The 56,008-nt window shown below is 72.8% G+C and carries 50 protein-coding genes and 1 rRNA gene (1 of these 51 cut by a window edge); 22 read left to right on the top strand and 29 right to left on the bottom strand.

Features of this window, described 5'->3' with window-relative positions; all coding sequences use genetic code 11:
• The 3 genes in view from yvcK to uvrC are tightly spaced (each overlapping or abutting the next) and all read right to left on the bottom strand, a layout consistent with a single transcriptional unit that may run on beyond the window.
• Positions 1-582: the 5' portion of a uridine diphosphate-N-acetylglucosamine-binding protein YvcK gene (gene yvcK, locus AB0898_RS18215; RefSeq protein ID WP_366803937.1), read on the bottom strand. Its footprint begins 510 nt before the window's first position; 582 of the gene's 1,092 nt are visible here — the first part of the coding sequence; the start codon lies at positions 580-582; its stop codon lies off the left edge, out of view.
• The gene (rapZ, locus tag AB0898_RS18210; RefSeq protein ID WP_366803936.1) at positions 579-1,577 is read right to left on the bottom strand and encodes an RNase adapter RapZ; all 999 of its coding nucleotides are present in this window, start codon (positions 1,575-1,577) and stop codon (positions 579-581) included. The genes yvcK and rapZ overlap by 4 nt, the downstream gene beginning before the upstream one ends.
• Entirely contained in the window at positions 1,574-4,252 is a 2,679-nt protein-coding gene (gene uvrC / locus AB0898_RS18205; RefSeq protein WP_366803935.1) for an excinuclease ABC subunit UvrC, read from the bottom strand. Before uvrC ends, rapZ begins: the two co-directional genes overlap by 4 nt.
• Positions 4,253-4,637: 385 nt before the next feature.
• On the opposite strand from uvrC, the gene AB0898_RS18200 reads away from it, so the two are divergent.
• Positions 4,638-5,624, top strand: coding sequence for a hypothetical protein (locus AB0898_RS18200; RefSeq protein WP_366803934.1), 987 nt, complete (start codon positions 4,638-4,640; stop codon positions 5,622-5,624).
• 109 nt (positions 5,625-5,733) lie between these two features.
• Here AB0898_RS18200 and AB0898_RS18195 read toward each other — a convergent pair whose 3' ends face one another.
• Positions 5,734-6,156 (bottom strand): Rieske (2Fe-2S) protein, encoded by a 423-nt coding sequence (locus AB0898_RS18195; RefSeq protein WP_366804085.1) that lies wholly within the window; start codon positions 6,154-6,156, stop codon positions 5,734-5,736.
• 359 nt (positions 6,157-6,515) lie between these two features.
• On the opposite strand from AB0898_RS18195, the gene AB0898_RS18190 reads away from it, so the two are divergent.
• Together AB0898_RS18190 and AB0898_RS18185 are read left to right on the top strand one after the other, a co-directional pair.
• Positions 6,516-7,727, top strand: coding sequence for a LacI family DNA-binding transcriptional regulator (locus tag AB0898_RS18190; RefSeq protein WP_366803933.1), 1,212 nt, complete (start codon positions 6,516-6,518; stop codon positions 7,725-7,727).
• The gene (locus tag AB0898_RS18185) at positions 7,724-8,635 is read left to right on the top strand and encodes a carbohydrate kinase (RefSeq protein WP_366803932.1); all 912 of its coding nucleotides are present in this window, start codon (positions 7,724-7,726) and stop codon (positions 8,633-8,635) included. Before AB0898_RS18190 ends, AB0898_RS18185 begins: the two co-directional genes overlap by 4 nt.
• Before the next feature lie 107 nt (positions 8,636-8,742).
• Here AB0898_RS18185 and uvrA read toward each other — a convergent pair whose 3' ends face one another.
• Positions 8,743-11,796, bottom strand: a complete 3,054-nt coding sequence (gene uvrA, locus AB0898_RS18180; RefSeq protein WP_366803931.1) for an excinuclease ABC subunit UvrA — start codon at positions 11,794-11,796, stop codon at positions 8,743-8,745.
• A 223-nt stretch (positions 11,797-12,019) separates the two neighbouring features.
• Between uvrA and AB0898_RS18175 the strand changes: the two genes are divergently transcribed.
• On the top strand, positions 12,020-12,709 hold the full coding sequence (locus AB0898_RS18175; protein WP_366803930.1) for a maleylpyruvate isomerase family mycothiol-dependent enzyme: 690 nt from the start codon (positions 12,020-12,022) through the stop codon (positions 12,707-12,709).
• Positions 12,710-12,769: 60 nt separating this feature from the next.
• Positions 12,770-13,426, top strand: coding sequence for an MBL fold metallo-hydrolase (locus tag AB0898_RS18170; RefSeq protein WP_366803929.1), 657 nt, complete (start codon positions 12,770-12,772; stop codon positions 13,424-13,426).
• A 22-nt stretch (positions 13,427-13,448) separates the two neighbouring features.
• Here the strand turns inward: AB0898_RS18170 and aroQ are convergent, their stop codons facing one another.
• From aroQ to AB0898_RS18140, 6 genes are all read right to left on the bottom strand, one after another.
• Positions 13,449-13,922, bottom strand: coding sequence for a type II 3-dehydroquinate dehydratase (aroQ, locus tag AB0898_RS18165; protein WP_366803928.1), 474 nt, complete (start codon positions 13,920-13,922; stop codon positions 13,449-13,451).
• 89 nt (positions 13,923-14,011) lie between these two features.
• Complete coding sequence (locus tag AB0898_RS18160) at positions 14,012-15,112, bottom strand: ionic transporter y4hA (RefSeq protein WP_366803927.1); 1,101 nt, start codon at positions 15,110-15,112, stop codon at positions 14,012-14,014.
• A gap of 76 nt (positions 15,113-15,188) precedes the next feature.
• Positions 15,189-16,193 (bottom strand): TerC family protein, encoded by a 1,005-nt coding sequence (locus tag AB0898_RS18155; protein ID WP_366803926.1) that lies wholly within the window; start codon positions 16,191-16,193, stop codon positions 15,189-15,191.
• 252 nt (positions 16,194-16,445) lie between these two features.
• On the bottom strand, positions 16,446-17,024 hold the full coding sequence (locus AB0898_RS18150; RefSeq protein ID WP_366803925.1) for a TerD family protein: 579 nt from the start codon (positions 17,022-17,024) through the stop codon (positions 16,446-16,448).
• 155 nt (positions 17,025-17,179) lie between these two features.
• The gene (gene uvrB, locus AB0898_RS18145; RefSeq protein ID WP_366803924.1) at positions 17,180-19,348 is read right to left on the bottom strand and encodes an excinuclease ABC subunit UvrB; all 2,169 of its coding nucleotides are present in this window, start codon (positions 19,346-19,348) and stop codon (positions 17,180-17,182) included.
• Between the two features lie 39 nt (positions 19,349-19,387).
• The gene (locus tag AB0898_RS18140; RefSeq protein ID WP_366803923.1) at positions 19,388-20,266 is read right to left on the bottom strand and encodes an MHYT domain-containing protein; all 879 of its coding nucleotides are present in this window, start codon (positions 20,264-20,266) and stop codon (positions 19,388-19,390) included.
• A gap of 281 nt (positions 20,267-20,547) precedes the next feature.
• Here AB0898_RS18140 and AB0898_RS18135 point away from each other — a divergent pair, with 281 nt between their 5' ends.
• The 4 genes from AB0898_RS18135 (at position 20,548) to AB0898_RS18120 (ending at position 24,023) form a co-directional block, all read left to right on the top strand.
• Entirely contained in the window at positions 20,548-21,420 is an 873-nt protein-coding gene (locus AB0898_RS18135; protein WP_366803922.1) for a glycerophosphodiester phosphodiesterase family protein, read from the top strand.
• Positions 21,421-21,462: 42 nt separating this feature from the next.
• A complete protein-coding gene (locus AB0898_RS18130) occupies positions 21,463-22,017 on the top strand; it encodes a methylated-DNA--[protein]-cysteine S-methyltransferase (RefSeq protein WP_366803921.1) in 555 nt (184 codons plus the stop codon).
• 105 nt (positions 22,018-22,122) lie between these two features.
• The gene (locus AB0898_RS18125; RefSeq protein ID WP_366803920.1) at positions 22,123-23,031 is read left to right on the top strand and encodes a pseudouridine-5'-phosphate glycosidase; all 909 of its coding nucleotides are present in this window, start codon (positions 22,123-22,125) and stop codon (positions 23,029-23,031) included.
• The gene (locus AB0898_RS18120; RefSeq protein WP_366803919.1) at positions 23,016-24,023 is read left to right on the top strand and encodes a sugar kinase; all 1,008 of its coding nucleotides are present in this window, start codon (positions 23,016-23,018) and stop codon (positions 24,021-24,023) included. The genes AB0898_RS18125 and AB0898_RS18120 overlap by 16 nt, the downstream gene beginning before the upstream one ends.
• Before the next feature lie 5 nt (positions 24,024-24,028).
• Here the strand turns inward: AB0898_RS18120 and AB0898_RS18115 are convergent, their stop codons facing one another.
• Complete coding sequence (locus AB0898_RS18115) at positions 24,029-24,823, bottom strand: methyltransferase domain-containing protein (RefSeq protein WP_366803918.1); 795 nt, start codon at positions 24,821-24,823, stop codon at positions 24,029-24,031.
• Positions 24,824-25,003: 180 nt separating this feature from the next.
• Between AB0898_RS18115 and AB0898_RS18110 the strand changes: the two genes are divergently transcribed.
• The gene (locus AB0898_RS18110) at positions 25,004-26,131 is read left to right on the top strand and encodes a magnesium and cobalt transport protein CorA (RefSeq protein ID WP_366803917.1); all 1,128 of its coding nucleotides are present in this window, start codon (positions 25,004-25,006) and stop codon (positions 26,129-26,131) included.
• Positions 26,132-26,154: 23 nt separating this feature from the next.
• On the opposite strand, the gene AB0898_RS18105 is transcribed toward AB0898_RS18110, so the two are convergent.
• A complete protein-coding gene (locus AB0898_RS18105; protein WP_366803916.1) occupies positions 26,155-26,787 on the bottom strand; it encodes a uridine kinase in 633 nt (210 codons plus the stop codon).
• 377 nt (positions 26,788-27,164) lie between these two features.
• Here AB0898_RS18105 and AB0898_RS18100 point away from each other — a divergent pair, with 377 nt between their 5' ends.
• Together AB0898_RS18100 and AB0898_RS18095 are read left to right on the top strand one after the other, a co-directional pair.
• Positions 27,165-27,872 (top strand): DUF2293 domain-containing protein, encoded by a 708-nt coding sequence (locus AB0898_RS18100; RefSeq protein ID WP_366804084.1) that lies wholly within the window; start codon positions 27,165-27,167, stop codon positions 27,870-27,872.
• Positions 27,873-28,103: 231 nt separating this feature from the next.
• Entirely contained in the window at positions 28,104-29,591 is a 1,488-nt protein-coding gene (locus AB0898_RS18095; RefSeq protein WP_366803915.1) for a glutamate synthase subunit beta, read from the top strand.
• 103 nt (positions 29,592-29,694) lie between these two features.
• Here the strand turns inward: AB0898_RS18095 and AB0898_RS18090 are convergent, their stop codons facing one another.
• A complete protein-coding gene (locus AB0898_RS18090; protein WP_366803914.1) occupies positions 29,695-29,949 on the bottom strand; it encodes a DUF397 domain-containing protein in 255 nt (84 codons plus the stop codon).
• Positions 29,950-30,810 (bottom strand): helix-turn-helix transcriptional regulator, encoded by an 861-nt coding sequence (locus AB0898_RS18085; protein ID WP_366803913.1) that lies wholly within the window; start codon positions 30,808-30,810, stop codon positions 29,950-29,952. It abuts the gene before it with no gap.
• 249 nt (positions 30,811-31,059) lie between these two features.
• Between AB0898_RS18085 and AB0898_RS18080 the strand changes: the two genes are divergently transcribed.
• From AB0898_RS18080 to AB0898_RS18070, 3 genes are all read left to right on the top strand, one after another.
• Positions 31,060-31,893, top strand: a complete 834-nt coding sequence (locus tag AB0898_RS18080) for an ATP-binding protein (RefSeq protein ID WP_366803912.1) — start codon at positions 31,060-31,062, stop codon at positions 31,891-31,893.
• Complete coding sequence (locus AB0898_RS18075; protein ID WP_366804083.1) at positions 31,890-32,309, top strand: hypothetical protein; 420 nt, start codon at positions 31,890-31,892, stop codon at positions 32,307-32,309. Before AB0898_RS18080 ends, AB0898_RS18075 begins: the two co-directional genes overlap by 4 nt.
• Positions 32,310-33,107: 798 nt before the next feature.
• Positions 33,108-35,078 carry an ABC transporter ATP-binding protein gene (locus AB0898_RS18070; protein ID WP_407078363.1) on the top strand — a complete coding sequence of 657 codons (1,971 nt, stop codon included), beginning with the start codon at positions 33,108-33,110 and terminating at the stop codon, positions 35,076-35,078.
• Positions 35,079-35,146: 68 nt separating this feature from the next.
• On the opposite strand, the gene AB0898_RS18065 is transcribed toward AB0898_RS18070, so the two are convergent.
• From AB0898_RS18065 to AB0898_RS18050, 4 genes are all read right to left on the bottom strand, one after another.
• Positions 35,147-35,353 carry a hypothetical protein gene (locus AB0898_RS18065; protein ID WP_018545712.1) on the bottom strand — a complete coding sequence of 69 codons (207 nt, stop codon included), beginning with the start codon at positions 35,351-35,353 and terminating at the stop codon, positions 35,147-35,149.
• A 69-nt stretch (positions 35,354-35,422) separates the two neighbouring features.
• On the bottom strand, positions 35,423-36,058 hold the full coding sequence (locus AB0898_RS18060) for a DUF899 domain-containing protein (protein ID WP_366803909.1): 636 nt from the start codon (positions 36,056-36,058) through the stop codon (positions 35,423-35,425).
• A 117-nt stretch (positions 36,059-36,175) separates the two neighbouring features.
• Positions 36,176-38,023, bottom strand: coding sequence for an FUSC family protein (locus AB0898_RS18055; RefSeq protein ID WP_366803908.1), 1,848 nt, complete (start codon positions 38,021-38,023; stop codon positions 36,176-36,178).
• Positions 38,024-38,177: 154 nt separating this feature from the next.
• Positions 38,178-38,945, bottom strand: a complete 768-nt coding sequence (locus AB0898_RS18050) for a nucleotidyltransferase domain-containing protein (protein WP_366803907.1) — start codon at positions 38,943-38,945, stop codon at positions 38,178-38,180.
• A 106-nt stretch (positions 38,946-39,051) separates the two neighbouring features.
• Here AB0898_RS18050 and AB0898_RS18045 point away from each other — a divergent pair, with 106 nt between their 5' ends.
• Together AB0898_RS18045 and AB0898_RS18040 are read left to right on the top strand one after the other, a co-directional pair.
• Entirely contained in the window at positions 39,052-39,471 is a 420-nt protein-coding gene (locus AB0898_RS18045) for a RidA family protein (RefSeq protein WP_366803906.1), read from the top strand.
• On the top strand, positions 39,468-39,923 hold the full coding sequence (locus AB0898_RS18040) for a GNAT family N-acetyltransferase (protein ID WP_366803905.1): 456 nt from the start codon (positions 39,468-39,470) through the stop codon (positions 39,921-39,923). The genes AB0898_RS18045 and AB0898_RS18040 overlap by 4 nt, the downstream gene beginning before the upstream one ends.
• An 18-nt stretch (positions 39,924-39,941) precedes the next feature.
• Here the strand turns inward: AB0898_RS18040 and AB0898_RS18035 are convergent, their stop codons facing one another.
• Both AB0898_RS18035 and AB0898_RS18030 read right to left on the bottom strand, forming a co-directional pair.
• Positions 39,942-40,637 (bottom strand): uracil-DNA glycosylase, encoded by a 696-nt coding sequence (locus AB0898_RS18035; RefSeq protein ID WP_366803904.1) that lies wholly within the window; start codon positions 40,635-40,637, stop codon positions 39,942-39,944.
• A 56-nt stretch (positions 40,638-40,693) separates the two neighbouring features.
• On the bottom strand, positions 40,694-42,214 hold the full coding sequence (locus tag AB0898_RS18030; protein ID WP_366803903.1) for a YfcC family protein: 1,521 nt from the start codon (positions 42,212-42,214) through the stop codon (positions 40,694-40,696).
• A 159-nt stretch (positions 42,215-42,373) separates the two neighbouring features.
• On the opposite strand from AB0898_RS18030, the gene AB0898_RS18025 reads away from it, so the two are divergent.
• Complete coding sequence (locus AB0898_RS18025; RefSeq protein WP_366803902.1) at positions 42,374-43,096, top strand: RNA-binding S4 domain-containing protein; 723 nt, start codon at positions 42,374-42,376, stop codon at positions 43,094-43,096.
• A 482-nt stretch (positions 43,097-43,578) separates the two neighbouring features.
• On the opposite strand, the gene AB0898_RS18020 is transcribed toward AB0898_RS18025, so the two are convergent.
• On the bottom strand, positions 43,579-44,277 hold the full coding sequence (locus AB0898_RS18020; protein ID WP_366803901.1) for a class I SAM-dependent methyltransferase: 699 nt from the start codon (positions 44,275-44,277) through the stop codon (positions 43,579-43,581).
• A 169-nt stretch (positions 44,278-44,446) separates the two neighbouring features.
• Between AB0898_RS18020 and AB0898_RS18015 the strand changes: the two genes are divergently transcribed.
• Positions 44,447-44,767: a DUF6343 family protein gene (locus AB0898_RS18015; protein WP_366803900.1), complete on the top strand. Its 321-nt coding sequence runs from the start codon at positions 44,447-44,449 to the stop codon at positions 44,765-44,767.
• 45 nt (positions 44,768-44,812) lie between these two features.
• On the opposite strand, the gene AB0898_RS18010 is transcribed toward AB0898_RS18015, so the two are convergent.
• The 4 genes from AB0898_RS18010 to rpsA all read right to left on the bottom strand — a co-directional run bounded on the left by AB0898_RS18010 (position 44,813) and on the right by rpsA (position 48,668).
• On the bottom strand, positions 44,813-45,193 hold the full coding sequence (locus AB0898_RS18010; RefSeq protein WP_366803899.1) for a tetratricopeptide repeat protein: 381 nt from the start codon (positions 45,191-45,193) through the stop codon (positions 44,813-44,815).
• A 49-nt stretch (positions 45,194-45,242) separates the two neighbouring features.
• Positions 45,243-45,866, bottom strand: a complete 624-nt coding sequence (coaE, locus tag AB0898_RS18005; RefSeq protein WP_366803898.1) for a dephospho-CoA kinase — start codon at positions 45,864-45,866, stop codon at positions 45,243-45,245.
• A 125-nt stretch (positions 45,867-45,991) separates the two neighbouring features.
• Positions 45,992-46,930, bottom strand: coding sequence for a PAC2 family protein (locus AB0898_RS18000; protein WP_366803897.1), 939 nt, complete (start codon positions 46,928-46,930; stop codon positions 45,992-45,994).
• 244 nt (positions 46,931-47,174) lie between these two features.
• On the bottom strand, positions 47,175-48,668 hold the full coding sequence (gene rpsA, locus AB0898_RS17995) for a 30S ribosomal protein S1 (RefSeq protein ID WP_018545698.1): 1,494 nt from the start codon (positions 48,666-48,668) through the stop codon (positions 47,175-47,177).
• Between the two features lie 390 nt (positions 48,669-49,058).
• Between rpsA and AB0898_RS17990 the strand changes: the two genes are divergently transcribed.
• Positions 49,059-49,871, top strand: coding sequence for a class I SAM-dependent methyltransferase (locus AB0898_RS17990; protein WP_366803896.1), 813 nt, complete (start codon positions 49,059-49,061; stop codon positions 49,869-49,871).
• Between the two features lie 76 nt (positions 49,872-49,947).
• Entirely contained in the window at positions 49,948-52,449 is a 2,502-nt protein-coding gene (gene hrpB / locus AB0898_RS17985) for an ATP-dependent helicase HrpB (RefSeq protein ID WP_366803894.1), read from the top strand.
• A 7-nt stretch (positions 52,450-52,456) separates the two neighbouring features.
• Here hrpB and AB0898_RS17980 read toward each other — a convergent pair whose 3' ends face one another.
• Complete coding sequence (locus AB0898_RS17980; RefSeq protein ID WP_366803893.1) at positions 52,457-54,211, bottom strand: lytic transglycosylase domain-containing protein; 1,755 nt, start codon at positions 54,209-54,211, stop codon at positions 52,457-52,459.
• 275 nt (positions 54,212-54,486) lie between these two features.
• Here AB0898_RS17980 and AB0898_RS17975 point away from each other — a divergent pair, with 275 nt between their 5' ends.
• Positions 54,487-55,329 carry a DUF4184 family protein gene (locus AB0898_RS17975; protein ID WP_366803892.1) on the top strand — a complete coding sequence of 281 codons (843 nt, stop codon included), beginning with the start codon at positions 54,487-54,489 and terminating at the stop codon, positions 55,327-55,329.
• A 44-nt stretch (positions 55,330-55,373) separates the two neighbouring features.
• Here the strand turns inward: AB0898_RS17975 and AB0898_RS17970 are convergent, their stop codons facing one another.
• Together AB0898_RS17970 and rrf are read right to left on the bottom strand one after the other, a co-directional pair.
• A complete protein-coding gene (locus AB0898_RS17970; RefSeq protein WP_366803891.1) occupies positions 55,374-55,757 on the bottom strand; it encodes a hypothetical protein in 384 nt (127 codons plus the stop codon).
• Between the two features lie 163 nt (positions 55,758-55,920).
• Positions 55,921-56,008: ribosomal RNA gene (gene rrf / locus AB0898_RS17965) — 5S ribosomal RNA — on the bottom strand; the annotation flags it as partial.

Raw genomic sequence — 56,008 nt, 5'->3', positions numbered from 1 at the left:
CGTGTCCACGTCGTCCGGGCGCTCCGGGTCGTGCCCCTTGACCAGCGCCTGGAGCTCCAGCGGCACCGCCGACATGGGCAGCACGCGCCCGTGCGCGCCGAGCAGCTTGCCGACCAGGTCCAGGGCCTGCACATGGTCGCCCAGCTGTTCCCACAGCGCGACGATCAGCAGGTTGCCCACCGCGTGGTCGTGCAGATCGCCCTTGGAGTGGAAGCGGTGCTGGATGACCCGGGCCCAGGTCTGGCCCCAGTCGTCGTCGCCGCACAGGGCGGCCAGCGCCTTGCGCAGGTCGCCGGGGGGCAGCACCCCCAGTTCGTCGCGCAGCCGGCCGCTGGAGCCGCCGTCGTCGGCCACCGTGACCACGGCGGTGAGGTCGCCGGTGATCCGGCGCAGCGCGGCGAGCGAGGCGGACAGGCCCATGCCGCCGCCGAGGGCGACCACCTTGGGCTGTGCCCCCCGCCTGCGCGGCCGCCCGCCACGCGCTTCGGCGCGGCCCGCGCGGGCCTCCGCCATGGCGCGGCCGGCGCGCCCCTCCGGCACCACCCGGCGCAGGCCGGCGAGCCGCCGTGTACGTCCTGTCATTCCCGTCCCATGTCCCGGTGTACGACCACCGTCTCCACGCCCTCTGCCGCCAGACGCGCGGCGAGCTTCTCCGACATCGCGACCGAGCGGTGCTTGCCGCCGGTACAGCCGATGGCGATGGTCACATACCGCTTGCCCTCGCGCCGATACCCGGCCGCGATCAGGCGCAGCAGCTCGGCGTAGCGGTCGAGGAACTCCTTGGCGCCGGGCTGGTTGAAGACGTAGGAGGCGACCTCCTCGTTGACCCCCGTGAAGGGGCGCAGCTCCGGCACCCAGTGCGGGTTGGGCAGGAAGCGCATGTCGGCGACGAGGTCGGCGTCGACCGGCAGCCCGTACTTGAAGCCGAAGGACATCACCGTGGCCCGCAGCTCCGGCTCCTCCTCACCGGCGAACTGGGCGTCCATCTTGGCGCGCAGTTCGTGCACGTTGAGGCTGGAGGTGTCTATCACCAGGTCGGCGTCGCCGCGCAGCTCGCGCAGCAGCTCGCGCTCGGCCGCGATGCCGTCCACGATCCGGCCGTCGCCCTGGAGGGGGTGCGGGCGGCGCACCGACTCGAAGCGGCGCACCAGGGCCTCGTCGGAGGACTCCAGGAAGACGATCCGCCGGGTGACGCCCCGGCCGTCGAGGTCGGCGAGGGACTCGCGGAGGTTGTCGAAGAAGCGCCGGCCGCGCACGTCGACGACGACCGCGATCCGGGCCACGTTGCCCTGCGAGCGGGCGCCCAGCTCCACCATGGTGGGGATCAGCGCGGGCGGGAGGTTGTCCACGACGAACCAGCCGAGGTCCTCCAGGCACTTGGCCGCGGTGGACCGGCCCGCTCCGGACATCCCGGAGATGATCACCAGCTCGGGGATGGCCGCTTCCTGGGCCCCGTTCGCCATGCCGTCCGTACTCACCTGTGCTCCGTTCTCCCCGGCCACTTCCCGTGGCCGTGCCTCGCCCGCCTTCCCCTGCGCGCGTTCGTTCCGCTCGGGTCCCGTGTCGTGCTCGGTCATCTCTCCTGCCCCCGTCGGTCGTCCGGGAGTCCCGCGCTCACGGGCTCTCCGGGGGAACCCTCCGTCGTACCGGGTTCCTCGTCGTCGATGATCTCTCCTGTCGCCGTGTTCACGGCGGGTCCGGCCGGGACGGCGCGCGCGAGTGCCGCGGCGATGGTCTCGGCCGTCTTCCGGCCTATGCCGGGTACTTCCTGGATCTGCTCGACCGTCGCGGCGCGCAGCCGCTTGACCGAGCCGAAGTGCTTGAGGAGGGCCTGCTTGCGGGTGTCCCCGAGGCCGGGCACGTCGTCCAGCGGGCCGGAGCGCAGCCGCTTGGACCGCTTGGTGCGCTGGTAGGTGATGGCGAAGCGGTGGGCCTCGTCGCGCACGCGCTGGAGCAGATAGAGGCCCTCGCTGGTGCGGGGCAGCACCACCGGGTCGTCCTCGCCGGGCACCCAGACCTCCTCCAGACGCTTGGCGAGACCGCACACGGCGATGTCGTCGATCCCCAGCTCGTCCAGCGCCCGCCGGGCCGCCGCGACCTGCGGCTGCCCACCGTCGACCACGACGAGCTGAGGCGGGTAGGCGAACTTCCGTGGCCGTCCGTCCTCGTCCTTGAGCGGATCGGCGAAGTCACCGTCCTGACCGGGACCGGGGAGGGGGGCGGGGGTGGGGCGGCCTTGGGCGGGCGCGGGGCTGGAGCTGGGGGCGGTGTCCTGGGCGCGGCTGGGGCCGGGGGCGGGGCTCGGGCTGGCGCCGGGGGCGGGGACCGGGGTGCCGTCCTGGTCCGGACCGGCAGGGCTCGGGCTGACACCGGGGCCGGAGACCGGGGTGCCGACCTGACCCGGACCGGCGGGAAGCGGGCCGGTACCGGGGCCGGGGACCTGCGTGCCGACCTGACTCGCACCAGCAGGGCTCGGGCTGGCACCGGGGCCGGAGACCGGCGTGCCCTCCTGGCCCGCGCCGGCGGGAAGCGGGGCGCCCTCGCCAACGGCCGGGAAGTCGCGCGGGGTGCCGTCGGCGGAGGGCGGGGTGGCGGCGAGAGACGTGCCGTCGGTGCCAGGCGCGCCGTGGGCGGAAGGCGTGCCGCCGGCGGAAGACGCCCCGCCGGCGGAAAGCGCACCGTCGACGGAGGACTCCCCGTCGGCGAGGTCCATGGAGCCGGTGGGGGAGGCGCCGTCGACGCGCGACGCCCCGCCGGTGACACCCGTGCCGGCGGCGACGCCGGTGTCCCCCGTGAGCGAGACCCCGCCGTCCGCCGGCGTGCCCTCCTCCGCCGTCCACTCCCCCGACCGCTCCTTCTCCGCGAGGTAGCGCCGGAAGCGGCGGGTGATCACCTCGTGCATGGAGCGGACGTCGTCCTGACCGGCGAAGCCCTTGATCTGGAAGCGGCGGTACTCATTCTTGCGCTGGAGGCCGTCCTCGAAGACGACCATGGAGGCGACCACGTCGTCGCCCTGGAGGTGCGAGATGTCGTAGCACTCGATGCGCAGCGGGGCGCTGTCCAGGCCGAGGGCGTCGGCGATCTCCTCCAGGGCGCGCGAGCGCGTGGTCAGGTCGGAGGCGCGCTTGGTCTTGTGCAGGGCGAGGGCCTGCTGGGCGTTGCGCTGCACGGTCTCCATGAGCGCCTTCTTGTCACCGCGCTGGGGGATGCGCAGCGACACGTTCGCCCCGCGCCTGCCGGTCAGCCACTCCTGGACCGGCTCCTCCGGCTCGGGCAGCGCCGGGACCAGCACCTCCTTGGGCACCGCGTCCCCGCTCTCCTCGCCGTAGAGCTGCTGGAGGGCGTGTTCGACGAGAGCGCCGGTGGTGATCTCCTCGACCTTGTCGGTGACCCAGCCACGCTGGCCGCGCACCCGGCCGCCGCGCACATGGAAGATCTGGACGGCCGCCTCCAGCTCGTCCTCGGCGACGGCGATCAGGTCGGCGTCGGTCGCGTCGGCGAGCACGACCGCGTTCTTCTCCATGGCCTTCTTCAGGGCGCCGATGTCGTCGCGCAGGCGGGCGGCCCGCTCGTACTCCATCTCGTCGGCCGCCTCCGCCATCTGCTTCTCCAGGCGGCGCATGTAGGTGCCGGTGCGGCCCGCCATGAAGTCGCAGAACTCCTCGGCCAGCTCCTTGTGGTCCTCCGGGGAGATCCGGCCGACGCACGGCGCGGAGCACTTGCCGATGTACCCGAGCAGACAGGGGCGGCCGGTGCGGGCCGCGTTCTTGAAGACGCCGGCCGAGCAGGTGCGCACCGGGAAGACGCGCAGCAGCAGGTCGACGGTGTCGCGGATGGCCCACGCGTGGGCGTACGGCCCGAAGTACCGCACGCCCTTCTTCTTGTGACCGCGCATCACCTGGACGCGCGGAAACTCCTCGTTCATGGTCACCGCGAGGTACGGGTAGCTCTTGTCGTCGCGGTACTTGACGTTGAACCGGGGGTCGTACTCCTTGATCCAGGAGTACTCCAGCTGAAGCGCCTCGACCTCCGTGGACACGACGGTCCACTCCACGGACGCGGCGGTGGTGACCATCGACCGGGTGCGGGGGTGCAGGTTCGCCAGGTCCTGGAAGTAGTTGGCCAGGCGCTGGCGCAGGCTTTTGGCCTTTCCGACGTAGATCACCCGGCGGTGCTCGTCGCGGAATCGGTACACCCCCGGGGAGTCCGGGATGTCTCCCGGCCTGGGGCGGTAGCTGGAGGGGTCGGCCATGTCTCACACCCTACTGGCGAGGACCGACACCGCGTCGGGCCTGTGGACAACGCCGGCACCCGTACGGCGCACGGGCCCGGCCGGCGGGCGTGCGCGGGGTGACGGCGGGGTGACGGGAGCGTTGCGGAAGGCCGCTCCGGACGGGGACCACGGGCCCCGCGCGGGGCGCCGCACGGGGGTGGCGTGTGGGCCACCGCACTGTCCGAGGTGTTGTCGGGTCCAAGTCAACACGCTTCAATGCGGGGGAACTCGGGGCGGCGCCCGCACGGCACACGCGCACGGCGTGCCGTATGCCGGCGCGCCCCGGTGCCCCACGGGGTGGCAGCACAACCCCGCGCCTCGGTCTGACCAGCCGAGGTGACACCTCACAGAAAGGCTTCTGTGCATGTGGCATGTCACAGAGCACACGGACGCCGCCGCTCCCCCGGACGTGCCCGAGCTGGACGCGGTCCTGCGGGGCGGCCCCTTCCACGTGGCGCTGCGCGCCGCGATAGCCGCGCGCGGGCTGCCGCTCCAGCGTGTGCAGCACCATCTGACCCGCCACGGGGTCAGGGTGGGCCTGACCAGCCTGAGTTACTGGCAGCAGGGGGCGCGCCGACCGCAGCGCCCCGAGTCGCTGCGGGCCGTACGCGCGCTGGAGGAGATCCTGCGGCTGCCGGAGGAGTCCCTGATCCGTCTGCTCGCCGAGTCCGGTGACCGCTCCGTGCACGGCCGCCCGGCGACCCGCTCCTACCGCTCCCTGCTGGAGACCTCCGGGGTGCTGCGCCGCCTCCAGGCCGAGCTGGGCTGGACCTCCGACGGCGGTCTGCACGTCCTCGGCCACCATGAACGCGTCCGGATCGGCACCCGGCGCGAGCTGGCCGCCCGCGAGTCCGAGCACATCGTGCGCGCCCACCGCGACGGCGTGGACCGCTTCGTCGCCGTCCACCAGGGCGACCCCGGCTGCGACCCGCGCGGCATGGCCGTCCGCGCCCTGGAGAACTGCCGTACCGGACGCGTCCTGTTCGACCGGGACACGGGGGTCCTGGCGGCCGAGCTGCTCTTCGGGACCCGGCTGCGCCGTGGCGACACCTTCCTGTTCCGGTACGGCGTGGCCGACGGCACGGCCGGGGTCTCGCACGAGTACGTGCACCGGTTCGGCGCGCTGGGCGGCCAGTACGCGCTCCAGGTCCGCTTCGACAGCCCCGAGCTGCCGGTGCGCTGCCACCGCTTCAGCCAGGTCTCCCCGGCGGCCCCGCGCGGCGGCCGCGTCGAGCTGCCGGTGACGCATCCGTACCGCAGCGTCCACGTGGTCGAGCCCCGGGTCCGGCCGGGCATGGTGGGGATCGCGTGGGAGTGGGAGGGCGCCGCAGAGGGATCGGCGGAGGCTTAGCCGGACCGGTTCCCGGTCGGTCCCGGGCCGGTCCGAACCTGAGCCGGTCCAAGCCTGAGCCGGTTCGGGGCCTGATCCGGTTCCGGGCCGGTTCCGCAGGGAGCGGCGGTCAGGCCTCGGGGCCCGCGACGATCCTGCCCGCCGAGACCTTCACCGGCAGTTCGTTCAGCGGCTCCGTGGCCGGGGCGGCGAGCACCTTGCCGTTCGCGGCGTCGAACTCGCTGCCGTGGCAGGGGCAGATCAGGGTCGTGCCCTGAAGCTTGTTGATCGCGCAGCCCGCGTGCGTGCAGATCGTGCTGTACGCCTTCAGCGTGCCGTCCGCGCCCCTGCTGACGACCACGTTGTGGTCCCGGTAGAGCCTGGCCCCGCTCTTGGCCACCTCGCTCTCCGCGCCGAGGTCGACGGGCGCGGTCGGGGTCGGCGCCGGAGAGTCGCCCGGCGCCGCGCAGGCGGCCAGGCCGAGCCCGGCGACCGGGGCCACGGCGGCCCCTCGAAGGACGGTACGACGGCTCGCGGACGGCTGGGCCGGCATCAGGCTCTCCACAGGTCAGACGGTGTGCAGCCCGACGATACCCGGGCAGAGCGGACGGGTCGGGGGCGGGGCTCCCCGGCGCACTCCGGGGCTGTCGAGGGCCGTCGGGGGCTGTCGGGGGGCACGACCACGGCGGACCGCGGAATCGGCACCCTCCGCACGAGCACCGCACCGTCACTTCCACTCGCAAGCGCTTGCGCAAGCGTTTACGGGTGGGTGGTGGATGGGATACCTTCCCGCCCGGAGAGCTCTCGGCGCGACAGGCCGGGGTTCGCCACGGGTACGGACCACCGACGGTCCGTCCTCAGCCAGGAGGGCTCACCCGTGCCCCCGGCGGACACCCCGGGGAGGGAACCGCGATGCCCACCATGGCCGACGTCGCCCGGCGCGCCGGAGTCTCCGTGGCGACCGTGTCCCACGTACTCAACGACACGCGCCCGGTCCTGCCCCACACCCGCCAGGCCGTCCTGGACGCGGTGGACGCCCTCGGCTACACCCCGAACACCCTCGCACGCTCCCTGGTGACCTCCCGCACCCGCTCCATCGGGCTCGCGGTGTCCGCGATCAGCAATCCGTACTTCACCGAGATCCTCCAGGGCGTCGAGGCCGCCGCCCTCGCCGAGGGCTACAGCCTCCTCATCGCCGACCCGCACGACGACCCCGAACACGAGCTGAAGGTCGTACAACTCCTGCACGAGCGCCGGGTGGACGGCATGATCGTCGCCCCCTCGGCCCGGCCGGACGAGCTGGTCGGCTACCTCCGACGCCAGGCCGTACCGACGGTGTTCCTGGACCGTGTGATCACGCGGGACGACGAGGGCGACGGAGACGGTGACGGCGAGGGCGAGGGCCGGGCGGCCGAGGGAGCCGGATCCGGCCTGAGCGATCAACTCGCGTCGCAAGCGGGCGGTTTCGATCAGGTCTGCGCCGAGAACAGCGAACCGATGGCCCGGCTGGTCACCCACCTCGCCGGCCTCGGCCACCGTCGCATCGGCCTGATCGCCGGCCTGGCCGGCCTCAGCACCACCAGCGAGCGGATCACCGGCTACCGCCGGGGCCTGGCCGCCGCCGGGCTCCCCTACGACGCGGACCTGGTCGTGTCCGGCAGCTCCGAGTCGGCCGCCGCCGAGCGCGCGACGGCCGACCTGCTCTCCCGACCCGACGCGCCCACGGCCCTCGTCACCGCCAACAACGCGATGACCATCGGCACCCTGCGCGCCTTGCGCGAGCGGGGACTGAGCGTGCCGGGCGACATCGCCCTGTGCTCCTTCGACGACTTCGCCTGGGCCGACCTCTTCTCGCCCCGGCTCACCGCCATCGCCCAGCCCAGCCGCGAGATGGGCGCCCGTGCCGTACGGGTACTGCTCGACCGCCTGGCCGCGCCCGACCGGCCGACCACCACCGTCCGGCTGCCCTGCGCCTTCGTCCACCGCACCTCCTGCGGATGCCCGGAGGAGACGCGCGGCGGGGCCGAGGGCGCCGGCGCGCGCCCGGCCGGGGGGAACGACGCGCACCCCGCCGGGCAGAACACAGAACCATCCGCGCAGTCCGAGAAGGGAACCACCTCGTGATCGTCGTCGCCGGTGAGGCACTGATCGACCTGGTACCGCAGGGCCCCGGCGCCCTGGCCGGCCTCAAGCCCGCGCTCGGCGGCGGCCCGTACAACACGGCCGTGGCCCTCGGCCGCCTGGGCTCCGCCACCGCCTTCGCCTCCCGCGCCTCGCACGACGCCTTCGGGGAGGCCCTGCTCGACGGGCTGCGGCAGGCGGGCGTGGACGTCTCCGGGGTGCAGCGCGGCCCGGAGCCCACCACCCTCGCCGTCGCCACGATCGACTCCGCCGGCTCGGCCGCCTACTCCTTCTACGTGGAGGGCACCGCCGACCGCCTCTTCACCGCCCCGTCCGAACTCCCCGCCGGTACGCGCGCGGTGTCCTTCGGCACCTGCTCGCTCGTCCTGGAGCCGGGCGCGAGCGCCTACACGGAACTGATGCGGACCTCCGCCGCCCAGGGGCTGTTCACCGCGCTCGACCCCAACATCCGTGCGGGGCTGATCCCGGACGCGGACGCCTATCGGGCCCGCTTCCGTGGCTGGCTGCCCTCGGTGACGCTGCTGAAACTGTCCGAGGAGGACGCCGCGTGGCTCGGCGGCAGCCCGGCCAAGTGGCTGGCCGCCGGTCCGTCGGCCGTCGTGCTCACCCGGGGCGGCGACGGCCTCACCGTCTTCACGCGGGACGGCGCGGAGTACTCCGTGCCCGGTGAGAAGGCCGACGTCGTGGACGCCATCGGCGCCGGCGACACGGTGAACGCCGCCCTGCTGCACGGTCTTTCGGCCCAGGACGCGCTGTCCGCGCGGGCACTGGCCGGTCTCGGCGCCGACGGCTGGCACCGGCTGCTGCGCTTCGCCGCGCGCGCCGCCGCGCTCACCTGCTCCCGGGCGGGCGCGGAACCGCCGTACGCGGCGGAGCTGGGCGAGTGGTGATCGGGTCCGGGCCGTGCGGCCCGGGCGTCTGACGGTGGAACGAGCGGTGCCCTCAGGGGAGTTCCCCGAGGGCACCGCTTGACGACGAGTCGTCAGCCCGAGGGCTGTCAGGCCTTGCGGGCCCGCGTCGTCGTCTTCTTCGCGGCCGCCGTCTTCTTCGTCGCCGTGGTCTTCTTGGCCGCGGCGGCCTTCTTGGTGGCGGTGCTGTTGACCTTGGCCGTCGCCGTCTTGGTGGCCGTGGCCTTCTTCGCGGCCGAGGTCTTGGCCGTCTTGCGGGCCGTCGTGGCGCGCGCCTTGACCGGCTCCGCGTCGCTGATCCGGTCGGCGCCCAGGACCTCGCGCAGGAACTTGCCGGTGTGGCTGGCCGGAACCGCCGCGACCTCCTCGGGCGTGCCCTCGGCGACCACGATGCCGCCGCCGGCACCACCCTCCGGACCCATGTCGATGAGCCAGTCGGCGGTCTTGATGACATCGAGGTTGTGCTCGATGACGATGACCGAGTTGCCCTTGTCCACCAGGCCGGAGAGCACCTTCAGCAGCTTGCTGATGTCCTCGAAGTGCAGGCCGGTGGTCGGCTCGTCCAGGACGTAGACCGTGCGGCCGGTGGAGCGCTTCTGGAGCTCGCTGGCGAGCTTGACGCGCTGCGCCTCACCGCCGGACAGGGTGGTGGCGGACTGGCCCAGCCGGACGTAGCCGAGGCCGACGTCCTTCAGGGTCCGCAGATGCCGGGAGATCGCGGGGACGGCCTCGAAGAACTCGGTCGCCTCCTCGATCGGCATGTTCAGCACGTCGGCGATGGACTTGCCCTTGTAGTGGACCTCCAGCGTCTCCCGGTTGTACCGGGCGCCGTGGCAGACCTCGCACGGGACGTACACGTCCGGGAGGAAGTTCATCTCGATCTTGATCGTGCCGTCGCCCGCGCAGTTCTCGCAGCGGCCGCCCTTGACGTTGAAGGAGAAACGCCCGGGCATGTAGCCCCGGACCTTCGCCTCGGTCGTCTCCGCGAAGAGCCTGCGGACGTGGTCGAAGACGCCGGTGTAGGTCGCCGGGTTGGACCGGGGGGTGCGGCCGATGGGCGACTGGTCGACGTGCACGACCTTGTCCACCAGGTCGTCGCCGTCCACGCGCGTGTGCCGTCCGGGGACGTTGCGCGCGCCGTTCAGCTCGCGGGCCAGGTGGGTGTAGAGGATGTCGTTGACCAGCGTGGACTTGCCGGAGCCGGACACGCCCGTGACGGCCGTGAACACGCCCAGCGGGAAGGACACGTCGATGTCCCGCAGGTTGTTCTCACGGGCACCGCGCACGACGAGCTGCCGGCCCGGGTCGATCGGGCGGCGCACGTCCGGGACCGGGATGGCCTTGCGGCCCGAGAGGTACTGCCCGGTCTGCGACTCGGTGTTGGCCAGCAGCTCCTTGAGGTCACCGCTGTGCACGACCTTGCCGCCGTGCTCACCGGCGCCGGGGCCGATGTCCACGATCCAGTCGGCGACCTTGATGGTGTCCTCGTCGTGCTCGACCACGATGAGCGTGTTGCCCATGTCGCGCAGTCGGACCAGGGTCTCGATCAGCCGGTGGTTGTCCCGCTGGTGCAGACCGATGGACGGCTCGTCCAGGACGTAGAGCACGCCGACCAGGCCGGAGCCGATCTGGGTGGCCAGGCGGATGCGCTGGGCCTCGCCGCCGGAGAGGGTGCCGGCCGCGCGGTTGAGGGAGAGGTAGTCCAGGCCGACGTCGACCAGGAACCGCAGCCGCTCGTTGACCTCCTTCAGCACCCGCTCCGCGATCTTCTTGTCGCGGGCGTTCAGCTTCAGCTCGCCCAGGAAGTCCGCGCAGTCGCTGATCGACATGCCGGACACCTCGGCGATCGACTTCCCCATGATCGTGACCGCGAGGACGATCGGCTTCAGGCGCGTGCCCTCACAGGAGGGGCAGGGCACCTCGCGCATGTAGCCCTCGAAGCGCTCGCGGCTGGAGTCGCTCTCGGCCTCGCTGTGCCGCCGCTTGACGAAGGGCACCGCGCCCTCGAAGGGCGTGGTGTAGCGGCGCTCGCGGCCGTACCGGTTGCGGTAGCGCACCTCGATCTGGGTCTTGTGGCCGTACAGCAGGGCCTTCTTCGCCCGCTGCGGCAGCCCGGCGAACGGGATGTCGGTGCGGAAGCCCAGCGCGTCCGCGAGGGCGCCGACCAGACGGCCGAAGTAGTCCTTGGTGTGGCCGTGCGACCAGGGGTGGATCGCGCCCTCGTCGAGGGACTTCTCCTCGTCCGGGACGATCAGCTCCGGGTCGACCTCCATGCGGGTGCCGATGCCGGTGCACTCCGGGCACGCGCCGAAGGGCGAGTTGAAGGAGAAGGAGCGGGGCTCCAGCTCCTCGAAGGAGAGGTCGTCGTACGCGCAGTACAGGTGCTCCGAGTACATGCGCTCGCGCTCGGGGTCGTCCTCGGGGAGGTCGACGAAGTCGAGCACGACCATGCCGCCGGAGAGGCCGAGGGCGGTCTCCACGGAGTCGGTGAGCCGGCGCTTGGCGGAGTCCTTCACCGTGAGGCGGTCGACGACCACCTCGATGGTGTGCTTCTCCTGCTTCTTCAGGGTCGGCGGCTCGGAGAGCTGGATGGTCTCGCCGTCCACCCGCGCGCGGGAGTAGCCCTTGGTCTGGAGCTCGGCGAAGAGGTCCACGAACTCGCCCTTGCGCTCGCGCACCAGCGGGGACAGGACCTGGAAGCGGCTGCCCTCGGGCAGCTCCAGGACCTTGTCCACGATGGCCTGCGGCGACTGGCGCGCGATGGGGCGGCCGCACTCGGGGCAGTGCGGCTTGCCCACGCGCGCGAAGAGCAGGCGGAGGTAGTCGTAGACCTCGGTGATGGTGCCGACCGTGGAGCGGGGGTTGCGGGAGGTCGACTTCTGGTCGATGGAGACGGCCGGGGAGAGGCCCTCGATGAAGTCGACGTCGGGCTTGTCCATCTGGCCGAGGAACTGCCGGGCGTACGAGGAGAGCGACTCCACGTAGCGACGCTGGCCCTCGGCGAAGATCGTGTCGAAGGCCAGGGAGGACTTGCCCGAACCGGACAGGCCCGTGAAGACGATGAGCGCGTCACGCGGCAGGTCGAGCGAGACATTCTTGAGGTTGTGCTCGCGCGCGCCACGGACGATGAGACGGTCGGCCACGCCGGTCCGCACCTTTCTTGAGAGAAGTGACAGGGGCGGGGCCCCCGTGCTCTTCCAGGCTAGGGGGAGCCACTGACAACGCCGGTCGGATTCCCGCTCGCATAACAATCGCGGGGGCTTGAACATGCCCGGTGTCACTCACGACGATATAGCACGTGCTTTCGATTACCGGGCCAGGTTCGCCACCTTCACCCGAAGGAGTGGCGGGGCTAGGGTGCGGCACATGATCGACGATGCTCATGACCTGGCATGTGTGCGTGCGGCGACGGAACGGCTCCTGAGCGCTGCCGCCGGACTGGACAACGCGTCACTGGCCGAGCCGTCACGGCTTCCGGGCTGGAGCCGGGGACACGTCCTCGCGCATCTCGCCCGCAACGCCGACGCTCTCGTGAACGTCCTCGAAGGCCGGCCCATGTACGCCGACGCCGCGACCCGCGACGCCGACATCGAGCGCGACGCCCCGCGCCCGCCCGCCGTCCAGCTCGACGACGTGCGGGAGAGCGCGGAACGGTTCCGGCGCACGGCGGAGGCACCGGCGGACCGGAGCCGCACCGTGGAGCTGCGCAACGGCGTCACCGACACCGCGGCCCGCGTGCCGTTCCGGCGATGGGCCGAGGTCGAGCTGCACCACGTGGACCTCGGGACCGGCTACGAGCTGGAGGACCTCCCGGCGGAGTTCACCGAGCGGGAGACCGACTTCCTCACGGAGCGGTTCGCGAAGCACCCGGACGTCCCCGCGACGGTGCTGGTCTCCGAGGCGGGACACACGTGGATGACCGGCGGCGGTGCCGCGGGCGGTCCGGTCACCGTCGAGGGACCCGCCGCCGAACTGCTCGGCTGGCTCGCCGGGCGCCGCGACGGCTCGGCACTTACGGTACGAGGCGGCGCCCTGCCCGGCCTGCCCCCGCTCTGAGTACCGGGCTCCCGTTCATCGGCGGCCCGCCGAACGCTCCCCCGCTATAGGCTGATCACCATGACGTACAGCGGCGAGGTCAAGGTCGGCGGACCGGCCGACGTGCACGAGCTCAAAGACCTGATGATCACCAAAATCGCGGTCGGCCCGATGAACAACAACGCCTATCTGCTGCGCTGCCGGGCCACCGACGAGCAACTGCTGATCGACGCGGCCGCCGACGCGCCCTCGCTCCTCGGCATGATCGGCGAGGACGGCATCGCGTCCGTCGTCACCACGCACCGGCACGGCGACCACTGGCAGGCGCTCGCCGACGTCGTCGCGGCCACGGGTGCGCGCACCCATGCCGGCCGTGAGGACGCCCCCGGCATCCCGGTCACCACGGACGTGCTCGTGGACGACGGCGACGTCATCCGCGTGGGACAGGTGGACCTCACCGCCCGCCACCTCGTCGGCCACACCCCGGGCTCCATCGCCCTGGTCTACGACGACCCGCACGGCCACCCGCACGTCTTCACCGGCGACTGCCTCTTCCCGGGCGGCGTCGGCAACACGCACAAGGACCCCGAGGCGTTCGCGAGCCTCATCCACGACGTGGAGACGAAGATCTTCGACGTGCTGCCCGACGAGACCTGGGTCTACCCCGGCCACGGCGACGACACCACCCTGGGCGCCGAGCGCCCGCACCTGCCGGAGTGGCACGCGCGCGGCTGGTGAGCCGGAGGGCGGGCGCACTCGCTCAGGCGTCGGCCCGCGCCGCCCCGGCCAGCGTGGCCACCCGCTCGACCCCGAAGACGTACCCCTGCACTCCGCAGCCCGCGATCACGCCGTCGGCGCGGAGCGAGACGTACGAGTGATGCCGGAACGACTCGCGCTGGTGGATGTTGGAGATGTGCACCTCGACGACGGGCATCCCGTCGCAGGTGTTGAGCGCGTCCAGGATCGCGACCGAGGTGTGGGAGTAGGCGCCGGGGTTGATGACGATCCCGGCGTGACCGAGCCGCGCCTCGTGGATCCAGTCCACCAGTTCGCCCTCGTGGTTGGACTGCCGGAAGTCCACCGTGCCGCCGTACCCGGCCGCCGCCGCGACGCACATCGCCTCCACGTCGGCGAGCGTGTCCTTGCCGTAGATCTCGGGCTGCCGCTGGCCGAGGAGGTTCAGATTGGGCCCGTTGAGGATCATGATCGGGGCGCTGGCCAGGGTGCGGGGCACGGTTCCTCCGGTCCGTCAGGGATGCGGTACGTCCACGACCGCTCGTCGGACCCGGTCTATCACGGCGGCACCAGACGAGTGCCGGGCGGCTACGGGTTGATCGCCAGCTCCAGGTAGGCCGCGAACACGACCAGGTGGACACCGCCCTGGAGCGGGGTCGCGCGGCCCGGTACGACCGTCAGGGTGCCCACGATCACGGTCAGCGCGAGCAGCAGCATGTGTGTGGAGCCGAGGCCCAGCACGAGCGGTCCGGTCAGCCAGAAGGAGGCGAGGGCCACGGCGGGGATGGTCAGGCCGATGCTGGCCATGGCGGAGCCGAGCGCCAGGTTGAGGCTGGTCTGGACACGGTCGCGGCGAGCGGCGCGCAGGGCGGCGATCGTCTCGGGCAGCAGCACGAGCAGGGCGATGATCACGCCGACGACCGCATGGTGCAGGCCCGCGCGCTCCACCGCTGACTCGATGGTGGGTGACACTCCTTTCGCCAGGCCGACCACCCCCACCAGCGCGAGGCCGAGCAGCCCGAGGCTGATCCAGGCGCGGCGGGCGGTCGGGGGCTCCGCGTGCCGGTCGCCGACGATGGTCTCGCCCGCCCGGGTGACCGGCAGGAAGTAGTCGCGGTGCCGCACGGTCTGGGTGGCCACGAACAGGCCGTAGAGGACGAGCGAGGACAGCGCGGCGAACGACAGCTGGACGCTGGAGAACTCCGGGCCGGGCTTGCTGGTGGTGAACGTCGGCAGGACAAGGCTGAGCGTGGCCAGGGTCGCCACCGTCGCGAGGGCCGCTCCGGTGCCCTCGGGGTTGAACACCGCCGTGCCGTGGTGCAGCGAGGCGATCAGGAGACAGAGCCCGAGGATGCCGTTGCAGGTGATCATCACGGCGGCGAACACGGTGTCCCGTGCCAGGGTGGCGCCCTTCGCTCCCCCGTCGATCATCAGGGTGACGATCAGGGCCACCTCGATGATCGTCACGGCGACGGCCAGTACCAGGGAGCCGAAGGGTTCGCCGACCCGGTGGGCGACGACCTCCGCGTGGTGCACGGCCGCGAGAACGGACCCGGCGAGCACCAGGGCGATCAGCGCGACGAACCCGGTGGGCAGCTCGCGCCCCCAGGTGAGGGCCAGCAGGACGACCGCGAGCACCGGCACGAGGAGCGTCCACCGTGCGGCGAGCGACCTGAGCCGAGTGATCATGCAGCGATGGTGGCAGAGGCGTACACACTTCGCATTCCGTCTCTGCCACGCAGCGCTCCGGAGGCCGCTCCGGACGTCAGGCGTCCACGTCGGCCTTCGCCTGGTCCTTGCCGCCCTTGCCCTCGGCCGCTTCCAGGGCCGCCTGCTTCCGGGTCGCCAGCAGGCTGGTGACCGTGGTGACGATCAGGACGCCGCAGATCACGCCCAGGGAGACCGGGATGCTGATCTCGGGGACATGGACCCCGGACTCGTGCAGCGCGTGCAGCACCAGCTTGACGCCGATGAAGCCCAGGATGATCGACAGGCCGTAGGACAGGTGCACCAGCTTGCTCAGCAGGCCGCCTATGAGGAAGTACAGCTGCCGCAGGCCCATCAGGGCGAACGCGTTGGCGGTGAAGACGATGTACGGGTCCTGGGTGAGGCCGAAGATCGCGGGAATCGAGTCCAGCGCGAAGAGCACGTCGGTGGTGCCGATGGCCAGCATCACGACCAGCATCGGGGTCATGACCCGCTTGCCGTTCTGCTGGATCCACAGCTTGGTGCCGTGGTACCGGTCGGCCACGCCGAACCTGCGCTCGGCCGCCTTCAGGAGCTTGTTCTCCTCGTACTCCTCGTCGTGCTGGTCGGACCGGGCGTCCTGGACGAGCTTCCAGGCGGTCCAGATCAGGAAGGCGCCGAAGATGAAGAACACCCAGGAGAAGCTGGCGATGATCGCGGCTCCGGCGGCGATGAAGACCGCCCGCAGGACCAGGGCTATGAGCACGCCGACGAGCAGCACGCGCTGCTGGTACCGCGCGGGGACGGCGAACTTCGCCATGATCAGGACGAAGACGAAGAGGTTGTCGACGCTCAGCGACTTCTCGGTGATGAAGCCGGCGAAGAACTCTCCGGCCGGACGTCCGCCGCCGAAGACGAACAGACCGAGGCCGAAGAGTCCGGCCAGGGCGATCCAGACGGCCGTCCAGATGCCCGCTTCCTTGATGGAGACCTCGTGCGGCTTGCGGCCGATGAAGAAATCGACGGCGATCAGCGCGGCGAGGCCCGCGACGGTGAGGACCCAAAGGGCCAACGAGACTTCCACTGCACCTCCGGCATGGGATAACGGCAAACACATCAGCTTGTCGCTGCTGCCGGAGGTCTCTTCCACCCGGAATCCGGGCCGGCGCCCCGGGACCGCACAGGGTCCGTACTGACGGGCGCGCCGCGATGAGGAGTACTCCCCTCCGTACGGAAGACAGTACCCCAATACCCAAGGAACAGTAAAGAGAAAAGTAAAGTAAAGACCAAACTCGCAGGTCAGAGCCTCTTTACTGTTGCTTGATCATCCTTCTTCCTACAGATGCGGCAGGATCGCCGGCATCAGGTCCTGGAAGGTGCGGCCACGCGCCGGCTCGCCGAGCGCGGTCAGCTTCCAGCCCTGGCCCGCGCGGTGGACCTTGGCCATGATCTGGGCGGTGTACTCGCCGCCGCCCGCCAGGGTGTAGCGGGCCAGCTCCTGGCCGTTGGTCTCGTCGACCAGGCGGCAGAACGCGTTCTCCACTTCCTGGAAGGTCTGGCCCGAGAACGAGTTCACCGTGAACACGATCTGGTCGACGTGGGCCGGGACGCGCTGGAGGTCCACAAGGACGGACTCGTCGTCCCCGCCGTGGCCGACGCCGCCGACCAGGTTGTCCCCGGTGTGCCGGACGGAGCCGTCGTCGCTCACCAGGTGGCGGAAGAAGACGACGTCGACCGGCTGCTTCTCGGCGAAGAGGACCGCCGAGGCGTCCAGGTCGATCTCGCGGGTGCGCGAGCCGAACAGGCCGCGCCGCTTCGCCGCCTGCCAGCCGAGCCCCATGCGGACCGCGGTCAGGCTGCCCCCGTCCTGCTTCTCCAGACTGATGGCCTGGCCCTTGGACAAGTTGACGGTCACGGCTGATTCCCCTCTCGGTGCTTCCCCTGTTGCCGCGTGTCACGCGGTTGTCAGGAACCCTACGCAGGGCCGCCGAGCATGCCGAACCCCGCCCCGTGCTTTGTGTCGGTGTTGCAACACACCGCGTGCGGGCGGGGTCCGACGGGGCCAGAGGGTCAGGCGAGGCCCGCCTCCCGCATCTGGCGCAGCTCCTTCTTCATCTCGGAGACCTCGTCGCGCAGCCGGGCGGCGATCTCGAACTTCAGCTCCGCGGCCGCGGCGCGCATCCGCTCGGTCATCTCCTCGATCTGCTCGGCGAGTTCGGCCGCCGGACGGTCGGTCGGCGCGGCGGCCTTGCCCCGCGCGGACTTCGTGGCCTTCGAGGTCTTGGCGTCGGCGGCCACCTTGGCGTTCTTCGCCGCCTTGTCGCCGAGCGACGGCACGGGCGCCTTGGCCCCCTTGCCGTCCTTCTGCTTGCGGTAGCCCGAGCCGAGCAGCTGCTCGGTGTCCACCTCTTCGCGGGCGATCCGGGCGACGATGTCGTTGATCTTCTTGCGCAGCGGCTGCGGGTCGATGCCGTTGGCCTTGTTGTAGGCGACCTGCTTCTCGCGGCGCCGGTTGGTCTCGTCGATGGCCTTCGCCATCGCCGGGGTGATCTTGTCGGCGTACATGTGGACCTGGCCGGAGACGTTGCGCGCCGCGCGGCCGATGGTCTGGATCAGCGAGGTTCCCGAGCGCAGGAAGCCCTCCTTGTCGGCGTCGAGGATGGCCACGAGGGACACCTCGGGCAGGTCCAGGCCCTCGCGCAGGAGGTTGATGCCGATCAGGACGTCGAACTCGCCGGCGCGCAGCTCGCGCAGCAGCTCCACGCGGCGCAGGGTGTCCACGTCGCTGTGCAGGTAGCGCACCTGGATGCCGAGCTCCAGGAAGTAGTCGGTGAGGTCCTCGGCCATCTTCTTGGTGAGGGTGGTGACCAGGACGCGTTCGTCCTTCTCCGTGCGCTCGCGGATCTCGTGCACCAGGTCGTCGATCTGGCCCTCGGTGGGCTTGACCACGACCTCGGGGTCCACCAGTCCGGTCGGGCGGATGATCTGCTCCACGACGCCGTCGCCGCGCGAGAGCTCGTAGGCGCCCGGGGTCGCGGACAGGTAGACGGTCTGCCCGACGCGCTTCTGGAACTCCTCCCACTTCAGCGGGCGGTTGTCCAGCGCGGAGGGCAGCCGGAAGCCGTGGTCGACCAGGGTGCGCTTGCGGGAGGCGTCGCCCTCGTACATGGCGCCGATCTGCGGGACCGTGACGTGGGACTCGTCGATGACGAGGAGGAAGTCGTCCGGGAAGTAGTCCAGCAGGGTGTTGGGCGCGGAGCCGGGGAGCCGGCCGTCGAAGTGCATCGAGTAGTTCTCCACGCCGGAGCAGCTGCCGATCTGGCGGAGCATCTCGATGTCGTAGGTGGTGCGCATCCGCAGCCGCTGGGCCTCCAGGAGCTTGCCCTGCTTCTCCAGCTCCGACAGGCGCTCGACGAGCTCCTTCTCGATGTCGTTGACCGCCCGCTCCAGGCGCTCCGGGCCGGCGATGTAGTGCGAGGCCGGGAAGACGTAGAGCTGCTGGTCGTCGGTGATGATCTCGCCGGTGACGGGGTGGAGCGTGGACAGCGCCTCGATCTCGTCGCCGAACATCTCGATGCGGACGGCCAGCTCCTCGTACACCGGGAAGATCTCGATGGTGTCGCCGCGCACGCGGAAGGTGCCGCGGGTGAAGGCCATGTCGTTGCGCGTGTACTGGATGTCGACGAAGCGGCGCAGCAGCTCGTCCCGGTCGATCTCGTCGCCCACGCGCAGCGGGACCATGCGGTCCACGTACTCCTGGGGGGTGCCCAGGCCGTAGATGCAGGACACGGAGGCGACCACGACCACGTCACGGCGGGTGAGCAGGGAGTTGGTCGCCGAGTGGCGCAGGCGCTCGACCTCCTCGTTGATCGAGGAGTCCTTCTCGATGTAGGTGTCCGACTGCGGGACGTACGCCTCGGGCTGGTAGTAGTCGTAGTACGAGACGAAGTATTCGACCGCGTTGTTCGGCAGGAGCTCGCGGAACTCGTTGGCCAGCTGGGCGGCCAGCGTCTTGTTCGGCGCCATCACCAGGGTGGGGCGCTGGAGCTTCTCGATCATCCACGCCGTGGTGGCGGACTTGCCGGTGCCGGTCGCGCCGAGCAGGACGACGTCCTTCTCCCCGGCCTCGATGCGCTTGGCCAGGTCGGCGATGGCCGCCGGCTGGTCGCCGCTGGGCTGGAAGGGACTGACGACCTCGAAGGGCGCCACCGTGCGTTCGATCTGGGAAACGGGCCGCATGTCATCCACCGTACGACCCCCCACTGACAACGGGCCGGGTCAGTGGCCGTGCGGGGCCCGGGAGCCCTGTGCCCCGGCGTGGCCGACGGGCTGGCGGCCGGGCCGGTACGAAGGACGAAGGTGCTGATGGGAGGTGATGGTGGCGGCCGGGACACCGGGTTTGGACTCGGCGGCAGGGCGGGCCGGGGCGCCCTTGACCATGAGCGGGTCGAACACGACGACGACGCCGGCGAGGAGCAGCAGGGCGAGCGGTCCGAGGAGGATCGGTATGACCGCCTCCGCGGGCGCGCCGGAGGGCGCGGTGTGCGCGGTGTGGTGCAGGTGGACGCCGAGGGCGGCCATGCCGGTGTAGTGCATGCCGGTGACGGCGAGGCCCAGGACGAGACCGGCGCCGGCGGTGCCCGCGAAGCCCCGGACGCGTCCGGCGGACCACAGGGCGGTGGTCGCGGCCGCGACGGCGATGACGACCGAGGCGGCCACGGTGAGCGTGTTGTAGGTGAAGTGCCCGCCGAAGCGGACCGCCGCCATGCCGAGGTAGTGCATTGAGGCGACACCCAGACCGGTGATCGTGCCGCCGGTGACGAGCGAGGTGCGGTCGGTGCCCCGGTAACCGACGATGAAGATCCCGATGCCGACCATGACGATGGCGAGTCCGAGGCTCGCGTAGGTCATCGGGCCGTCGAAGCGGAGCGGCGTCCCGCCGATGGAGAAGCCCATCATGGCGATGAAGTGCATGGTCCAGATGCCGGAGCCGATCGCGACCGAGCCGAGCGCCAGCCACGCGGGCCGCCACACGCGTGTGACCAGCAGGGACCGTGCCACACAGCGCAGTCCGAGGGCGCCGCCGAGGCACGCCATCAGATAGCCCGCAAGAGGGGTGGCCACCCCGTAGTCGAAGCCGTCGACCGTGCCCTGCATCCGCGGCTGCCCTTCCGCCCAAACGTGTAACCGGAATCCCCGGAACACTCCCCTGGCCCAGGACCGCGGCAGGCGGTCGGGGTTGACGCAGAGAGTATGACCGCCACCGGAATGGTCGAATGATTATCCGGCAAAGAATCACGGCCTCCTCCCACATGTGCGCCAGAGGTGTGCGCGCTTGGACCACACCGTTCATCCCGTGGGCGTCCCGCGCCCGCGTGCCGTTGACGCTCTGCTGTCACTCTGGTGCTGTCGGTGTTCGCTGGACGTGAGGAGTATCCATGCACGCGCACGCAGTCGCCGCCGTGGCCACCGCGGCCCTGGGAACGGCTGTCCTGCTGGCCCCCGCCTCCGACGCGCGGCCGGCCCGGGCCGTGACCCAGCCCACGGTGATCGCCCACCGGGGCGCCTCCGCGTACGCTCCCGAGAACACCCTGGCCTCCATCGACAAGGCCGCGAAGCTCGGCTTCACCTGGGTCGAGAACGACGTGCAGCGCACCAAGGACGGCCGCCTTGTCGTCATCCACGACGACAGCCTGGCGCGCACCACCGACGTCGAGAAGGTCTTCCCGCGCCGCGCGCCCTGGAAGGTGAAGGACTTCACCGCCGCCGAGATCGCCCGCCTGGACGCGGGCAGCTGGTACTCCCCCAAGTACGCGGGCACACGCGTGCCGACGCTTGAGCAGTACATGCGCCGCGTCGAGCACAACCACGAGAAGCTGCTCCTGGAGGTCAAGAACCCCGAGCTGTACCCCGGCATCGAGCAGCAGATCCTGAAGACCCTGGGCAACGAGGGGTGGCTGGACCGCGCCCATCTCAAGCGGCTGATCGTGCAGAGTTTCAGCGCGCCCAGCGTGCGCAAGGTGCACCAGCTCAAGCCCGCCGTCACCACCGCGCTGCTGGGCCGCCCCGCGGTGACCAGGCTGACCGCGTACGCCCGCTACGTGGACCTGATCAACCCCTCCCACGACACCATCTCCACCAGCTACGTCTCCACCGTGCACGCCTTCACCGGAGCGCACGGCAAGCCGCTGCGGGTCTTCGCGTGGACGGTCAACGACGCGGCGACGGCCCGCAAGGTCAGGGGCTACGGCGTCAACGGCGTCATCACCAACAAGCCCGACGTGGTGCGGGCGGCGCTGGGCGCGGACTGAGCCGCGAGGGGCGTTGTCAGTGCCGGGTCGTACGGTGGGCGCATGGACAGCCATGGGCAGGACGAGCAGCGGGTCGTGTGGACCGTCGTGGACACCGGCATCGGCCCGCTGATGCTGGCGGCGACCCGCGAGGGACTGGTCAACGTCGTCTTCCACGCCACGGACGCCACGTGCGAGCGCGTCCGTGAGCGCCTGACGGCCCGGCTGGGCGCCGAGCCCGTCGAGGCCCCGGACGCCCCGCTGCTGGTGGAGGCGATACGTCAGGTCGAGGCGTATCTCGCGGGTGGGCGCCGCGACTTCGACCTGCCCCTGGACTGGTCGCTGATCTCCGGCTTCAACCGGGAGGTACTGCGCGAGCTGGCCTCCGGTGTCCCCTACGGCACGGTGGTGGGCTACGGCGACCTCGCCGGCCGGGTCGGCCAGCCGGGCGGCGCGCAGGCGGTGGGCGCGGCGATGGGCGCCAACCCGCTGCCCGTGGTCGTGCCGTGCCACCGGGTCGTGGAGAGCGACGGCGGGATCGGCGGTTTCGGGGGCGGTCTGGAGACCAAGCGTCAGCTGCTCGCGCTGGAGGGCGTGCTGCCGGAACCCCTGTTCTGACGGTCCTGCCCGCACGGTTCCGGCCGGCCGTGCGCCCGGCCCTGTTTAGCCCGGCACCCCGCCCGCCAGAAAGGAAGTGGGGACCGACTGACAGGAGGCGGGCACATGGTGCTGGTGATGTCGGAGGAAGTCCGGGAGGCGATGTCCGCCGGACGGCCGGTGGTGGCCCTGGAATCGACGATCATCGCGCACGGGCTGCCCCGCCCGGACAATCTGCGGGTCGGCCTGGAGCTGGAGGACGCGGTACGGCAGGAGGGCGCCGTACCCGCGACCGTCGCCGTGCTGGACGGCCGGCCGCGCATCGGCCTCACCAAGGACGAGTTGGAGCGGGTCGCGGGCGAGGACGGGATCAGGAAGCTGAGCCACCGCGATCTGCCCCTGGCGATCGCCACCGGGGCGAGCGGCGCGACCACGGTGTCGGCGACGGCCCGGCTCGCGGCGCTGGCGGGCATCCGGGTGTTCGCCACCGGAGGTCTCGGCGGGGTGCACCGGCAGTGGACGCTCACCCAGGACGAGTCGGCGGACCTGGGCCTGCTGGCCCGGACCCGGATCACCGTGGTGTGCGCGGGGGTGAAGTCGGTCCTGGACGTGCCGGCGACCCTGGAGCGCCTGGAGACGCTGGGCGTGGCCGTCGCCGGTTACCGCACCGACCGGTTCCCCGGCTTCTACCTGTCGGACTCCGGCCATCCGGTGGACTGGACACTCGACAGCCCCGGGCAGGTGGCCGAGGTGATGCGGGCACAGGACGCGCTCGGCGCGCGGGAGTCGGCGCTGATCGTCGCCAACCCGGTCCCGCCGGAGCGGCAGCTCGATCCCGGCCTGCACGCGCGCGTGCTCGCCGAGGCGCTGGACGCCTGCGAGCGGGAAGGTGTCACCGGCCAGGCGGTCACGCCGTTCCTGCTCGGCTACCTCGTCCGGCACACGGCCGGGGCGTCGCTGCGGGCCAATCTGGCGGCGGTGCGCGGCAATGTGCGGCTGGCGGCGCGGATCGCCGTGGCGTGGGCCGGGAAGTGACCGGCCCGGCGGGCGGTCTGCTGGTCGTCGGTGATGTGATCACCGATGTCGTGGCCCGGCATCCGGGGCCGCTCGCCACCGGCACCGACACCGCCGCCGTGATCCGCACCCTGCCGGGTGGCGCGGGCGCCAACGTGGCCTGCTGGGCCGCCCACACGGGCTGTGCCGACGTACGGCTGCTGGCGCGGGTCGGCGCGGACACGGCGCGGTGGCACGAGCGGGAACTGCGCGCGGCCGGGGTGCGGCCCCGCCTCGTGGTCGATCCGGCGGCGCCGACCGGCACCGTGATCTGTCTGGTGGACGCCGGGGCGGCGGCCGAGCGCACCTTCCTCACGTGCAGTGGCGCCTCGCTGCGGCTCGAACCGGCCGACTGGTCCGACGCGTTGCTCGACGGCGTGGGCCGACTGCATCTGTCGGGTTATCTGCTGTTCGCGGAGTCGAGCCGGGCGCTGGCGCGGGTGGCGCTCGCCGCGGCACGCGCGCGTGGGGTGCCGGTCAGTCTCGACCCTGCCTCGGTGGGCTTCCTCGCGGAACTCGGCGTGGACCGGTTCCTCGCGTTCGCACGCGGGCTCGATGTGCTGCTGCCCAGCCGGGACGAGGCGTGTCTGCTGGCCGGCCGGTCCGACTGGGCGGACGCGGCGGCCGAGTTGAGCGCGCTGGTCCCGGTCGTGGTGGCCAAGTCGGGGGCGGACGGGGCGCTGGTGGCCCGCTCCGGTGCGGTTCGGGCGCGGATCCCGGCCGCAACGGCGGTTCCCCGGGACACCACGGGCGCGGGGGACGCGTTCACGGGCGCGTTCCTCGCCGCCCTGGTCGCGGGCGCGTCCGTCGAGGAGGCGGCGCAGCGGGGGTGTCTGGCCGGGGCGCGGGCGGTGGAGCGGACCGGGGGACGGCCGCCGCACCCAGGCGTGGGGGACGTGCCCCCGGATACGGCCACGTCCCGGCCGTCCGAGGCACCCCGGCCGGACCCCGCCGCGCCCGCACCCGGCCCGTGAGCACGTCAGGCCTTGCGGCCCCACGCCGAGATCATCGGGGCCGTGGCGAGGTCCATGCCGCCCGCCTCCACATGGGCCAGGTGCCGGTCGATCTCCTCGTCGGTGGCGATCCCCGCCGCGACGAGCCGGCCCCGGATCTGCCGGACCGTGGCGGACTCCAGGGCGGTGCAGGCGGGTGAGGTGACGGGGAAGTAGGCGTCGGCCTCGACCTCGCGCAGTCCCGCGTCGCGGAGCAGGCGCGGGAGCTTGCGGCCGTAGGAGAGGTCGGCGCCGCGCTCGGCGAGCAGGGTGCGGAAGCCCTGGCGCAGCCGGTTCGCCAGTTCCTGCTCGGGGCCGTACTCGTCGGGGCAGAGCAGGGGCTGCAGGGCGGGGTCGGCGTCCTCGACGAGCAGGTGGCCGCCCGGCTTGAGCGCGTCGATCATCGAGCGCAAGGCCCGTTCCCGGTCGGGGACGTGGACGAGGACCAGCCGGGCGTGCACCAGGTCGAAGTCCTCTCCCGGCGGCTCCTCGGCGCCCACGTCGTGGACCAGGACCCGGACGGGGGGCCGGGCCGCGGCGGTGAGCCGGGTGGTGTCGATGTCGGTGGCGACGACCTCGCCGGCGGGACCGACCTTGCGGGCCAGCCAGGACACGACGGAGGTGCCTCCCGCCCCGGCCTCCCAGCAGCGCTGCCCGGGGCCGGTCCCGAGGCGTTCGAGGTGGCGGAAGGTCGTGGGATCGAAGAGGGAGGCGAAGGCGTCGAAGCGTTCCTGAGCCTCCGTCTGCCGGTTGTCCAGAAGGTATCCGTCGGGTCGCGTCATGTCGTGATCATTCCAGCAGACACCTGCTCCACGTCCTTCGGCGTCCCGTTGTCCACAGGCGGGAACAAAGCGGAACTACCCATTCCCACAGGCTTTTCCGCGCTTGCGGCAGGACTGGCACACTGGCCGGGCAAGGCGCGAAAAGCGTCACGTGAGGAGATCCAGGGCAAGGAGATCCAGATGACCATGGCGGGCAATCTGCGGAGGGTCACGGGGCTGAGCGGGGTCGACGGCCTGCGCAAGGTGGCGCGGCTGGCCAGACGGCGCCCCCGGGTCGACCTGAGCCACCCGGCCAGGTCACCCCTGGGTTCCTCGGTCGTCAACTGCGTCACGTACCGGGACGGTGTCCGGGTCTCCGGCGCCCCCGATCTGGTGGACGCGGTGCGGACGGTCCGCAAGAGCGGGGAGGGCTTCGTCTGGCTGGGGCTGCACGAACCGACGGCCCAGGAGTTCGCCGGCATCGCCGAGCTGTTCGACCTGCATCCGCTGGCGGTGGAGGACGCGGTGGAGGCCCACCAGCGCCCGAAACTGGAGCGGTACGGAGAGACGCTGTTCGCGGTCTTCAAAACGGTCTGTTACGTGGAGCACGAGCAGCTGACGGCCACCAGCGAGGTCGTGGACACCGGCGAGATCATGGTGTTCCTCGGCGAGGACTTCGTCGTCACCGTGCGACACGGGAGCCACGGCTCGCTGGGTCCCTTGCGGGAGGAGTTGGAGGCGCGTCCGGATCAGCTCGCGAAGGGTCCGGCGGCGGTGCTGTACGCCATCGCCGACCACGTGGTGGACGAGTACCTGAACGTCACGGACGCGGTGCAGGCGGACATCGACCTGGTCGAGACGGACGTGTTCGCGGAGAACGGCGCGCGGACCGACCCCGGCCGTATCTACCAGCTGAAGCGTGAACTCCTGGAGCTGAAGCGGGCGGTGGTGCCGCTCGGGCGGCCGCTGGAGGACCTGGCGACCCGGCCGATACGCGTGGTGGACCCCGAGATCCAGGCGTACTTCCGGGACGTGCTGGACCACTTGATACGGGCCAGGGACCAGATCGCCGCGTTCGACGAACTGCTCAACTCGATCCTCCAGGCGCATCTGGCGCAGGTGACGGTCGCGCAGAACGAGGACATGCGGAAGATCACGGCCTGGGCGGCGGTGATCGCCGTGCCGACGATGGTGTGCGGTGTGTACGGCATGAACTTCGAGCACATGCCGGAGCTGCACTGGCGGTTCGGCTATCCGATCGTCATGTCGTTGACCGCGTTGTTCTGTGCGGTGGTCTACCGGGGCTTCCGGCGCAACGGCTGGCTCTGACACCCGCCGGGGCTCCCGGCCGGTCAGCCGTTCCAGGCGGGGTGCCGCGGATCGTCGGCGCGCACCAGGACGTCGGCGGTGCCGGCGGGGTCGGTCTCCGTCTCGTAGCGGGCGAAGGCGGGGAGCGTCCAGTGTTCGGCCTCCGGGGTGCGGCGGCGCAGGGCGCCCGGAGAGAGCAGGAGGTGGACGGTCAGGTCGAAGGGGAACCAGTGACGCAGAAGGAGGGGTCCATGAGCCAACAGCACCGCACCGGGCGGTAGTCGGACGTACGGACTGCGGGTGGCACGGTCGGTGTCGGCGTCCCACAGGTCCGGCAGCACCCGTCCGTCACCACCGGGGTCCAACGGCCCGAAGACCTCGCGCCACAGCGCGCCCGTGTCGAACCAGCCGCTGTAGTACGACTCCTCCTCGCGGCGTCCGTGTTCGAGACGCAGCGAGGCCGGGCGCAGGAAGCCCTCGGTACCGACGCCGAGCGAAGCGCGTCCACGGACCCGCAGCGCCTCCGCGACCCGTTCCGCGAGGTCTCCCGGCCGCGCGGCCGGCGCCCCGTCGAAGCCCACCCGCGTCCAGGCACTCCCGTCGGCGGGCTCCAGCCCGGAGATCCGGTCGGCGAGCCGCTCGGCCAGCCGGTCCCAGGTGATCGCTTCAAGTCGCACGGGCCCATGATGCCGGGTCCTGCCGGACGGGTGACGGGTGGGACACGACCGGTGTCGGGTCCTGCCGGACGGGTCCGGGCCGGTGCCGGGCAGGGTGGCCGGATTGCGGTGGTCCGGGACGGGACGCGGGCGCTGCCACGGGGAATGAACCGCGTATGGCACGCCCCGCCACTCCCCCGCCCTCAGGTTCGCCCGAGGGAGTCGCCTCCGGTCCTCCCGGCGGCCCCGGCTCCGAGGCCGGGCCCGGCACTCCGGCCGGCCCCCCGTCCCCGGACGGCCTCGCGGCCCTGGACAACCTCACGACCCCGCACAGCCTCCCGGCCCCGGACCCCCTCGCTTCTCCGGGCGGCCTCGCCGGCCCAGGTGGGCTCGTCGTCGTGCAGTCGTTGCGGCGTAAGCGGTGTGCGGGGTGCCGGGGTGGGCCGTTGTCGCTGGTCGTGGTGGAGGAGGGGGTGCCGCGTTGTCTGGACTGCGTGGACCTGGGGCACCTGGTGTTCCTGCCGCGGGGTGATGCCGCGCTGACCCGGCGGTCGCGGGAGGAGAGCGCGCTATGGGCGGTGGTGGTGCGGTTCAACCGGCGCAGGAGCCGGTACGAGCGGCAGGGGGTGCTGGTGGAGGAGGCCGCGCTGGCCCGTGCCGAGGCACGCTGTCTGGCCGACGCCGAGGCCCGGCGGCGGCGGAGGGCGCGGGACGCGGGACGCAGGGCGGTGGAGGACGAGCGGTTCGTGGCGGACTTCGCGGCGGAGGTGCGGCGGCTGTTCCCGGGGTGTCCGGCCGAGCGGGCCCGGGCCATCGCGGCCCACGCGGGAGCGCGGGGCAGCGGGCGGGTCGGGCGGAGCGCGTCCGGGCGGGCGCTGTCCGAGGAGGCGGTGACCTCGGCCGTCGTGGCCTCGGTGCGGCACCTGGACACGCCCTACGACCGGTTGATCATGAGCGATGTGCCAAGGAGGGAGGCGCGGGAGCGGATCGCGGAGACCGTGCGGGAGGTGGTGCGGGGGTGGGGCGGACGGCCGCTGCGGCTTCCGGCCGCCGGGCACCGTACGAGGCAGGCCGGGACGACGAGTGGGAGGAGAGAGGAGAGGTGACCGGATGAACCCCTGCCGGAGTGCCGTGCGGCCCGGTGAAAGGCGAGGTCCGCCGCTCTGCGCGGGCGTCGGGCGGGACGTATCGTGGCCGGAAGAGCCCCGGGAGAGCGCTCCGGGGCGATGTCGCACCCGCGCCGGGCGGCCGCCGGATGACCCCGGCTTGACGACGCACGGCCCGTCGTACCCCAGGTACCCCCAGCCCCCCGGTATCCGTATACGAGGAATACGCCGATGGCCGATCCCAAGGGGTTCATGACCACCCAGCGCGAGGAATGGCCGCGGCGGTCCGTGGAGGAGCGGGCGCGGGACTGGGACGAGGTGTACGTGCCGGGGGCGCTGTTGCCGATCATCAGCGCGCAGGCGGACCGCTGTATGGACTGCGGGGTGCCGTTCTGCCACGAGGCCTGTCCGCTGGGCAATCTGATCCCCGAGTGGAACGACCTGGTGGCGCGGTCGGACTGGCGGGCGGCGAGCGACCGGCTGCACGCGACGAACAACTTCCCGGAGTTCACCGGCCGGTTGTGTCCCGCGCCGTGCGAGGCGGGGTGCGTGCTCGCGATCAATCAGCCGGCGGTCACCATCAAGAATGTCGAGTGCGCGATCGCCGAGCGGGCGTGGGAGGAGGGTTTCGTGCCGCCGCGGCCGCCGGAGCGGCTGTCGGGGAAGACGGTGGCGGTGATCGGTTCGGGTCCCGCCGGGCTGGCGGCGGCGCAGCAGCTGACGCGGGCCGGGCACACGGTGGCGGTGTACGAGAAGGACGACCGGATCGGCGGTCTGATGCGGTACGGCATCCCCGAGTTCAAGATGGAGAAGCGGCAACTGGAGCGGCGCATCGGGCAGATGGAGGCGGAGGGCACCCGGTTCCGTACGTCGGTGACGGTCGGGCGGGATGTGCCGGCGACGGAGCTGCGGGCGCGGTACGACGCCGTGGTGGTCGCGACCGGTGCCACGGCGTGGCGGGAACTGGCCGTGCCGGGGCGCGAGTTGGCCGGGATACATCAGGCGATGGAGTATCTGCCGCTGGCCAGCCGAGTGCGCGAGGGCGACCTGGCGGTCTCGCCGCTGTCGGCGGAGGGCAGGCACGTGGTGATCGTGGGCGGCGGGGACACCGGGGCCGACTGCCTGGGGACGGCGGTACGCGAGGGTGCCGCCTCGGTGACCCAGCTCGACATCTACGCCCAGCCGCCCGGGACGCGCGACGAGGACGCCGAGCCGTGGCCGACGTACCCGAAGCTCTACCGGCTGTCGGCGGCGCACGAGGAGGCGCGGGAGTTGCGGACGGCACCGGCGGCGGACGCGGACGCGCGACTGTTCGCGGCGTCCACGCTTCGCTTCACCGGGGACGCCGGCGGGCAGGTGCGGGCGCTGCACCTGGTGGAGGTGGACGAGCGGCGGAGCCCGCTGCCGGGCACCGGGCGGACGCTCCCCGCCGATCTGGTGCTGCTGGCGCTCGGTTTCTCCGGGCCGGACCGGGCGGACGGGCTGATCGACCAGCTGGGGCTGCGGACGGAGCCGCGCGGGACGCTCGCCCGGGACGGCGGTTTCGGGACCGGTGTCCCCGGCGTGTTCGCCGCCGGGGACGCGGCTCGTGGTCAGTCGCTGATCGTGTGGGCGATAGCGGAGGGGCGGTCGGTGGCGGCGGCCGTGGACCGCTATCTGACGGGCGAGTCCTGGCTGCCGGCACCGATATCGCCGTACGACAGGCCGATGGCCGTGTAGTCGTGGTTCAGCGGAAGGGGGACGGGAGGGAAGGAAGTTGACGGGCGGTCGTGTCTATGGCGGAGCAGGAAGGGTGGGCATGAGTCAAAAACGGTGAGCCGGGTCAGGAGAGCAGGAAGTCCGCCTCCCCCGCCTTGGCGCCCTGGATGAAGGCGGTGATCTCGTCCGGGGTGTATATGAGCGCGGGGCCGTCCGGGTCGGTGGACTGACGGACGGCGACGCGGCCGTCGGCGAGCTTCATCGCCTCCAGGCAGTTGCCCCCGTTGCCCCCGCTCCACGGCTTGTGCCAGCCGACGCTGCCCAGCTCCCGCGCGGGCATACCGTTGTAGACACGACCGCGCGGATTGATGCGATCCATTCACAGCTCCTTGCGGAGATCCCGCAGGATCTCCTTCGTGCGTTGTGCCGTAGCGGCCTGGGCCGCCATGCGGTCCATGACTTCGAGGTGGCTCGCCACCTCGGAGCGCGCGTCCAGGTAGACGGCGCCGGTCAGGTACTCGCTGTAGACCATGTCCGGCAGTTCTGACATGGCGAATCGGAACAGCACGAAGGGCCCGTACGTGCCCGGGTGCGGCCCGTTGGCGAACGGGGCCACCTGGAGCGTCACGTTGGGCAGCTTCGTGGCCTCAAGCAACTTGTCGATCTGGGTGCGCATCACCTCCGGGCCGCCGACCGGGCGGCGCAGGGCGGTCTCGTCCATGACGGCCCAGAAGCGGGGCGCGTCCGGCCGGGTGAGCAGGTCCTGACGGCGCATCCGCAGGGCGACGTGGCGCTCGATGTCGTCGGGGCTGGTCTGGCCGATGGCGCCCGACTTGAGCACTCCGCGCGCGTAGTCCTCGGTCTGGAGCAGTCCGGGCACGAAGTGCGGTTCGTAGGACCGGATGAGGGAGGCGGCCTCCTCCAGGCTGACGTACATCGAGAACCAGCCGGGCAGGATGTCGTGGAACCGCTGCCACCAGCCGGGCCGGTTGGCGTCCTCGGCGAGACGGACGAAGAGTTCGGCCTCGTCCTCGGGCACGCCGTAGGTCTTCAGCAGCAGTTGCAGGTACGGGATCTTGAGGGAGACCTCGGCCATCTCCATCCGGCGCACGGTGGCGGGGGCGACGTGGAGGACCTGGGCGGCCTCCTCGCGCTTCAGCCCGGCACCTTCCCGCAGCTCCAGCAGGCGTCGGCCGAGGACCACCTGACCCACGGTCGGCGCGGACCGCGGTTCGCTCACGTGCCACCTCCGACTGACATCCCGCTCCGGCAAAGAATCGCGACAGCACCGGGGCGCCGGGCACGGTGTCCCGACAGCCCTGCGGCGCCGTTCGAAGACGCGTGCGTGGATCCGGCCGGATCGACGACGGTCTCAATTGGCGCCGCGCGACGTGCTGTTGCGAGCAGTGTGCCACGGCCCTTCACCGCGTCACACAGCACTCTGCATTTTTCAGAGTGACACTTGCCAAGTGTTCACGGCGGGGAGATAGTGGCAAGCGTGATTCCGTCCGCGCCCTTAGGAACAGACTCCGCCGCAGACCGGCCCAGTCTCGGTGTCGCCACCGGAGAAGCCCCGGTCAGGGGCGTCACCAAGCGACGGTTCCGCTTCGAGCTGGCCGCACATCCGACGTCCCCCGCCGAGGCCAGACGCGTGACGCGCGCCCGGCTGACCGGCTGGTCGGTGTGCGCGGACACCTGTGACAGCGCGGCCCTGGTGGTGTCCGAGCTGGTCACCAACGCAATCATGCACACCGCGAGCAGCCGGGTCGTGTGCGAGCTGCACGACCGCGACGACGTGGTGCGCATAGCCGTGCGCGACGAGGGGTGCGCGCCCGGCGATCCCCACCCGGCACAGCAGCGGCCCGACGAGGAGCACGGGAGGGGGTTGCTTCTCGTGGACGCGCTGTGCCGGGCCTGGGGCACCCGGCAGGACGGCCCGGGGCTGCTGGTGTGGGCCGAACTGCCCAGGCAGGGTGACGCGGCCGAGGCCGCGGACGACACGGCCTACGACACGGCTCACCTCACGGCCGACGAACTCTTCGACGCCTACGGCGCGACGGACGACACCGCCGGCACCGGCGACACCGGCGGCCCCGCCGACACCGCTCCCGCCGGGACCCGGGAACACGTCCCGGCCCGCGATCCCCGTTGCGACCTCGGCTGGGGCGTGCGGCCCAAGCCGGACCCGTCCCCCGTTCCGGGTGAGGACGGGTCCACCGGGCCGGCGGCCGTGCGGCGCGGCGAGACGGTTCCGGCCCAGTGGGCGGGGCGCGTGCGCGACGCGGTCCCGCACGGGCGGACCCAGCCGTGGGCCGTCCCATGACCGGCGCCGGGCAGCCGCTGGGGCTCGACACGCTGGTCAGGCTGGGGCGTCTTCGTCACCTGCCCGTACCGACCGGTCGGCCTGTACTGCCCGAGGGGATGACCACCCCGCTCGGCATGGACGCCGTGGCGGTGCCGGGCCGGCTGGGCGCGCTGCTCCTGCCCCGGCTGCCGCGCGTGGGCTGTGTGTACGCCGACGACACGCACTGGTGGTGGATCGTCCCCGCCGACTCCGACTACGCCCTGTCCTGGCCGCCCCCGTCCCACTACGCGACCGGCGCCCCCGTCCCCACCACCGCCCGCCTGCTGCACCGCCCCGACGGCACGATCCCCTACACCCCGCCGATCCCCCTGTACCTCGCCCTGTGCCGGGCCACGGGCACGACCCCGGACTGGTCCCGGCCCCTGTCCGCGTAGACCAGGACCCTCCGGGGCTGAGCCGAAGAAGCGCCGGGCCGTCCCCATGCGGGTGGTCACCGAGGGCACGACTCCGGCTTCACCCCGGCGCCGCGGGTGTGAGCGGGGGCCTCCGGGGCCGGGTGAGGGGGGCGGCGGACCGGCTGTGCGTGCGGCCACCGTAAGTCCACGCTTACGGCCGTCCCCAGGTCGCCATCGGTGCGCGTATGGGCCTCCGACGGCCGACCCCCTGCTCTCGGCACCGGCCGAGACCCGCACCTGCCCGGGCGACGGACGGTACGGGACCTACCGCCCGCTCACCGCGCCCGCCGCCCAGCCGCCCAGCTGCCCAGCTGCCCAGCTGCCCAGCTGCCCAGCTGCCCAGCTGCCCAGCTGCCCAGCGCACGACGCCGGACCGGCGCCAACCGCTCCCGGCATGGACCCAGGCCCCCGGGGCCGCCCCGGCGACGGACAGCATGACCGCCCCCCTTCCCGCGCCCGTGCGCGCAACGGCCGTTCGATCCCACCCCCACACCACCCCCACCCCTGCCCTGACCGTCCCCGGCCACCGGCGTAAGCCCGAGCCACCCGCGAGACCCGCGACACCCGCTCCCGGCGTAATCCAGAGTCCCCGACGCCCGCCCCGGCCAGGAAGAACCCCCCACCGTGCGCCCGTCATGCCGACGTCGCGCCCCACGCATGCGCAGGACCGCCCGGAAGCCCCCGTTCCGGGGCGCACCGCACTCCCCCCGCGCCCCCGGCACCCCCGCTCGCGCCCTGCCAGGGGCGTTGCCGTGCCGCGATAGTGGCCGTTCGGTCATGGCATCCGGGAGGTTCAGGGTGAGGCGGAAGCGGGGGCGGGGACAGGAAGAAGCCGAGGTCTCGGGGTCGGAGCGGCTGCTGTTCGGGGGGCCGCTCAGGTACGACATGGGGTGGAACGAGCACTCGCAGGCGTTCCTGGAGCTGAGCTTCCGGGCGATGGTGCGGCGGCTGCCGGGGATGCTGGCGTCCAGTCTGCGGCTGGCGCGGCGGGCGGACCCGGGGGCCGCGCGGACCGTGCTGGCCGCCGAGGTGGGCCGGGGTGTCGCGCAGGCGGTGAGTCTGCTGGCCGTGAACAGCGCGCTCGGCAGCCTGCTCACCGGCCCGGACATCGGGGAGCGGCTGCGCTCGGCGGCCCCGGCGCTGGCCGTGATGGCGGCCATGATGCTGGTCGCGGCGCTGCTGCGGGCGGCCTCCACCTACGCCACCGGACGCCTGGAGCCCAAGGTGGAACGCGTGGCGACCGAGCTGTATCTCGAACGGGCGGCCAACGTGGAGCTGGCCGCGATCGAGGACCACGCCTTCCACAAGCTGCTGGACACCGCGCAGTACGGCGCCCGCTCGGCGCGGCACATGATCTCGTACAGCGCCCGGGTGATCAACGCGCTGATCTCGCTCGTCGCGGCCGCCGGTGTGCTGACCGTGCTGCATCCCGCGCTGCTGCCGCTGCTGGTCACCATGACCCTGCCGAGCGCCTGGAGTTCGCTCACCATCGCGCGGCGCCGTTACGAGTCGTTCCACGTCTGGGTGCAGCACGCGCGGGCCGGCCAGCTCATCGGCAGTCTGCTCACCGAGCAGGGCGCGGCGCCGGAGATCCGGGTGCACGGGGTGGGCCCGTTCCTGCTGCGGCACTACCGGTCGATGTCGGAGACGGCGGAGGCGGAGCAGGCCCGGCTCTCGCGGCTGGCCGCGCGCACCGGTCTCATCGCCGCCACCTGGACGGGGCTCGCGACGCTCGCCACGTACGCCACGCTGGGCGCGCTGCTGGTCGCGGGCGCGATGGCGCTGTCGGTGGCGGGTACGGCGGTCATCGCGATCCGGACCGGGGCGGCGAGCCTGGACACGCTGGTGCTGGAGATCAACCAGCTGCACGAGGAGGCCCTGTTCGTGGGCGACCTGGAGCGGATGTACGCGGAGGCGGCCGAGCGGGCGATCCCGGCCGGCGGGGTGGAGCTGCCCGGGGACCCGAAGGAGATCCGGTTCGAGGACGTCACCTTCAGCTACCCGGGCGAGGGGACCCGCCCGGCCCTCGACGGAGTGACCCTCAGCCTGCCGACGGGCCGGATCATCGCGCTGGTCGGTGAGAACGGCTCGGGCAAGACCACCCTGGTGAAACTGCTCGCGGGCCTGTACACGCCGGACCGGGGCCGCATCCTGTGGGACGGCGTGGACGCGGCGCGGGCCGACCGGCGGGCGCTCGCCGAGCGGGTCGCGATGGTGGCCCAGGACTTCAAGCGCTGGCCGTTCACCGCGAAGGTGAACGTGGCCGTGGGCCGTTCGTCCGTGCCCATGACCGAGGAGCGGCTGGACGCGTCGGTGGCCGAGGCGGGCGCCGAGGAGGTGGTGGCCGCGCTCCCGAACGGCCTGGACACCCTGCTGGCCCGCAATTTCAGCGGCGGCCACGAGCTGTCCGGCGGCCAGTGGCAGCGGCTCGGCATCGCGCGGGCCGCCTACCGGCGCGGCGACATCCTGATCGTGGACGAGCCGACGGCGGCGCTGGACGCGCGGGCCGAGCTGGCGGTGTTCGAGAAGATCCGGGCGCTGGCGGGCAGCGGGCAGACCGTCGTACTGATCACCCACCGGCTGGCGTCCGTACGCCACGCCGATCTGGTGCACGTGCTGGAGCGCGGGCGTCTGGTGGAGTCCGGCACGCCGGAGGAGCTGCTGGCCGGGGGCGGGGTGTACGCGGAGCTGTACGCGCTCCAGGCGGATCAGTTCACGGCGCCGGTGCCGGCGCCCAGGTCCGCGTGAGCCGGGCCCCTGTCCGTACGGATCGGCCGGCGCCGCCCGTACGGATCAGCCGGCGCCGCCCGTCCCGCTCAGTCGGCGCCCTCCGGCCCCCGCAGGATCACCAGGAACGTGTCCGTGGCCAGGTCCATCACGACCTCCGCGGGCAGCCCTTCGAGGCGTCGCGCGTGCGCGAACTCCTCCGCCGGCCATGATCCGCGCGGCCCGCCGGCGGGAAAGCGCCCGAGCTCCGTTCGCCCGTTCACCATCTCGCACCTCCAGAAGACGTCGTACTTCATGGAAGTCAACGCTTCGCAGGGGGTGATCGCCTCGGCCGGTGACGGGACTGAGACATTGCCGACACCGAGTCAGTGCGCACCGCCACCGTTCGGGTGGCCGCCGAGCGCGGTCAGGTCGAGCAGGCCGGGTACGGCGCCGAGGGCGTTCAGGGTGTCCTCGTCGTGGACCGAGTAGGTGTGGAAGACGCGGTCGCGGTCGCGGAGGAAGCAGCTGAGGCCGGGGCGTTCGACCGGGCGGCCGTCGTGCTCCACGGTCGCCCCGACATCGCGGCCGAAGTCGCGGCCGAAGTCGCCGGGCGCCGAGGAGTACCAGGGCACCGCCCAGCCCATCCGTGCCTTGAACGGCAGGATCCGGGTGAACGGCGCGCGGGAGACGGCCGCGAACGCGGTGTCCTGGGCGCGCAGCCGGTCGAGGTGGCCCAGCTGGTCCAGGAAGGCCGCGCAGCAGGGGCAGCCCTCCGTCCACTCGGGGGCGAACATGAAGTGGTGGACGACGAGTTGGGCCCGTCCTTCGAAGAGGTCGAGCAGGGTGGCCTTGCCGTCGCCGCCCTCGAAGACGTACTGCGGGTCGACCTCCACCATGGGCAGCCGTCGCCGCTCGGCGCCGAGTGCGTCGCGGGCCCGGGCGAGCGCCTCCTCCTTACGCCGTAACTCCTCGCGCGCCGCCCGCCATTGCGCGCGCGTGACGATCTCCGGAAGCGACATGGACTCTCCTGCCTGTCCGACGGTCGGTGTCGTGGTGCTGACCGGGGCAGGGAGCGGAACTCATCGCGCGGCGCCGGGATTTCTTCACCGATTTCCCGGCGCCCGGGAGCGGGCGGGTCAGGCGGCCGGGAGCACCCGCCAGTCCCGGCGGCCGCTCTCCAGCTCGCGCAGGGCCTCCTGGAGGCGGTCGGTGTGGCGCGGGGTGAGGCGGCCGGTGTCGTCGAGGTGGACCGCGCAGGCGGTGGTGGTGTCCACGAGCCGTTCCAGGGCGGTGGCCACCGCGCCGGTGTCGCAGGTGTGCCGGGCGAGGGCGGGCAGTTCGGCGGCGGCGACCGCCATGGCGGTGTGGGCCTCGGCGAGCGTGCGGTACGCCTCGCGGCGCAGCGCCCAGCGTTCGGCGCGGTCGCCGGACTCGGCCATGACGTGCGCGAGGTAGGCGTGCGCGGCGGTCCCGGCGGCGGCGAGCCGGGCCCGTACGCCCGCGCCCCGCTTCCCCGGCATCGGCAGATGCCCGACGATCAGCACGAGCGCGCAGGCCAGCATGGTCTCCGCGATCCGGCTGACGCCGGCCTGCGGTTCGCCGCCGATCATGATCAGGGCGAGCACGAGCACGGTGACGACGCCGGTCAGCGCGGCGAAGTGCCGGGTGGAGACGGGCAGCAGCGCCCCGCACACCGCGACGAGGACGATCAGCCCGAAGGGCCTGGGCAGCACCGCGGCGAACCCGGCGAAGAGGAGCGCGCCGAGCACGGTACCCGCGGCGCGGCACAGCACCCGGGAGGCGAGCGGGCCGAGGTCGGGCTTGACGAGGAAGACGGCGGTGACCGGCAGCCAGTACCAGTGCTGGTGCCTGCCGTACCAGCCGCTCTGGTGCAGGGCCTGGGCGATGCCCGCGGCCGCGCCGAAGGAGAGGGCGACGCGCAGCCCGTACTCCCGGCCCCCGGTGCCGAACGCGGCCCGCAGCGCGCGCCGGACACCCCAGGGGCGCACCAGCAGCCGGTGGGCGCCGCCGTCGGCGCGGTCGAACGCCTCGGCGGCGTGCAGCAGGGCGTCGTCCAGGGCGCGCAGGGCGGGCGTGGTGCGGGCGGGGGCGGGCAGCGGTCCGGTGCCGGTGTTGCCGCGTACGGCGGCGGCGAGCCGCCGGGGTCCGGCCGAGGCCCGCGCCGAGAGGGGTTCGCCGGCCCAGAAGAGGGCGGTGGCGGCCTCGGCGAGCGGAAGCGCGGCGACGTACTGCGCGTGCAGCCGTCGTTCCGGGGCCAGGGTGGCGTAGCGGCGCAGCCGGGGTCCGGCCAGGGCGTCCTGGGCGCGGTCGAGCGCGGCGGTGAGCGCGGCCCAGCGCGCGGTGGCGTCGGGGCCGCCCACGGCGTCGAGCAGGTCGGCGATCGCGTCGTACACCGCCGCGACCGCCGTCCGCTCGCCCTCGAACCGCAGGTCGGAGACGAGGGAGCCGGGGGTGGGCAGGGCGAGGCGCAGCAGGAGCAGCCAGGCCGCTCCGGCGAGGAAGGCGAGGGCGCGCTGCCAGCCGCTCTCGGGGCTCGGCATTCCGGCGCCGATGGCGGCGGTGACGAGCAGCTGGGTGGCGGAGGCGGAGGCCAGCGGCCCGACCGCGCTGAGCGAGCCCGCGACCAGGCCGAGCAGGGCGAGTACGAGGGTCAGCGGTACGGCGTGCAGGTGCTCGCCCGCGCCGGTGCCGACGAGCAGGCCGAGGCCGCCCGCGAGCGCGGGGGTGGCGAGGCTGCGCACGGAGAGGCGGCGGCCGCCGGGGCGGTCGTTGATCCCGGCGAGCATCGCGCCGGTGGCGGCGAGGACGCCGTCCGCGACATATCCGGCCAGGACCCCCGCGAGCAGCAGCGGTCCGGCGGCGAGCGCGCCACGGGCGACCGCGCTCCAGGGGACGGGCCCGCGCTGGGCGCGGAAGGCGTGGGCGAGCCAAGGCGGCAGTGACCGGGCGGCGGGGCGCGACACGGGGCTCCTGTTCGTACGAGGGCGGGGGCGTGCCTTCGGACGACGGTGGCCGGGCTGGTGTCCCCCTCAACAGTACGGGGCGTTGTCGCCTGCGGGCGACGGGCGGGTTTCGGCGAGGTGAAAGGGCGTTCAGGTGCGCGCGGCGCGCAGCTCCTCAGGCGTCCAGATGGGCGCCGAGCAGGTCCTCGGCCTGCTCCACGGCGTCGGCCAGGGCGCGCGGCTCGGGGCGCAGGACGCCGGTGATCGTGTCCATGCCGCGCAGCCCGGCCCGCTCCAGCAGCCGTTTCTCGTTGGTCACCCACTCGCCGCGTGCCGCGAGGACGGCGTGGGCGGACTGGGCGGCGGCGACGGCGAGGGCGCCCGCGACCTCGGTGAGCCTGCCATGCGGGGCGTGATGCGCCTTGGCGTAGCCGAGGGTGGCGCGGGCGGTGCCGGACCAGCGGGGCGGGGCACTGCGGCGCAGGGCGTCCGGGTAGCGGGCGGGGCGGGGCAGGCTGCCGCGCAGCACCTGGTCGACGGCCAGCTCGGCGACGATCAGATAGGTGGGGATGCCCGCGAGGTGGAAGAGCAGCGGCTCCACCCGGAACCGCCCCTGCTCCGCCTCGGCCAGCTCGTGCTCCACGACGTCCAGGTCCCGGTAGTGCACGTCCACCCGGCGTCCGTCGACCGTCAGCCAGGCCCCGCCGTTGAACACCCCGCCGCCCCAGCCGCCCACCTCGGACACCTCGCCCTCCCAGCCGAGGGCGCGCAGGTCGGCGGGGTCGAAGGCGCCCCGGTAGTAGAGGGCGAGGTCCCAGTCGCTGTCGGGGGTGTGGGTGCCCTGCGCCCGTGATCCGCCGAGGGCGACGGCGCGGACGGTGGGCAGCTCGGCGAGACGGTCGGCGGTCGCGGAGAGGAAGCCGGCGTCGGAGAGGGCGGGCATGCGGGTCCTTGGGTGAGGGTCGGGGCCGCCCGGAAATTCGGGTGCGAGGCGGGTCGTACCCGCGAATGATGCGGAAGTCACCCGTCGTCCCGCCTACGGAGCCGCCATGATCCGCCGCGTGACCGTACCCGCCCTCTTCCCGCCGCCGACCTACTCCCATGCCTCCGTGGTCGAGGCGGGCACCCGGATCGCCTTCCTCGCGGGCGCGGTCCCGCTGGACGAGCACGGCGAACTGGTCGGCGCGGGCGACCCCGTGCGCCAGGCCGAGCAGGTCCTCGCCAACCTGCGCGCCCAGCTCCACGCCGTGGGCAGCGACCTCGCTCAGGTGCTGGCCACCGAGGTGTACGTGGTGAGCGACGACCCGGCGGTCCTCTCGGACGTCTGGAAGGTGGTCGAGGCCTCCGGCCTGAGCCATGGCCCCCACTCCTCCACGCTGCTCGGCGTCGCGTGCCTCGGCTACCCGGGGCAGCTGGTGGAGATCACGGCGACGGCGGCGGTACCGGAACCGGCGGAGGAGCGGGGATGACGGGCCCGGTGGTCCTGCGCCGGGCGGTCGCGGCGGACGCCCGCCCGACCGCCGACGTCTGGCTGCGCTCCTTCGCCGCCGCGCTGCCCACGGTCACCCGGCCCCACTCCGACGACGAGGTGCGCGCCTACCTGCGTGACGTGGTCCTCCCGCTCCACGAGACCTGGGTGGCCGAGGACGCGGAGGCGGGGATCGTCGGCATGATGGTCCTCCACGGAGAGGTGCTGTCCCAGCTCTATCTGGACCCCGGCTGGCGCGGGCGCGGTCTCGGCGACCGGTTCGTGGCCCTGGCCAAGGAACGCGCCCCGGGCGGCCTCGCCCTGTGGGCGTTCCAGGTGAACAAGCCCGCCCGCCGCTTCTACGAGCGGCACGGCTTCACCGCCGTCGAGTACACGGACGGCACCGGGAACGAGGAGCGGGAGCCGGACGTGCGGTACGTGTGGCGGCCCTGACCTGCGGGGGCCGGGCGGTCAGCGCAGGCCGGCCGCCCGGGCCGCCGTGGTCAGGACCTCGCGGAGCATCTCCGTCGTCAGGCGCCCGGTGAAGGTGTTGCGCTGGCTGACGTGGAAGCAGCCGAAGAGGTCTAGGTCGCCCAAGGCGACACGGGTGCCGTGGGCGAAGGGCGGCCGGGGCCGGGGTACGGGCCAGCCGGCCTCGGCGAGGGCGGGGAGTGCCGCCTGCCAGCCGAAGGCGCCGAGGACGACGGCCGCCCGCAGCGTGGGGCGCAGCAGTTCGAGCTCGCTGACCAGCCAGGGGCGGCACATGTCGCGCTCGCCCGGCGTGGGCTTGTTGGCGGGCGGGGCGCAGTGCACGGGCGCGGTCACCCGGACCCCGTACAGCTCCAGGCCGTCGTCCGCGCTCACCGAAGTCGGCTGCGAGGCCAGGCCCACGTCGTAGAGCGCCTGGAAGAGCACGTCCCCGGAGCGGTCGCCGGTGAACATACGGCCGGTGCGGTTGCCGCCGTGCGCGGCCGGGGCCAGCCCGATGATCGCCAGCCGGGCGTCGGCCGGTCCGAAGCCGGGCACCGGGCGCCCCCAGTACGGCTGGTCGGCGAAGGCGGCCCGCTTGGTACGGGCCACCTCCTCGCGCCACTCGACCAGGCGCGGGCAGGCCCGGCACTCGGTCAGCCGCCGGTCGAGCCGGGCGAGGGCGGCGCTGTCGTCCATACCGGCCACCGTAAGCCCCGGGCCGGGCCGCCGCCGGGCCCCGGGTCACGCGTCCCTCAGGTGAACGCCGCCCCCAGCGCCACGAAGCCGCAGATCAGCACGAACAGCACCGCGAGCAGCGGCCACACGAACCGCAGATACCGGTCGTAGCCGACCTTCGCGAGCGCCACCCCGCCCATGACGACGGCGGTGGTCGGCACCCACAGGTTCATCCAGCCGCTGGACGCCTGCCAGGCGGTGACGACGACCGCGCGCGAGACCCCGGCGAAGTCGGCCAGCGGGGCGAGGATCGGCATGGCGAGCGTGGCGTGGCCCGAGGTGGAGGGGATCAGGAAGGCCAGCGGCAGGTTCACCACGAACACGATCACCGCGAAGACACCGGAGGACGTGCCCCGGACCACACCCTCGATGGAGTGCAGCACGGTGTCGGTGATCCGCGCGTTGTTCATGATCACGGTGACGCCCCGGGCCAGCACGATCACCAGCGCGGGCGCGATGAAGTCCGCCGCACCCTGCACGATCGTCGCGCTCAGCCGCTGCTCCCCCATCCGTCCCACCAGCCCCACCAGCACGGCCGCGCACAGGAACAGCGCGGCGAGCTGCGGGAAGGACCAGTCCAGCTCGAACCCGTACGGCTTCGCGTCCGCGTCCCCGCTCAGCGCGCTCGACCAGGGCACCACCGAGAAGATCATGAACGCGAAAACCAGCACCATGGTGATCAGGACCGCCTTGTGCAGCCCGGTCAGCTCCGGCTCCGCGTCCGGCGCCTCGGTGGCGTGGTCGCGGTCGCCGGGCAGGAAACCGGTGAGCGAGCGGGCCGGATCACGTTGCACCCGGCGCGCGTACCGGATCACGTACGCCACCGTCACCGCCGTCAGCACCACCCACATCGCCGAGCGCAGCAGGATGCCGTCGCCGAGGGAGATGTCGGCGGCCGAGGACGCCACCCCGGTCGCGAACGGGTTCACCGTCGAGCACAGCACCCCGATCCCCGCGCCGAGGATGATCGTGCCGACGGCGACCATCCGGTCGTAGCCGAGGGCCAGCATCAGCGGCACGATCAGGCCGTAGAAGCCGAGGGTCTCCTCGGCGAAGCCCTCGACCGTGCCGAGCACCGAGAACACCACCATGATCCCGGCGATGAGCAGCGCCCCGCGCTCGCGCAGCCGGTGGGCCAGGCGGGCGATGCCCCGGTCGAGCGCGCCGGTGGCGAACACGACCGTGATGAACGCCCCGATGGCGAGCACGAACAGGAACACGCCCGCCGCGCCGTACAGACTCCCGGACAGGTCGGGTCCGACCAGGCCGCTCCTGGCGTCCCGCAGTCCGTACAGCCCGTTCACCGGGGAGAGGAAGAGGTCGTCGAGCCGGTCCACGAGGGACCGCCCCGCGGACACCCGGTGGTACGTGCCCTGCACGGGGGCGCCGGAGGCGTCGCGGACGTACTCCCCCGGCGGGATCAGGAAGGCGAGCAGCCACACCGCCACGGTGACGGCGGCGAGGACGGTCAGCGCGCTCGGGAAGGTGAACTTCCGCTCGCGCCGGGACGGTTCCCGGGGCTCGGCCGCCGTCTCCATGTCCCCTCCTTGTCGCCTCCTCGCCCGCAATGGTCACTTCAGCGTCGAGGGCGGCCGGGCGGGGCGCATCCGGGGTGGGCCGTGGGAGGGGCCCACCCCGGGGTGCCCCGGCGGAAAACGGGTCCGGTCCGGGCGGCACGACGCGTTAGGGTCGGCAGCATGGCTCTGGCTGCACAGGACTCACCGGACGCGGACGACGACGTGAACCGTGACTCCGCCGCCCCCGACCCGAAGACCCCGGCCGCCGTGGCCGCCGCGAAGGCCGCGGGGCCGGCGACGGGCGAGAGCGTGCGCGTCGACAGCTGGATCTGGGCCGTACGCCTGGTCAAGACGCGTTCGCTGGGCGCGACCGCCTGCCGTGGTGGCCATGTCCATGTGAACGGTGACCGGGTGAAGCCCTCCCACTCCGTGCGGGTCGGTGACGAGGTACGGCTGCGGCACGAGGGCCGGGAACGGGTCGTGATCGTCAAGCGGCTGATCCGCAAGCGGGTCGGCGCACCCGTGGCCGTCGAGTGCTACGTCGACAACTCGCCCCCGCCGCCGCCCCGCGAGGCCGTCGCCCCCGCCGGGGTCCGGGACCGGGGCGCCGGCCGCCCCACCAAGCGCGACCGCCGCGAACTGGAACGACTCCGGGGCCTGGGCTCACTGGGCGCCTCGGCAGCGACACACGCCGCGTCCGAGGAACGGGACGACACCGCCCCCTCCGGCCACACCGGCCGACCGGACCACCTCGGCGACACCGGCCGCACCGACCGGCCTGGCCGCCCCGGCGACACCAGCCGCACCGACCGGATTGGCCGCCCCGGCGACACCGACCGCACCGACCGGATTGGCCGCCCCGACCGAACCGGCGGCTCCGGAGGCCGACGCCGAGGACGGTGAACCCCGACGGCGCGCCCCGCAGTCGGACAAGCCCAGCCGGCTCCACCAAGCCCGGCCAAGCCGAGCCCGGCCCGGCTCCACCACCCACCCAGCGCAGCCCAGCCCAGCCCGGCTCCGCTCAGCGCAGGCCAACTCGGCTCCGCCAGACCCAGCCCAGCTCCACTCAGCCCACCCCACCCCAGCCCGGCTCCGCCCCGCCCGGCCAAGCCCGGCTCAGCCCCGCTCCACCCGGCTCCGCCAAGCCCAGCCCCGCCCGGCCCGCTCCGCCAAGCCCGGCCAAGCCCAGATCGGCCCGGCCCCGGCCCCGGCCAAGCTCAGCGCAGCCCACTCCACCCCAACCCGGCTCCTCCAGACCCAGCCCAGCTCCACTCAGCCCAATTCCGCTCAGCCCAGCGGCAGCGCCCCCGCCCAGCTCCACTCAGCCCAATTCCGCTCAGCCCAGCGGCAGCGCCCCCGCCCAGCTCCACTCAGCCCAATTCCGCTCAGCCCAGCCGCAGCGCCCCCGCCCGGACCCACACCCCGTCCTCCGTCAGATACCGGTCCACCTCCAGCCCCACCTCCGCCAGCGCCTCCTCGAACTCCTCCACGGTCATGGGCCGGACGCGGAAGGTATGCGTCCAGACCGCGTCCGGGAACACATACTCGGCCCGCACCGAACGCACCCCTTCCCCCACCGGCTCGCTCGACGCGATCCGCACGGTGAAGCCGCTCGGGTCGACCCGCTCCCTCGGTATCCGGGTGTGATAGTCCGCGCTCTGCCGCTGGATCAGGACACAGCCGCCGTCCGCGAGGTGCCGGACGCAGGCGCGCAGCAGACCGCGCCGGAGCTCGGGGTCACCGGTGTGCACCAGGAACGAGGCGAGCATGACCACGTCGAACCGCTCGCCCAGGTCCAGGTCCTCGATGGGCGTGCATAGGGTGCGCGCTCCTCTCACCCGGGCCAGCATCTCCGCCGACTCGTCCACGGCGGTGACCGTGAAGCCCCGCTCCAGCAGGGCATGGGTCACCCGCCCCACCCCGCTGCCCAGCTCCAGGATGTGTGCCCCGGCGGGCACCGCGGCCGCGATGACGTCCGGCTCGTCGCCGACCGGCATCCGGCTGTACAGCTCGACCGCACAGCCGTCCGGAGTGATCGCCCCGGGGCCCGTGCCCTCGTATCCCTCACGCATGTCGACCGTCATGCCCGCACAACGCCCGGCGCTCGTACGACCGTTCCCCTCCGCCGGCCAGTCCACTCGTTCGAGTTAATTCGCCGTCCGGCGGGAACTTTCCGCCGTTGCCGCACGGGGCCGTCCGCCCTTGGTGCGCGGGCGCGGCGGAGAGTACGTTGCAAGGAGGAGTGGAGACGGAATGCGTACGGGCAGTGAACCGGCGACCGCGCGCAGTGCGCTGCGAGCGCGGTTGTGGCTGGCCGTGTGGGGGTTCGGCTGGGCCGTCTTCGGGACCGTCGCCTTCGTACTCGTCGGACGGCCGGGCTGGGCGGCGGCCTGTGCCGTGCTGTGGCTGGTGGTCACCGTCGATCTGACGCTGGTCCTGCGGCACTTGCGGCAGGGCCCGCACTACCAGCCGGGCCGCGACGTCCCGCCGTACGAGCCCGTGGACGGCGAACCGCCGGGCCGGCCGAGGCTGCCCCGGCTGCGCCGCCCGCCGTCACCGCGCCGGCACCCCTGACCCGGGACACCGGGCTGAGCAGGAACCTCGCAGCCGCCCCGGCGCTCAGGAGTCGAAGCGCGCCGCCCGCAGATACTGCGGGTTGGGGTCGAGGGCCGCGGCCAGCCGGAAGTGGCGCCGGGCCTGACCGGGCCGCCCCTGGCGCTCGTAGGTGCGGCCGAGGGCGAAGTGGGCGAAGGCGTTGTCCGGCTCGCGCTCCAGCACGATGGTGAACTCAAGCTCGGCGGGGCGCAGTTGCGCGCAGGCGAAGAAGGCACGCGCGCGCAGCAGCCGGGCGGCGGTGTTCTCGGGATGGGCGGCGATGACCTCGTCGAGCAGCTTCACCGCGCCTCTGGGGTCCCGCGCGTCGAGCAGGCGCTCGGCGGCACGGAAGTCGATGACATGCGTCTCCGGAGTACGTCCGGTCGATCCGCTGGTCTCGGGCACGGCGAAGTCCTTCCCTCACTGGGGCTTTCCAACGCCTGTACGCGGAGGGCTATTCCGTCGAACCGCCCTCGTGGGAACGGGCCGCGCGGGCCGTCAGCTCCTCCCACACCCGGTCGACGCGCTCCTTCAGCGCCGCCAGGGGGACGTCGTTGTCGATGACGATGTCCGCGATCTCCAGGCGCTGTTCGCGGCTCGCCTGGGCGGCCATGCGCGCGCGGGCGTCGTCCTCGGTCATCCCGCGCAGCCGGACCAGCCGGTCGAGCTGGGTCTCCGGGCTCGCGTCCACGACGATCACGAGGTCGTAGAGGGGGGCGAGGCCGTTCTCGGCGAGCAGCGGTACGTCGTGGAGCACCACAGAACCGGGGTGCGCGGCGCTCTCCAGTTCGCGGGAGCGGGCGCCCACCAGGGGGTGCACGATCGAGTTGAGGAGGGCGAGCTTCTCGGGGTCGGCGAAGACGAGGGCGCCGAGCCGGGGGCGGTCCAGGGAGCCGTCCTCGGCCAGGATCTCCGGCCCGAACGCGTCGGTCACGGCGGCGAGACCGGGGGTGCCCGGCGCGACGACCTCCCGTGCGATGCGGTCGGCGTCGATCAGTACGGCCCCGTGCTCCACGAGCAGCCGGGACACCTCGCTCTTGCCGGCGCCGATGCCACCGGTCAGACCCACTGTCAGCATGACCGGAAGCTTAGAGGCCGCCCGGTCGCCGCCACCGCCCGGCCCGGGCCCGGTCCCCGACGGCTCAGCCCCGGCTCCGACGGCTCGGAGCTGACCTCCGACGACTCAGACCGGCCTCCGAGGACTCAGCCCTCGCCCTCCCGCTCCGCGAGGAACCGCTCGAACTCGCGGCCGATCTCGTCGGCGGACGGGATCTCGACCGGCTCCGCGAGCATGTTGCCCCGGGTCTCGGCGCCCGCGGCCGCGTCGTACTGGTGCTCAAGGCCCTGGACGAGCGAGGTCAGTTCCTCGTCGCCCTCGCGGATCTGCCGCTCGATCTCGGTCTGCGTGCGGTGCGCCTCGGTGCGCAGGGAGTGCGCGACGCCGGGCAGGACGAGCCCGGTGGCGGCGGTGATCGCCTCCAGGACGGTCAGGGCGGCGTCCGGGTAGGTGGAGCGGGCGATGTAGTGCGGGACGTGGGCGGCGACGCCGAGCGTGTCGTGGCCGGCCTCGGAGAGCCGGTACTCGATCAACGCCTCGGCGCTGCCGGGCACCTGGGCCTCGTCGAAGGGGCTGCGGTGGCCGGGTACGAGGTCGGTGCGGTTGCCGTGCGGGGTGAGGCCCACGGGACGGGTGTGCGGGACGCCCATCGGGATGCCGTGGAAGTTCACCGAGAGCCGGACGCCGAGCCGCTCCACGATCTGCCGTACGGCCGTGGCGAACCGCTCCCACTCCACGTCCGGTTCGGGGCCGGAGAGCAGCAGGAAGGGGGCGCCGGTGGTGTCCTGGACGAGGCGGACCTCGATGGCCGGCACCTCGTAGTCGGTCCACTGGTCCCGCTGGAACGTCAGCAGCGGGCGGCGGGCCCGGTAGTCCACGAGCCGGTCGTGGTCGAAGCGGGCGACGAGCTGGTGGGGAAGCGTGTCGAGGAGCCGCTCGACGATCTGGTCGCCGGCCTCTCCCGCGTCGATGTATCCGTCGAAGTGGTAGAGCATGACCAGCCCGGCCGATTCCTGAGCCAGCGCCATGTCCACCACGGCCAGCCCCTTCGGCTCCCACGCGTACAAACCCTGCGGATCAAGCACGATGACCGCCCCTCCTAGTGTCCATACCCCCCAACACCCACAGAACGAAAGGCATTCCCAAGATCACCGCGGGTAAGTCCTCAAACACCGTCAAGGTGTCCCACCTGAGGGGCGCGGGGAACTGCGCAACAAGCCACAACGCACCCGCACCCGCACCCGACAACGCACAAAAAAGCCCAAGGGGCCCGCACCTCGAAAGGTACGGGCCCCTCAGACTCAACTGCTAAGCGTCAGCGGCGAGCGTTCAGCTCTGGCCGCCCGCCAGCTTCTCGCGCAGCGCGGCAAGCGCCTCGTCCGAAGCCAGGGCACCAGAGGTGTCCGCACCCTCGGAGGAGTACGAACCGCCACCGGCCGCGGCCGGAGCAGCGGCCTCGCCGCCCTCGGCGGCAGCGGCCTCGTCGGCCTCGCGGGACTTGATGACCTGCGCCTGGTGCTGCTCGAAGCGCGACTGCGCCTCGGCGTACTGGCCCTCCCACGCCTCGCGCTGGGTCTCGTAGCCCTCGAGCCAGTCGTTGGTCTCGGGGTCGAAGCCCTCGGGGTAGATGTAGTTGCCCTGGTCGTCGTACGACGCGGCCATGCCGTACAGGGTCGGGTCGAACTCGACCACGGACGGGTCGGCGCCGAAGGCCTCGTTGGCCTGCTTCAGCGAGAGGCTGATGCGGCGACGCTCCAGGTCGATGTCGATGACCTTGACGAAGATCTCGTCGTTGACCTGGACGACCTGCTCCGGGATCTCCACGTGGCGCTCGGCCAGCTCGGAGATGTGGACCAGACCCTCGATGCCCTCGTCCACGCGGACGAACGCACCGAACGGAACCAGCTTGGTGACCTTACCCGGGACAACCTGGCCGATCTGGTGCGTCCGGGCGAACTGCTGCCACGGGTCCTCCTGCGTCGCCTTCAGCGACAGGGAGACACGCTCGCGGTCCATGTCGACGTCGAGAACCTCGACGGTGACTTCCTGGCCGACCTCGACAACCTCGGACGGGTGGTCGATGTGCTTCCAGGACAGCTCGGAGACGTGAACCAGACCGTCGACGCCACCCAGGTCCACGAAGGCACCGAAGTTGACGATCGAGGACACGACGCCGGAGCGGACCTGACCCTTCTGGAGGGTCGTGAGGAACGTCTGGCGGACCTCGGACTGGGTCTGCTCCAGCCAGGCACGGCGGGACAGGACCACGTTGTTGCGGTTCTTGTCCAGCTCGATGATCTTCGCCTCGAGCTCCTTGCCCACGTAGGGCTGGAGGTCGCGGACGCGGCGCATCTCGACCAGGGAGGCCGGGAGGAAGCCGCGGAGGCCGATGTCGAGGATGAGACCACCCTTGACGACCTCGATGACGGTACCGGTGACGATGCCGTCCTCTTCCTTGATCTTCTCGATGGTGCCCCAGGCGCGCTCGTACTGGGCACGCTTCTTCGAGAGGATCAGGCGGCCTTCCTTGTCCTCCTTCTGGAGAACCAGGGCCTCGATCTCGTCGCCGACCTTGACGACCTCGTTCGGGTCGACGTCGTGCTTGATCGAGAGCTCGCGGCTCGGGATGACACCTTCGGTCTTGTAACCGATGTCGAGCAGGACCTCGTCCCGGTCGACCTTCACGATGACGCCGTCGACGATGTCGCCGTCGTTGAAGTACTTGATCGTCTCGTCGATCGCGGCGAGGAAGGCTTCCTCGTTACCGATGTCGTTGACCGCAACCTGCGGGGTGGTGGCGGTGGTCTCGGTGCTGCTCGTCATGTGGGAAAGGGCTCCGGTACGGACATTGAAGTCGTAGGTACTGCTTGCGCCGGGAGCCCGTTTCGCTCTGCAGAAGTCGGACAGCCAAGGAAGCGCCACATAAGCACCGGGTGCCCGGTGGCGCCTCGAAAACCGAGGGGACATACATACAGATGCGAGCGCGACCTGCTACGTCTGAGGTGCGCAGGCCCGCAGCGCAACTTGTAGCATACGGGGGCAGCCGGGCAGGGTCAATGCGCGAAGGCGCACACCCGGGGCGGATCGCCGCATTCCCGGCAGAAGAATCGTCTCAAGTGGCCACGCAGGCCCGGGAGACCCGTTCCGTGACACTCGCCCGGCGGGTCGGCTGGACGGAAGAGTACGACGAGGGAGCCGATCATCCAAGAGCCGATGGGGCCCGATCCCGAGGGGACCGAGCCGGAAGCAACCCGCCGTGACGCGGACGTCGCGGAGAGCAGCCGCGCCAACCGCGGCTGGTGGGACCGCAACGCGGACGAGTACCAGGTCGAGCACGGCACGTTCCTCGGCGACGACCGCTTCGTATGGGGCCCGGAAGGCCTGGACGAGGTGGAGGCCGAGCTGCTCGGCGCGTCCGAGGACCTGAAGGGCCGGGACGTGCTGGAGATCGGCGCCGGCGCCGCCCAGTGCTCCCGCTGGCTGGCCGCGCAGGGCGCCCGCCCGGTCGCGCTCGACCTCTCCCACCGCCAGCTCCAGCACTCCCTGCGGATCGGCGGTTCCTTCCCGCTGGTCTGCGCGGACGCGGGCGCGCTGCCCTTCGCGGACGCCTCCTTCGACCTGGCGTGCTCGGCCTACGGCGCGCTGCCGTTCGTGGCCGACCCCCGGCTGGTGCTGCGCGAGGTGCGCCGGGTGCTGCGCCCCGGCGGCCGGTTCGTGTTCTCGGTGACGCACCCGATCCGCTGGGCCTTCCCGGACGAGCCGGGGCCCGAGGGGCTGTCGGTGGCCGCGTCGTACTTCGACCGCACCCCTTATGTGGAGCAGGACGAGAACGGTCACGCCGTCTATGTGGAGCACCACCGCACGATCGGCGACCGGGTGCGGGACATCGCGGCCTCCGGTTTCCGCCTGGTGGACCTCGTCGAGCCGGAGTGGCCGGCCTGGAACACCTCCGAGTGGGGCGGCTGGTCCCCCCTGCGGGGCGCGCTGATCCCGGGCACGGCGATCTTCGTGTGCGAGCGGGACTGAAACCCTCCCCGGGAGTGAAATCCCCTCGCGGCGGACCGCAACCTCTTTGCAACGGGCCGCGTACGACACTGGGGGCGTGATCCGTGACGACGCCCTCGACGCGCTGCCCGTGCGCTCCGCCCTGCCCGCCCTGACCGACGCGCTGGCCGGCAGCGGCGCCGCCGTGCTGGTGGCGCCGCCCGGCACGGGCAAGACGACGCTGGTGCCGCTGGTCCTGGCCGGGCTCGTCGGCGGCGGGCCCGCGCGGCGGGTCCTGGTGGCCGAGCCCCGGCGGATCGCGGCGCGGGCGGCGGCCCGGCGGATGGCGTGGCTGCTGGGCGAGAAGCCCGGTGACAGTGTCGGGTTCACGGTGCGCGGCGAACGGGTCGTCGGGCGGCACACGCGCGTGGAGGTCGTCACCACGGGTGTGCTGCTCCAGCGGCTCCAGCGCGACCAGGAGCTGCCCGGGGTGGACGCCGTGATCCTCGACGAGTGCCATGAACGCCATCTGGACGCGGACACGGCCGCCGCCTTCCTCTGGGACGTGACCCAGACCCTGCGCCCCGACCTGCGCCTGGTCGCGGCCTCCGCGACCACCGACGCCGAGGGCTGGGCCCGGCTGCTCGGCGGGGCGCCGGTGGTGGAGGCGGCGGGGATCACGCACCCCGTCGAGACCGTGTGGGCGCCGCCCGCGCGCCCGGTCCGGCCGCCGCACGGCATGCGAGTGGACCCGGCCCTGCTCACGCACGTGGCGTCCGTCGTACGGCGGGCGCTCGCGGAGCGTCCCGGTGACGTGCTGTGCTTCCTGCCCGGTGTCGGTGAGATCGCGCGCGTGGCCGGGCAGTTGGGCGAGCTGCCGGACGTGGACGTGCTCCAGGTGCACGGGCGGGCCCCGGCCGCCGTGCAGGACGCGGTCCTCGCGCCCGGGGAACGGCGCCGGGTGGTGCTGGCCACCTCGGTCGCGGAGTCCTCGCTGACGGTGCCCGGGGTGCGGGTGGTCGTGGACTCGGGGCTGGCGCGCGAGCCCCGGGTGGACCACGCGCGCGGGCTGAGCGGTCTGGCGACGGTACGGGCCTCGCGCGCGGCCGGACGGCAGCGGGCGGGCCGCGCCGGACGTGAGGCGCCGGGCGCGGTCTACCGGTGCTGGGCCGAGGCCGAGGACGGCCGGCTGCCCGCCTTCCCGGCACCCGAGATCAAGGTGGCCGACCTGACCGCCTTCGCCCTCCAGACCGCCCGCTGGGGCGACCCGGACGCCTCGGGCCTCGCCCTGCTGGACGCGCCGCCCGCCGGCGCGATGGCGGCGGCCCGCGAGGTTCTGACGGCGGTGGGCGCCGTGGACCCCGCAGGACACGCCACCGAGCGGGGCGCCCGGCTGTCCCGCCTCGGCGTCCACCCCCGCCTGGGCCGCGCCCTGCTGGACACCGACGGCACCGGCGCCGAGACGGTCGCCCTGCTGTCGGAGGAGGTCCCGCGCGAGTACGGCGACGACCTCGCCACGGCGCTGCGCCGGGCCCGGCGGGGCGGGGACGCGTACGCGGCGCGGTGGCGTACGGAGGTACGGCGGCTGCGGGGGCTCGCCGGGGCGGCGGAGCGGGTGGGCAGAGCCCCTGACGGCCATGACGTCCTCGACGCGGCCGTCGGACGCGTGGCCGCGCTGGCCTTCCCCGAGCGGGTGGCCCGGCTGGACAAAGGCTCGTACCTCATGGTGTCCGGAACGCGTGCGGAGCTGTCGGAGGGATCACCGCTGCGCGGGGCGCCGTGGATCGTGGTGGCCGTGGCCGACCGGCCCGGCGGGAAGGGGCACGCGCGCGTGCGGCTCGGCGCCGCCGTACCGGAGGGCGTGGCACGGGAGGCGGCCCGCGCGCTCCTCTCCGAGGGGGAGGAGGTGCGCTGGGCGGACGGGGAGGTCGTGGCGCGGCGGGTCGAGCGGCTCGGGGCCGTGGAGCTGGCCGTACGGCCCCTCGCGGACCCGGAGCCCGGACTGGTGCGCGCGGCGCTGCTCGACGGGCTGCGGCGGGAGGGCCTTGGGCTGCTGAAGTGGTCCGAGGGCGCGAGGGCGCTGCGACGGCGGCTGGCGTTCCTGCGGACGTGTCTGGGCGAGCCATGGCCGGACGTGTCCGACGAGGCGCTGCACGCGCGCGTGGACGAATGGCTGGAACCCGAGCTGAGCCGGGCCCGGCGGCGCGCCGATCTCGGCCGGATCGACGCCGGGCAGGCGCTGGCCCGGCTGCTGCCGTGGGCGAGCGGGGAGGCGGGCCGGCTGGACGAGCTGGCGCCCGAGCGGATCACCGTGCCGAGCGGCTCGCAGATCAGGGTCGACTACTCCGACCCCGAACGGCCCGTGCTCGCCGTGAAGGTGCAGGAGATGTTCGGGCTCGGCGAGACCCCGGCGGTGGCCGGGGTGCCGCTCCTGGTCCATCTGCTCTCGCCCGCCGGGCGCCCCGCCGCCGTAACGGCCGACCTCGCCTCGTTCTGGCGGGACGGCTATCGCGGCGTACGGGCCGAGCTGCGCGGGCGCTATCCGAAGCACCCGTGGCCGGAGGACCCGGCCACGGCCGCGCCCACCCGGCACACCAAGGCGCGCCTGGAGCGGAGTTGACCTGCCGTCAGGACGTCGCGGACGGGCTCGGCGACGGCTCGGCCGAGGCGGAACCGTCCGGGGCGACCGTCAGCTTCACGGTGAGGGTGGCGCCGCCCGTGGTGGTGATCCGGAGCAGATAGGTGCCGCTGACGTCGTCGGCGTACAGCTTCGGGAGGGTGAGCAGGCCCTTGTCGTCCGTCTTGAGCCCGGTGAGGGTGCGGACGGGGTGGTCGTCGGCGTCCTTGAAGTAGGGGCCCTTGTCGTTCTCGGCAGGATCGTCGTCGGCCTTGATCAGCGTGGCGGTGGCCTCGACGCGGTCGGCGACGGCGCCCTTGTAGGTGGCCTCGACCTGGACGGGGTCGGCGAACTCGCCGCCGGGGACGCAGGTGTGGGCCTTGTCGTCGGCAGGGGCGAGGGCGTCGGCGGCGCGCGGGGTGACGGTCGCCTTGTAGGTGACCCCCTTGACCTGGTGGCCGACCAGCGCGGTGGTGATCTTGAAGTCGCCGGTCTTCTCGCCCGCCTGGAGGGCGGGGGCGGTCGCGACACCCTTGGCGTCGGTGACGACGGTGGCCACGGTCTCGCCGCCCTCGAAGGTGGCATCGGTGTCGCCGGTGAGGGTGAAGCGGACGCGCACCTTGGCCACGGCCTTGCCGGCCTCGGTCTCGGCGCGGGCGGCGATCTTCCCGGTGAAGGCGTGCCCGGCCATGGCGGTCGGCTCGGCCGCGTCGGGGTCGGCGTAGGCCAGGTGGTCCACGGTGTCCGAGGGGGTGGGCTGCTCCCACGGCGGGGTCGGCGGCTTGGGGGTGGGCTTGTCGTCGCCTCCGGCGGGGGTGCCGGGGTCGGGCTTCGCGGGCTTGCCGGGCTTGCTCGGCTTGGCGGGCTTCGGGTGCTTCGACGGCTTCGCGGGCGCGGACGGTCCGGTCGTGCCGGGCTGCGTGGCGGTCTCGTCGCTGCGGTGGGCGGGCAGGCCGCCGGTGCCGTCGGGGACGGTGTGGACGCCCTTGCGGTAGTAGTCGACCCAGTTCAGGACGAGGTTCAGATAGTCGGTCGAGTTGTTGTAGCTGAGGATCGCGCTGCGCAGGTCGTCCTCGCGCGACAGGTCCCGGTCGCCCCGGCACAGATAGTGGCCGGCGGCGAGGGCGGCGTCGTAGACGTTGTTCGGGTCGGCCTTGCCGTCGCCGTTGCCGTCGCGGCCCGCCCACGCCCAGGTGGAGGGGATGAACTGCATCGGGCCGATGGCCTGGTCGTAGGAGGCGTTGCCGTCGTAGACGCCGTGGTCGGTGTCCTTGATCAGCGCGAAGCCGTTGCCGTCGAGCTGGGGGCCGAGAATGCGGCCGATGGTGGTGCCCTCGGCGTCCACGCGGCCGCCGCGGGCCTGGCCGGACTCCACCTTGCCGATGGCGGCGAGGAGTTGCCAGGGCAGGTTGCAGCCGGGCTTGGAGCTGCGCAGCTCGTCCTCGGCGCGCTTGTAGGCGTCGAGGACGGTCGCGGGGATCTCGCCCGCGGCCTCTCCCTCGCCCCGCGAGACGGGCGTGCCGATGACGGGCGAGGAGCTGGGGGCGGGGCTGTGCAGCGGCGGCAGGTCGGTGTAGTACGGAGAGCTGCCGGTGGCGTCGGACGCCGTGTCGGGCGCCGGGGTACCGGCGGCGGTGGGTACGGAACCGCCGTTCTCGCCGACCGCTCCCGGAGCCTGTGACGCGGACAGGGCCGCGACCGCCACAGCGGCCACCGCGGTACTCGCCGCTCCCTTGCGCAGCCGCCTGCCGATATGCGCCGCCATGAAGCCAACCCTCCCCTGGGCGCCATGGCGCCCGTCTCCGACTACCTCGCACTGGTGTGACGACTGAGCCCGTGCGGTGGTTGCCCTTGGTGCGCGTTCCCGTTCCTGTGGCGGGTGCGCCGTACGCACCGCGCGGAGGCCCAGTTGACCCTACGACAACTTGCTTGGCATGCACACCCGTTCGTGTCCGGATTCCGCCGCCACGCATACTGGGTCGCACCCGATCACCGGTCCCGGGCGCGGCGAACCGCCGACGTCCGCTTCTGGAGGCTCCGTTGCCGTTCACCCTCAGTCATGCGGCCGCCGTGCTGCCCGCGATCCGCCGGGACGGGAGCGGGCGGGGCCGGCTGGTGCCCTCGGTACTCGTCGCGGGCTCCTTCGCACCCGACCTCACCTATTTCGCGGCGAGTTTCATGCCGGGCGCGATGGCATTCGGGGCGGTCACGCACTCCTTCGCCGGGGTGGTGAGCGTGGACGTGCTCATCGCGTGGGCGCTGGTCGCCCTGTGGCTCCTGGTCCGCGAACCGCTCGTGGCACTGCTGCCACGAGCGCTGCAGGACCGGCCGGCCGCGCTGCTGCGCTGCGGGGTGCCCCGGGGGCGGGTGCGGGCCACGACCGCGCTGTGGTGGTACGTCTCGGCGGCGCTCGGCGCCCTGACCCACGTCGTGTGGGACGCCTTCACCCACCACGACCGCTGGGGCTCCCGCCTCTTCCCCGCCCTCATGCGCAGCGTGTCCGGGCTGCCCCTCTACACCTGGCTCCAGTACGGCACCTCGGCACTGGCCGCCGCGCTGCTCGCGGTGTTCCTGCTACGCGCGCTCCGGTCGGCCCCCGCCCCGGTGCCGTACGGCGTCCCGCCCCTCTCCCCCCGCGACCGCACCCTGGCCGCGGCACTCCTCGGCGCCTGCGCCACAGCCGCCGCCCTCCAGCGGACAGCCCTGTGGTGGACCCGCCCGAACGCCCGACTCCTCGAACTGGTCCCCACCCTGTGCTTCGGCGCCGGCGCCGGACTGCTGGTGGGCATGGTGCTGTACGCCCTCACGGTCAGGACTTGTCGTCCGGTTGCCGTGCGGGCGGACGCACCTGTCCGGGAACCAGCTGAGCCCGGGACTCGCTGACGGCATCGAGCTGCTCGTGAGGGTGCCGCTCCACGCCGCCGTCGTCAGGGTGTGGCGTCCGGCTCCTGCGCGGAGGGCCGGCCCTGCCCGGGAGCCGGCGGGGCCGGGCGCTCGGCGAGGGACGCGATGAACACGGTCAGGGTGTGCCGGGGGCGGGCCTTGGGGAGGGCGGCCAGCAGCAGGGCGAGGTAGCCCCGGGCGACGTCCGCACGGGCGCGCCAGTCGAGCGCGGCGGCTCGACGTCTCAGGGCCGCGAGGACGGCACGTGCGCGCGCGGCCGGGTCGACGGGAATGCGGGCACTGCTCGCATCGGCCGCGAGCAACGGCACCGGCGAGGCGTCTCCGCCCCGCCCCGGGTCCGCCTCCGCCCGCTCGATCCGACGGTGCCACGCCCGGGTCCTGCGGCGGTGAAGCATCCGTATACCCATGCTGGCAGTGTTGCCGCAGCGGCCACGGGGAGGCGTTCTGACGGGGGCCACGCGAGTGACGGGGCCCTCCGGGGGCTGGCGAAACGTGCCAATCTCCGGAGGGAAAAGGGTCCGGAACGCAGAAAACCCCCGCACCAATGGTGCGGGGGTTTCCCTAAAATTAGTTCGGCGGCGTCCTACTCTCCCACAGGGTCCCCCCTGCAGTACCATCGGCGCTGTGAGGCTTAGCTTCCGGGTTCGGAATGTAACCG

It is taken from the genome of Streptomyces sp. NPDC005435 (assembly GCF_040703155.1).
In the GTDB taxonomy this organism is placed as follows: domain Bacteria; phylum Actinomycetota; class Actinomycetes; order Streptomycetales; family Streptomycetaceae; genus Streptomyces.
Note: the sequence above shows the minus strand (reverse complement) of the source record. Positions and strands in the feature narration are given on the sequence as shown.

Bases quoted from the DNA above. Each gene is read 5' to 3' on its own strand.
- AB0898_RS18200 (WP_366803934.1), top strand. From the start codon at position 4,638: ATGTGGCATGTCACAGAGCACACGGACGCCGCCGCTCCCCCGGACGTG.
- rpsA (WP_018545698.1), bottom strand. From the start codon at position 48,668: ATGACGAGCAGCACCGAGACCACCGCCACCACCCCGCAGGTTGCGGTC.
- AB0898_RS17970 (WP_366803891.1), bottom strand. From the start codon at position 55,757: ATGGGTATACGGATGCTTCACCGCCGCAGGACCCGGGCGTGGCACCGT.
- AB0898_RS18140 (WP_366803923.1), bottom strand. From the start codon at position 20,266: ATGCAGGGCACGGTCGACGGCTTCGACTACGGGGTGGCCACCCCTCTT.
- uvrC (WP_366803935.1), bottom strand. From the start codon at position 4,252: ATGGCCGACCCCTCCAGCTACCGCCCCAGGCCGGGAGACATCCCGGAC.
- uvrB (WP_366803924.1), bottom strand. From the start codon at position 19,348: ATGCGGCCCGTTTCCCAGATCGAACGCACGGTGGCGCCCTTCGAGGTC.
- AB0898_RS18095 (WP_366803915.1), top strand. From the start codon at position 28,104: ATGGCCGATCCCAAGGGGTTCATGACCACCCAGCGCGAGGAATGGCCG.
- AB0898_RS18040 (WP_366803905.1), top strand. From the start codon at position 39,468: ATGACGGGCCCGGTGGTCCTGCGCCGGGCGGTCGCGGCGGACGCCCGC.
- AB0898_RS18025 (WP_366803902.1), top strand. From the start codon at position 42,374: ATGGCTCTGGCTGCACAGGACTCACCGGACGCGGACGACGACGTGAAC.
- AB0898_RS18015 (WP_366803900.1), top strand. From the start codon at position 44,447: ATGCGTACGGGCAGTGAACCGGCGACCGCGCGCAGTGCGCTGCGAGCG.
- AB0898_RS18130 (WP_366803921.1), top strand. From the start codon at position 21,463: ATGGACAGCCATGGGCAGGACGAGCAGCGGGTCGTGTGGACCGTCGTG.
- AB0898_RS18045 (WP_366803906.1), top strand. From the start codon at position 39,052: ATGATCCGCCGCGTGACCGTACCCGCCCTCTTCCCGCCGCCGACCTAC.
- AB0898_RS18175 (WP_366803930.1), top strand. From the start codon at position 12,020: ATGATCGACGATGCTCATGACCTGGCATGTGTGCGTGCGGCGACGGAA.
- AB0898_RS18195 (WP_366804085.1), bottom strand. From the start codon at position 6,156: ATGCCGGCCCAGCCGTCCGCGAGCCGTCGTACCGTCCTTCGAGGGGCC.
- AB0898_RS18030 (WP_366803903.1), bottom strand. From the start codon at position 42,214: ATGGAGACGGCGGCCGAGCCCCGGGAACCGTCCCGGCGCGAGCGGAAG.
- AB0898_RS18170 (WP_366803929.1), top strand. From the start codon at position 12,770: ATGACGTACAGCGGCGAGGTCAAGGTCGGCGGACCGGCCGACGTGCAC.
- AB0898_RS18090 (WP_366803914.1), bottom strand. From the start codon at position 29,949: ATGGATCGCATCAATCCGCGCGGTCGTGTCTACAACGGTATGCCCGCG.
- AB0898_RS18035 (WP_366803904.1), bottom strand. From the start codon at position 40,637: ATGGACGACAGCGCCGCCCTCGCCCGGCTCGACCGGCGGCTGACCGAG.
- AB0898_RS18050 (WP_366803907.1), bottom strand. From the start codon at position 38,945: ATGCCCGCCCTCTCCGACGCCGGCTTCCTCTCCGCGACCGCCGACCGT.
- AB0898_RS18070 (WP_407078363.1), top strand. From the start codon at position 33,108: ATGGCATCCGGGAGGTTCAGGGTGAGGCGGAAGCGGGGGCGGGGACAG.
- AB0898_RS18125 (WP_366803920.1), top strand. From the start codon at position 22,123: ATGGTGCTGGTGATGTCGGAGGAAGTCCGGGAGGCGATGTCCGCCGGA.
- AB0898_RS18135 (WP_366803922.1), top strand. From the start codon at position 20,548: ATGCACGCGCACGCAGTCGCCGCCGTGGCCACCGCGGCCCTGGGAACG.
- AB0898_RS18190 (WP_366803933.1), top strand. From the start codon at position 6,516: ATGCCCACCATGGCCGACGTCGCCCGGCGCGCCGGAGTCTCCGTGGCG.
- AB0898_RS18115 (WP_366803918.1), bottom strand. From the start codon at position 24,823: ATGACGCGACCCGACGGATACCTTCTGGACAACCGGCAGACGGAGGCT.
- AB0898_RS18075 (WP_366804083.1), top strand. From the start codon at position 31,890: ATGACCGGCGCCGGGCAGCCGCTGGGGCTCGACACGCTGGTCAGGCTG.
- AB0898_RS17980 (WP_366803893.1), bottom strand. From the start codon at position 54,211: ATGGCGGCGCATATCGGCAGGCGGCTGCGCAAGGGAGCGGCGAGTACC.
- coaE (WP_366803898.1), bottom strand. From the start codon at position 45,866: ATGCTGACAGTGGGTCTGACCGGTGGCATCGGCGCCGGCAAGAGCGAG.
- AB0898_RS18110 (WP_366803917.1), top strand. From the start codon at position 25,004: ATGACCATGGCGGGCAATCTGCGGAGGGTCACGGGGCTGAGCGGGGTC.
- rapZ (WP_366803936.1), bottom strand. From the start codon at position 1,577: ATGACCGAGCACGACACGGGACCCGAGCGGAACGAACGCGCGCAGGGG.
- AB0898_RS18020 (WP_366803901.1), bottom strand. From the start codon at position 44,277: ATGACGGTCGACATGCGTGAGGGATACGAGGGCACGGGCCCCGGGGCG.
- AB0898_RS18060 (WP_366803909.1), bottom strand. From the start codon at position 36,058: ATGTCGCTTCCGGAGATCGTCACGCGCGCGCAATGGCGGGCGGCGCGC.
- AB0898_RS18065 (WP_018545712.1), bottom strand. From the start codon at position 35,353: ATGAAGTACGACGTCTTCTGGAGGTGCGAGATGGTGAACGGGCGAACG.
- AB0898_RS18160 (WP_366803927.1), bottom strand. From the start codon at position 15,112: ATGATCACTCGGCTCAGGTCGCTCGCCGCACGGTGGACGCTCCTCGTG.
- AB0898_RS17990 (WP_366803896.1), top strand. From the start codon at position 49,059: ATGGGGCCCGATCCCGAGGGGACCGAGCCGGAAGCAACCCGCCGTGAC.